Here is a 57,671-nt window from a genome sequence, read left to right on the forward strand (position 1 = left end):
AAAAATGAACATATAATTATTAATCAACTTGTAACAATTTTTACCTAAGCTCCACTGGAGCTTCTCCTTTTAATTTCAAATTCTTAATCTCAAATGTTTTTTCATCAAGGTTCCCCGTAGGGCATATAAATTCATTTGAAATAATAATAACTCATGAATAAAAAATGAACAAATAATCATTTTCTTATTATCGTAATTATGTTCAGAACCTCATTTCGTTGTCATTCTGAACTTATCTCAAAACCTCATCCTTAATCTGAATACATAATACTTTTTACATTTTACTTAATACTTAAAAACATCTTACAATTCTAAAATCTCAATACTAATATCTAACACCTACTATATACATCTTACAATTCTAATAGAATCTAATAACCGTCTGTGTATTTCTATTATAAGAAACACATATTTTTAGAGAGAGTATTTTACTTGATTTGTAGAGGAATTAAACCAAGTGTAACGTATGAAGTCCAATGCTATTGTTATGGAAGAAACGACCAAAACAAAAAAGGCATGAACTCATCTTAAAGCTTTTGAGGTACTGGTATACCTTGCAACAATAAGAGAGCCCACGCCTAGGTCGTGAGCAAATTTACTTATTTTCTCGTTGCTACAAAAATTACCAGTTTTCAAAAGCGAGATTAAAGTACAATTACTTTATTTTTTAACTATCTGATAACAAATATAATAATATATTTTTAATTGCGCACTATCGACCGCAATATTTTTACATACTACTCTTATTATTGTTACAATGGATAACGTAAACAGACGTATATGTAAATACATATATTATAATTGGATAATAAATTCTGATTCACAAAGAAAGTTTGCTGATGAGCATAATATAGAAGAAAGTATTGTTAGAAAGATTAAAAAAGCATCTCAAGATAAAGATTATATTGAGTATAATATTCCTATCACTACACTTGAAAAAATATGTACATCTAGGGAAATCAAGTTATACGAGTTTTTCAAAATGGTTAATATATAATAAAGGCTCCAACTTGGAGCCTTTATTTATTTAACTTCTGCCAATTGTCTTGCAGTTTTTAATTTTATTTTAGTAGATAAAACTCTTTTTACATTCCATTATTAACGTATGAGAAATAATAATGCTATAAAGTAGGAGTAAATCTTACTATCTATTGAACAATAATTCAAATTATTTCACATTCCAAAAACACTTTACACAACAAGGTATACCTCTTATTTTGTCGTCTATATTTTATAATAACAAAATAGCCTATTTCTTCGGGGTTTGTTCGAGTGTCCTTCGACAATGGTTCGAGAAAAAGGTTGTTTTGTCGAACAACAGTCGAACAACGGTCGAAGGATTATCGAAGAAGATAGGTTAAAACACGGCTTTATTTAGATGTAATATTTTTACGTTAAATGATATAATTTGAGAGAATTTTGTAAAATAATAAAAGGCAAACAAACGTTTGACAATAAAATCGAAAGGAAAAGGTAAAAGCGGTGGAGCAAGAGTAATAACGCATCTTTTTATTGAAAACGAAACAGTTTATCTACTTTCTCTTTACGATAAAAGCGAGCAAAATTCTATCTCCGATAAAGAAATAAAAGATTTACTAAAACTGATAAAATAACAAAAGGCAAACAAACGTTTGCCTTTTTCTTTATTGTGTATTATTTTATTTAAAATAATACGATTGGAAGAGTATCTTATTCAAGTACTACAGCATTGACACCAATTTTATTAATTTCTTTAATAAAAAGATTACCTAATTCAATGTCATTAATTCTTATAATAACTTTTTTCCCATCTAATAGATTATCAACATTATTTTTTGATTCTTTTAAAGATAATTTTAATAAATCCATTTGCAATTTTGTTAAACATACTTTTTGGAATCCCTCATTCCAACTTTCTAATAATATTTCCATTAATTAACTGGTATTTTAATAGGTGAAGGTATTTGACCTTTATATTTACCTGTAGTTCTTTTACCTCCTTGTATAATAACTTCTTCTACTTTAAATTGTTTTCCTAAATCTTTTGCCATTTTCCATAAATTTTGACGACCAATTTGCCCTCCAGAAGAACCTTGAAGATGTAACTGATTTAAATGTAATTGATTTTCTTTTACAATGAAATTAGTAACTCCTTCTACTGTCTCATTTCCTATTTTAGCAGTAAAAATCATTACATCATCCTCTATTTGAGCAATTTTAACTAAATTTTTCGCAAAGACAGCTGATTTTAATAATGACCAACCTCCATTTAAAAGTTTAAAACTTCCAATCGCTAAACCTCTTAAAGCTATCGCAGGACCAATTACATCAGTTTCTATTAAATTTAAGGAAGAAGGCCCTTTAATTCCATATGTTCTTAAAGTTCTTTCATGAGCACTTTCGGTAACATCTTTAGAATCTACTAATTTTCCATTTTCAAAAAGATAATCTTTATCATCGCCACCTAAATTATTAACTTTTTTATAGCCTCCATTTCCATCTCTTTCATAACCATTATCATTCCCATCTTTTGAACCCCTTTCATGAGGAGGAATATACATTCCCATTTCATTATAACGGTTTCTACCCCATATATCTTGAGCCTCCATTCCGTCAGGATCAATCATATTGACAGGATTATTTAGAACATAATTGTAAGGAGTTGTATTAATGAATTTCTCCGCGAGCGGGTCAATGTTAAACCATCTACCAATTGCAGGGTCATAGTTTCGCGCTCCGTAATCGTATAAATTTAAGCTTAATTCCTCTTGCAGTTCAGCACTTCGTGCGCTATGTTCGTCAAAAGTTTACTCAAAACTTTTTTCTCCATAATCATTGTATTTGTACTTATAGTTAGCATTTGCAAGATTGGTATTGTTGTATCCACTATGTTTTAACCCAAATGGATAATAATTGTTTTCTTCTAAAACAAACTCAAAGAACTTATGTCGATAAATTTAAAAAATTATACGTTAAAAATCTAGCTACTTTATAAAATAACAAAAGGCAAACAAACGTTTGCCTTTTGCTTTATTGAGAATGTTGGGTTGTTTTCCGGCAACACATCTGATACACTACCATTATTTTGATTTTAGTAATTCAACACTATATACAAACGATACAAAGCTAATTGTTATATAAATTAACAAATATAGGTAACCTATAAAAGAGGATTGAAAATTATAAACTTCATACTGCTTTTTTCTTATATAGTTATTTATAATTAAGAATAATCCTAAACAAAATAAAATAACTGGAATAATATAATTTTTATTAGGATAATGATTCTTCATTAGAATATAATTTATTAATGTTAAAATATTCATCCAAAGCATTATTGTGAAAAATACTGATGTTGTAAATGTTGAAACATCTTGATTACCTACTTTTTTTTGGAATTCAATAAAGTGGAATATGATGTAGTTTAAAATTTTTTTCATTATTGAGTGGGTTTTTCAAATAGATCCTTACCTGATGAATATTCATATATTGCCTTACCTCCAAAATAAATCAAGGAGGCTCCTGCACCAAATGGTCCTAAAAAACCTACACCGCTCATTATCATATCTACAGTAAACTCCGTGCCAGAGATTTGACCTGAGCCATACTGATAAATTGATACAACAGCACCTACTCCAGCTAAAGCATTTCCTGATATTTTAAGAACTTTTGCAGCTGATGCAACTTTTGAAGTTTTGATTGCTGAATTTAAAAGTGATGTTCTATAACTAGGACGAGTATATTCATCTAAAATTGTAAAATTAACTGTAGATTTAGTTTTAAGAGCTTTATCTAAATAAGATGTAGTTTTGGCAATTCCTTGTTCTAAACCTAAAGAAGTCAAATCATAATATTTATTATTTAAAATACCATCAATAAACTCATATTGAGGTATATAACTATTCGTGTTAGATTCTTTTTTATTACTATTTGTCACAGTAGTTTCAGCTAGCTGTATTACTGCACTTACAGTATTTGTTTCAGTATCATAAACATATTCATTATTAGGATCATCAATAAAAGGTTTAAATTCTGGAGTTTTTGGACAAGTAGGGCAAGTTTCAATATTTTGTTCAAATAAGCCAGTTGGATCAGAAAAATAAATTGGATTGTTAAAAGAGAAACGATAAGGAGTCCAATCAGGCATTACTTCAGCAAGTCCATCCTGAGACATAAATCTACCTATTGAAGCATCATAATTTCTGAAGTCCATAGCAGTCCAATTAAGACCTAATTCTTCTTGTAACTCTTTGCCGTTGTATTTGTACTTATAGTTAGTATTTGCAAGATTAGTATTGTTGTATCCCTTATGCTTTAACCCAAACGGATAGTAATTGTTTTCTTCTAATACTTTTAGCGTACCATTTGCTTCTTTTTGGTAACTCAATCGTACATTTCCAAGATGATCAGTGTAATTGTAAACATAATTAAAAGTTGTACCTCCAGTTACATTCACATACCCCTCAGCTGTTGGAAAAAACTGTAAACTGTTATTTACGTACTGAAAACCTCCTAAATAATCGGTTGTGGTTACTGTAGCTCCATCTGTTACGACTTTTCTTAACTTAACTCCACTTGCATCGTACGTGTAATTAATCTTTTTAGATGCATTCCAAAGAACTTCTGTTGGTAAATTTAAGTAATTATAACTAATTTTTGTTATTCCTTTGTTTAAATCTTTGGTAAGATTACCATTAAGATCATATTTGTAATCATTTTTAGGATCTTCAATTGTTGTTCCGCTGTATTTATTCTTATCAGCGAAACCATCTTCTGTTCTGTTGTCAGAAACATTAAGAAGTTTATTCGAATTAGCTTGATAATCGTATGTTAAATCATCGATTGTAAATAGATTATTGTTCAATAAGTTTCCATTACGTGTAAAACCTTTTATATTCCCATTATAATCGTAGCCTTTTACATATTCATTATAAGCACCAACATTGGTAGAACCTCCTATAAAACCAGTTTGTATTACAGCAAAATCTGCCGTTAACAGTCGATTTAATCCATCATAATCAAATCTATAGGTTTTATATGAATCTTGTTCATTGGTTTTCCAAGAAACTCCAGATATATTTCCATTGAAATGAGAACCGTAGTTGATATTAAATGAAAATAATTTTGGTCTAATAGCTTGTTCTACATCGTTTATATCTGTTAACCAACCTCTAATATTATACTTATAATCTACCGTTTGTAATGGATTAGAAGCAACCGTGTTTCCAACTTTCTTACTCGTCAACTGATTGATTTCGTTGTACGAATTTTGAACAATGTATTCTATTGCACCATTATTAATTTGGTGTGTTTGATACTTTAATAATTCATTCTCATAATATTCAAAACCTTCATTGATTGTTATTTCTGCTCCTATATCCGTTGGTTTGTGCTTGGTAACTGTATGCTTAACCTTTCCTCTAAAATCTAAAATAGATGCGGTTGTTTGATATCCTTTCAAATAATTATCTAAGTGAGAAGCTACTGGACGAATATATTTCGAATCATAATATGTATACGCTTTGTTCCACGTTGCAGTACCTAATACATTGGTATAACTTGCAACAGCTAAACCTTTGGTTTTTGTATCATCAACCCCAACAACTTTTTGATTATCTATAGACGAAGGTGTAACACCTAAATTTTGATAATGATCGTAATAATTAACAGATTGAACGGTTAAGCTTCCGTTAGGAAATTGCGCATTGGTATAGAAAATATTTTGTCCATTATTAGCAAATACAGTTGGTACTCTTTCTTCATTATTAGCCGTTTTTTTATTGTTCAAAGCGGTTTGCATTGAACCTCGTGTCGCTGTATTTTTAAAGAAACCTGAATACACCATTCTTCCAAATTTATCGTATTTAAAGAAAGTCCATCCTTTTTCAACTGCCGTTCGTTGATTGATATCTTGTTGTAAGGTTAAACGATCTTGGTTATCATACACCATAAATTCACGTCCTTTTCCAGGAAGTTGTTTTTCAACTAACCTGTTCTTTTCATCATAAAAATATTGATAACCTAATTCGGCAAGATTATTTCTGTAAGAATTGATATTTCCATAATCGGTATTTATTAATTGTGGTGGAAGAACAAAGGTTAAATTACCATAAATATCGTACACGTAATACGTATCATGATTACCAGACGAATTTAAAGGAGCTACTGTTTTTGATTCGATGTGAATTCTTTTCAGAACAACTCTCCCTTCTTTGTCTTTAAATTCCTCAATAGGTTGACCATTCTCATCTGTTGTAATCGTTTTATATAAAGCTCCTCCTGAATATGTTATAGAATTACTTAACGTTAAAGTTGGATTGGTAGTAGGATCTGCTACGCCAAAATTAAAAACTTCTCCATCTGAATTTGTTGCATATTGAAATCCTATCTCATGACCTGCTCCTTTCATCCAGTCTCTTCCTGGAGCAGCCTGAAATAACACTCGGTTTAAAGGTGAATTCTCAAATGTTTTTTCTGAATAAGGAATATAGTCTCCTGTCGTTTCTAAGTAAAAAGTATCTCCTGTTGCTCCAGTATTTAGTTGATTACTTGCTCCAGAAATAGGAAAAGGCAAATATTCTTTGGCTTGACGCCCAAAACCATCATATTCAAATGGTGTTACAATCGTATTACCTGTAGGTGAAGCACCTACTTGCAAGGCTTGTTTTTCACGTCCTAGACCATCAAAATAAACAACAGTTTCTTTCTTTTCAGAACAATCGGCTTTTAAACATTCGACTGTTTTAATGTAATTCTCCGTAGAGGTTTGTGCATATACACTACCACTTCCTAAAGTCAGAAGCGTACCGTATATAAAATTTTTATAAAAGTGTTTCATCTCGCTATAGCTTAAGGTTGTTTGTAGTTGTACTCAAAGGTTTTTAATACTTCTTGTTTATCATTTACGATAGATTGCAAACGGTTAGCTGCATCATAGTTGTAATATTCTGTTTGTCCGTTTGGCCCTGTAATACTAGTGACACCAACAAGAGGTTGATAGATATAAGAAGTGATCATAGCTTGAGGTAATGCTGTTCGTAAACTAGCAAAAGAATCTTTCGTTAAAGTACCATTGTTGCTTGCTATTTCTAAATTTTGAATAAAACTACTAACCTCTGATAAAGAAGCTCCTTCTATTTTAGCGATAGGATATTGACCGCCATATCCCCAAATAATAGAAACAGGAATTCCATTTTCTAAAGTATATTGTGTAAGATTACCTTTAGCATCATAACTGGTGTAAGTTATTTTTCGGTCGGCTGTAGTTTTAATATTGACACCATTTCCTTTCTTTTGATGAACAGCAGCTTTCTGAACGATTCCATTGAATAAATTATATTGATTATGAACTTCAGAAATATATACGCCATCAACACTTTGTTTGACAACAACTGGCTCTGCAATGCGGTTAGCATCGGTTAGTTCTTTCATGTAATCTTCTTGTCCAACTAAATCAGGTGGATATTGGTATTCCGTAGTTAATGTTTCGTTTTTGCTGTTTTTGGTTGTTACACTTGCTGGATACAAATGTTTATAAGTAGGTGAATAGTGATTTTCTGTTGTTATCACTATACTATCATTTGGAAAAAAATCAGTTGTTGTTGTTCTAATATTTTGTATCCATGCATTATCTATTGAAAAAGGAGCATATTCAAATTTAGCAAAAACAAAACCATTCTCATCTTGTACTTTTGTAATATCTAAACCATATTCTATTCCAGAATGATTTGGAAGTGCACTTGATGAAAATCTATTTAAAAATCTATCTTCATTGTAATCAAATATAGTTTTTTTTACTATTGTATTCTCATTATCTTTTAAAACCTCCTCTTTAACTTTTCCTTGTAAAAAAGCTTCATTACATATAGGATATATAAAATTTGATGTTCCATAACCATCAAAACGCGTAGAACATCCGCTATTATTATACATTGTCAGTTTTGTGTAATTTTCACTTTCCTTTTTTAAATTTTTATACGTTTCAGTTACGTATTTATATAATACAGATTTTCCATTTATTGTATTAATTTGCCACCCAGGATTGTTTGTTATTATCCTTTGTTTTCCAGCTAATTTAGTATCTCCTTTAGTAAAATTTGAGGTATAAAAAGTTCTGAATTGATTTTCACCATATAAGGTTCCACTTTCTTTTGTTGTTTCTGGAATCGCATAAGTATAATCTCTAGTAATCGTATTATTATTGTTATCATCAAGAGTAATGTTTTTAACTCTTATAGTTCCTATAGATTCATTATGTTCAGGTACAATAAAAGTTTCTCTTTCAATCCATGATAATGTTGCGTAACAATCAATAGATTTTTCAGTTAAATGATCATAACCTTTTTCAATAGACATTTTAAAACTTTTACCTTCAATATCTGATGCTTTGTAAGGCGTTCCATTTCCCAATGTATATTGATAAGGATTTTTTATTATGTTTTGATTAGTAGATTTATTTAGAACGGATAAATAACAATTTCCAACTGTTTCTACTCCTGAACCATTATCATTATCTCCTGTGAAATTTAGTTTAACATCATATATTCGTATATTATTTCCTTTTCTCGCCTCAAAATCTAAATAATCATATGTAGACCTAGTATTATAAGTTTTTTCTACATGATAAATAATAGAATCAACACTTTCTTTCTTAAAATATTGATCAGCTTCATATTTAATAGTTAAACTTCCTTTTGTTGGGTATATAATCTTTTTTAGATTTCCTATGATTCCATATTCAAGATTAGGTTTTTTATCAGCTCCTCCATAAAAAGATGTATTCCCTTTAAAGTTAGTTATGGTAGCTGCTGGGATAGAAGACATCTGTCCGCTTTTACCATTATAAACCCCCCAATAATCTTGCGCAAAAGAGAAACGATTAATTAATGGTTTTTCTTCATAATATTCTAATCTATATTTTTGATTAGAAAATATCTCTTCAATCTCTTCTAATTTTAATCGTTTATCAATACCTTTAATTAATCTACTATCAATTAAGTTCATTTGCCTTGTTAAATCTTGATGAATATCAAGCGAAGGAGAAACAAAATAATTTGCGGTTTGGTTTAACTTAAATTTTTTAATAGGTTTACCATTATAGTCTATTACAATAATTTCTTCTAAAAAAACTTCTCCTGGTAAATCTTGTCGTTCTTTTTTACTATTATTTACATTATAATTAAATTCAATTGCATTATTCTCATACTTTATCCTTTTTAATACAGGTTCATTTGAAGATGAATAATACAAGCAAAAAGGCGATATATTAGGACCTGAACCTTGCGAATCATCATTAAAATAATTAACTGCTTTTATTTCATCAACTTTTTTTTGTTCTGAAAAACCAGTAGCAAACATGGTATGCGCAGGATGTTCATATTCATATTTAATTATTTTTTTATTTTTGGTTAAAATTTTTTCTAATATATATGTAGAATTTGAAGCTTCGGCCAAAACTGAGGCACAAGTGTTATAGTTATAACTTGACATTGGACTTGAAAAGAAAAATTCATTTCCTTGATCATCTATAATTATTATTGTACCATCTTGCTTTTTAATTTCAATAGGATAATATGGGATAGTAATTCCTTTTGAATTTTTAGAATCAATAATAAATTTCCCTGAATAGTTTCCAATACTATAAGAATAAATATCTGGTTTATATTCTTCTATTGGTTCCATCCCATTTCCTACTGCGGCCATTGCAATCTGATAAGAAGGATTGTCTGCACTTGTAACATCATTAGGATAAAATGTTCCTGGATCAAATATTTCTCTTGTATTATAGTAATCTTTGGCTCCTACAACTTGCATTGTCAATGATGGACCTGCATTAAGATTCCAACCTAAACCTACTCTTGAAGCTATTTCATCTACTTTAACACCTGCTGTTGAGTAATCTAACTGTATAGGTATAGTTAATCCATCAACCTGAATTGTGTAAATAGGGATATTAAAGTTTGCTACACCTGTATAACTACCTGCAGGAATATCAACGAATTTTGCAAATGCATATGCTTCAGGTGTTTTAGGATATAAATCTATATTATAATTATTACTATTTTCTCCTATACTCACCTGTCCAAAAACATTTCCTACAGCTAATAAAATAAATAGCACTATTTTTTTCTTCATAATTACTTTTTAATAATTTTAATAGATTCGGTTTGGTTGTCGGTTTTGATTTTTAGGATGTAAACACCAGCTGGATAATTCCCTAACGAAATTGGTGTTGAACGATACTTCACCTCTTTAGTTTGCAAATGTTGACCGGTTAAATTATAAACTTCAATTATTGCTTTTTCAAACTCTTTGTTGATTAAAACATTTACAAAATCACGTGTAGGATTTGGGTAAGTTTCAACGTATACTCGTTTGATATCATCTTCTTCTTTTCCGAGTTTCACTAAATAAAAATCCGATTGACCTTTGTTTCCTTTAGCTTGTTGAGTAGAATTTCCAAATAGAATGATTGAGCCATCACGAGTGGTGATTGCTTTTTCGAGATAATTGAATCCCTCTTCTCCAAACTGTTTGTTCCAAACCTTTGAACCATTTTCATCAAAAGATTGAGTGATGTAATAACTCTCGATAGAATGATTGTTACTTTTTAATTGCCCTAACGTAGAGATTTTATTCGCTGTTAGAAGAAATTTATTATCAATTAATTTGATTTCTGTAATAGTCAAATCATTATCTATTTCTAATTCGGTTGTTTTTTGAGTTTGAAAAGTAAAATCGGTTTGAATAACCTTTGGGTTTAACTTATTTTCAGCCTTTTCTAGAATAGAAAACAAATAACCATTTTCATGTTCTTGAAATGAAATCAACTGATTTTCTGAATTTAAATTTAAATTCTGTTCAGAGATTATTTCTCCTTTTTGAGTAATCTGAACTATCCAAGCTCCATTAGAAGTTTGATCTATCGTTTTATTTCCACTTATAGGAGAGTTCGAATTGCCAACTAAAACAAAACCGTCTTTCGTTTCTATAACCGATTTGATTTTATCATCAAATGATCCACCATACGTTTTTTCCCAAAGGATTTCTCCTTTTTCATTTAGTTTGATGATGTAATAATCGTTTCCTCCAAAATTCTCGCTCTTTTTGTACTGAGAAGGTGTTGAGTTAGAATTAGCAGCTATTAAATATCCTTTATCTTTTGTTCGAATAATTTCTACAGGAATGTCATTCCCATTTCCGCCAAAAGAATTTTGCCATTGTGTTTTTCCTTGTGCATCAATTTTTATAACCCAAATATCTTCGTTCCCTTGGTTTTCACTTATTTTATCGCCAGATTTTGAAGATGTAGAAGCCCCTACTAAAACATAACCACCGTCAGAAGTAGATTGAGCTGCATATAAAAAATCTGAACCATTTCCTCCAAAAGAATTTTGCCATTCTTGTTGACCGTTCTCATCCATTTTCCAAATGAAATAGTCTAAACTTCCTTGATTTTTCTTTTGAATATCTCCTATTGTATTAGAAGCAGAACTCCCTAAAATCAAGAAACCATAATCGGGTGTAGAAATCGCATTGTATAAATATTCTGCTTGTTCTCCTCCTATAGACTTTTCCCACATTATATCTTGTTGTGCTGAAATAGTATACATAGAAAATAAACAGAATACCGACAGTAGAGTTTTTCTCATATATCAATATTTACTTTTTTGCAAAAATAGTCTTTTTTACTATATTGACATTATAACGAAATCTATTCTATATCAATAATGTAATTTATATTTTCAATTTTACAAATCTCAAACAATTATCTAAAAATAAATTACGGTTTTACGTAAAATAAAATCCAAAAAAATAATTTCCCTACTATAGTAATTACATTTAAAAGAATTGCACGCCAAAAAACATCAAAATAGAAAAGGAGCTAATTAATAGCTCCTTTTTTATTTTGGAAAGTTTTTTTGCTAATTATTGTTTAGTAAATTAATATGCTTTCGCATATAAAACTCTGTATTTTGCAGGTTTTCCAGAGAAAACATCAACTCCTTCTGTAGGCGTTTCAAAAGCTTGAGGAATACAACGAATTGTTGCTTTCGTCGCATTTTTTACCGCTTCTTCTGTTTCTTCTGTTCCGTCCCATAAAGCTGAAACAAAACCACCTTTATTTTCGATAATATCTTTGAACTCTTCAAAAGTTGTTGCTTCTGTTGTATGAGTATCTCTAAAATCTGACGCTTTTTGGAATAAATTAGTTTGAATATCTTCTAATAATTTCTCTACTTCAGTTGACACATTATCCAACGCAATAAATTGTTTTTCTAATGTATCACGACGAGCAACCTCAACATGACCTTTTTCTAAATCTTTTGGTCCAATTGCAATTCGTACAGGAACACCTTTCAATTCGTATTCAGCAAATTTCCAACCTGGTTTCGTTTTATCATCATCATCAAATTTGATCGAAATTCCTTTCGCTTTCAATTCTGATGAAAATTTATCCACTACTTGACGAATTTCTTCTAATTGTTCTTCTGTTTTATAAATTGGAACAACAACAATCTGAATTGGTGCCAATTTTGGAGGTAAAACTAATCCTAAATCATCAGAATGCGTCATAATTAATGCCCCCATCAAACGAGTAGAAACTCCCCAAGAAGTTGCCCAAACATATTCTTGTTTTCCTTCTTTACTAGCAAATTTTACATCAAAAGCTTTCGCAAAGTTTTGCCCTAAAAAGTGAGAAGTTCCCGCTTGTAAAGCTTTTCCATCTTGCATCAACGCTTCAATTGTGTACGTGTCATCTGCACCCGCAAAACGCTCAGAATCTGACTTTCTTCCTTTTACAACTGGAATTGCCATAAAATTCTCTACAACATCCGCATACACTTCTTGCATTTGTTGCGCTTCTGCAATTGCTTCATCTTTTGTTTCGTGTGCTGTGTGTCCTTCTTGCCATAAAAATTCGGCAGTTCTCAAAAACAAACGCGTACGCATTTCCCAACGCACAACATTTGCCCATTGATTAATCAAAATTGGTAAATCGCGGTACGACTGAATCCAACCTTTGTATGTACTCCAAATAATTGCTTCTGAAGTTGGACGAACTATTAATTCTTCTTCTAATTTTGCTTCTGGATCTACAATTAATTTTCCTTTATTATCAGGATCATTTTTCAATCGATAATGTGTTACAACTGCACATTCTTTTGCAAAACCTTCTGCGTTTTTTTCTTCAGCTTCGAATAAACTTTTAGGAACAAATAAGGGGAAATAAGCATTTTGATGACCTGTTTCTTTAAATCTTTTGTCTAATTCTGCTTGTAGTTTTTCCCAAATAGCATAGCCATATGGTTTGATCACCATACACCCTCTAACCTTGGAATTTTCAGCTAAATTTGCTTTTACAACAAGCTCATTGTACCACTTAGAATAATCCTCAGCACGAGTTGTTAATTTTGCCATAATCTTTTATATTTGTTGATAAGTTTCGTATCTTTACTTGGCATAAAAATTGCCTTTAAATTTATGCAAATTTAATTATTACAAACGATGTAAATTTATAATTATGAACAAAGTTTATAAAATTTCTAATAAAATTTCTGCAACTACATTAATTCTTGTGGCTGCATTAGGAATTTCATCTTGTTCGACTTATCAACCAAGTGGTTACGAAAGCGACGGAGTTTACTATAATCCGAAAACAGATAAAACCTATCAACAAGCTCAACCACAATATGGAAACGAGCAAGGAGAACAAGAAAATCAAGGGGAAATAAAAATTGGTAGTCCATACTTTGATGCAGAAGGAAATGGTGCTGAACAATTTTATTACCAAGATGATGTTGATAGTACAAATGATAATACTCAATCTAAATCAGCAACCAAAGTTAAAATTAACGGATATGGTTTAGGTGGTTACAATTATTTTGGAAACAACTATTACACACTTACTTATAACGGATCAAGTAATTATGACTGGGGACGTAATGATGGTGTAGAAATTAATATCTGGAACAACTATCCTTGGTACAATTACGGATGGGGAGGTTTCTACAATCCATATCGTTGGGGATATTACAATCCTTGGTATGGTGGATGGTACGGAAACGGATTTGGTATTTCATTCGGATGGGGATGGAACGATCCATGGTATAATGGATATTATGGTTGGGGTTGGAATAGACCTTACTATGGTGGATATTATGGAGGTTACTACGGTTGGAATAACGGTTGGGGTTACGGTTACGGATATCCAGGTTATTACGGATATGGATACAATCGTCCAAGAGGAATTTATTCTCAACCAGGTTACAGAAACGGTGGTCGTTTAAATAACACGATTAATTCTACTCGTCCTGTTGGAAGCTTAAATGGTAGAAACAACCAAATCTCTACAGGTTTAAGACCTACTCGTGATAATACAATTAATACTACAACACGTCCAACTCGCGAAGTTAGACCAGGTACAGACCAAAGTCAAATTAACGGAACTCGTCCTACAAGAGAGGTTAGACCTACTATTGATCAAGGACAAATGAATAATACACGTCCAACTCGTGAAGTAAGACCAAGTGTAGACCAAAGTCAAATTAACGGAACTCGTCCTACAAGAGAAGTAAGACCTACTGTTGATCAAGGGCAAATGAATAACACACGTCCAACTCGTGAAGTAAGACCAGCGCAAACACAACAGCCTACTTACAACACAAGACCGACTCGCGAAGCGCAACAATATCAACAACCAACAAGAAGCTATGACAGAACAAATAGCATGAACAATTCTCGTTCATCATATTCAACACCTTCTCCAAGTAGAGGTAGCAGTATGAGTAGCGGAAGCATGGGAGGTGGTTCTCGCGGAAGTAGCACAGGAGGCGGAGGTTCTCGTGGTGGAGGAAGAAGATAACTAGATTTAGATCATATATAAATGAAAAAAATATTATTAAGCCTTTGTACCTTAGCTGGTACATTGGCTTTTGCACAACAAAACAAAGGGTACGAAACTCAGTATTCTACAAATGCTATAAATTTATATTCGCAAGATATTAACAGCGGAAATGCTAAATATATTGGTGTTGGTGGGGCTGTTGGTGCATTAGGAAGTGACATTACTTCTGTCGAGCAAAATCCTGCTGGATTAGGAGTAGCAATTAACTCTGACGTACAAGTAACAGCTGGTGTTTCTACTTTTAGTAACAAAACTAATTTCGGAACAAATATCAAAGAATCTGAAAGTAATTTTGATTTCCAACAATTTGGAGGAACATTTGTTTTTGCAAATGAAGCTTCAAAATGGAATCGTTTCACAGTTGGTGTCGCTTATCTTAATCAGCGTTTAGACAATTATTCATCAATTGGAACAAATGAAGGAATTAAATTTGATAATCCAAATGGAACTTTCAATGGTTACATTAAAGATATAGATGGATACAAATCTAAATTCTCTGTTAATTTAGGAACTAGCTATGACGACAAAGTCTACTTAGGATTTGGATTAAACTTCCACGAAACTAACTATTCGGGATACGAACAATATGCAGAGCGTGATGACGACAATGGAAAAACTTATGTATACAATGCAGATGGAGCTCCATATAGTGAAATTGGGCAAGGATTTTCTTTCTCTTTAGGTGCTATTTACAAAGTGAATCACAATGTACGTTTAGGAGCGGCTTATCATTCTCCTGTTTGGTACAATGTTTCGGAAGATTATTATGCAGCAAACTTCATCAATAACGGAACTGCTGTAGATTCTTATTATATGTATTCTTCTGATTACGATATGACACGTGGTGGTCGCCTTGTAGGAAGTTTAGGTTTTGTTGTTGGTAAAAATTTATCACTTGGTGCTGATTATACGTACCACATGAACAATGATACAAAATTAAAACCATCACAATATTTTAATTCTTCTAATAATTTCATCAATGATTTTGTAAAAAATTCAAGTGAAGTTAGAGTTGGTGCAGAATACCGTGTAGATCGTTTCAAAGTAAGAGCGGGTTATAATTATGTAACTTCTCCTTACAAAGATTTTACAATGGATATTGCAAACGAAAACAATGTTGTAACAAATGCAGCTGTTTTATCGAAAGCATTTCAAGGAGATATTAATCGTGCAAGTTTTGGTTTAGGATATGATTTTGGTGGATTCTATATCGATGCGGCTTATCAATATCAAACTCAAAAATATCAACAGTTGATTGGTGGAACAGATTATATTAATACTAATAATGAATTTGTTTCTTTACCTAACACTTACGCTCCAAAAGTTAAATTAAACAACAATTTATTCTTATTGACATTAGGTTGGCAATTCTAATAAAGAAAATAGATATAAAAAATCGGATGAAATTCATCCGATTTTTTTGTAGTACTAAATATTAACTTATCATAGTTTTAAACAAAAACTATTAGTTTATTCTTTTGATAGAAGACATTCCAGAAGTGCTCACTTTCGTTTTCAAACTATTTTCGTCTACATAACGAACAGAACTCGCTCCAGAACTATCAGCAGTCAAATTATTCACAGCCCAAACTGTTGTAGAACTTGCTCCTGAACAATCAACAACTACATTCGCAGCTTTCAATTCTTTTCCAACAAATGAAGAAGCTCCCGAAACTGAAATGTTTAAATCCTGTACATTTCCAGAAATTTTCATACTTGATGCACCAGAATTATCAACCGAAATAGAATTAGAAACTACATCTAATTTCAAATTACTTGCTCCTGATAAATCAACCGCCATTTTTTCTACTTTTTGCGTTGGTAAAACCGTTACATTCGTTGCTCCAGAAAGATTAAATGAACGTAATTTTTGATGTGAGAATTTAATTTTAATAGAAGAATTTTTCAAATTTACTGTTCCATTAATTTTCATCACCAAAACACCATTCTTCACTTCAGTCGTGATTCTATTCATAATATTATCTGGTGCTTCAACAGAAATTTGACCATTATAATTACCATCCTCAACTGTAACACTTATTGCACTACTTACGTCAATCCCTTCAAAAGAAGCAACTTTACGCGTTTCCGTAACTGTATTACTACTCGCTTCTACTCGATCTAAATAATTAGAAGCTGGTGATTTAGAATTTAAATCGACCGAACAACTCGCAAATCCTAACGAACTGAATATTAAAATTGGAAGAAAAATGTATTTCATATAGATGTCTTTTATTATATAGACGCATTAACTTCTAAAAAGTTACAAAAAATATTCACTTTATTTATCATTCTAAATCAATCCGTCATAAATATTTAGTAATTTCGCTAACTATGAAAATCATCAGTTACAATGTAAATGGAATTCGCGCTGCGATGACGAAAGGTTTGGTTGAATGGTTAGAGGCTGCACAACCAGATGTTTTATGTATTCAAGAAACAAAAGCAATGCAAGAACAAGTGGACACAAAACCTTTTGAGGAATTGGGTTATCACATTTATTGGCATGCAGCAGAGAAAAAAGGATACAGCGGAGTGGCTATTTTCTCGAAAATAAAACCAAATCATGTACAAATAGGAACTGGAATAGATTATATTGACAGAGAAGGTCGCGTTTTGAGACTTGATTTTGACAATGTTTCGGTAATTAGTTTGTATTTGCCAAGTGGAACAAATATTGATCGATTAGACTTTAAATTACAATTTTGCGAAGATTTTAAAGATTATATCAAAGAACTTAAAATCTCTCATCCAAACATTGTAATTTGTGGCGATTATAACATTTGTCACGAAGCAATTGATATTCACGATCCTGTTCGTAATGCAAAAGTTTCTGGTTTTTTACCTGTCGAAAGAGAATGGATGACTGCTTTTCTTGATGAATGTAATATGATTGATTCTTTTCGTTATTTTGTAAAAGAACCTCATCATTATTCGTGGTGGTCTTACCGTGCAAATGCGCGCAATAATAACAAAGGTTGGAGAATCGATTACAATATGGTGAGTAATACATTAGAAAAAAATATGACACGTGCGACAATTTTACCAGATGCGAAGCACTCAGATCATTGTCCTGTTTTATTAGAATTAGACGTTTAAGATTATATAAATGAAAAAAATTGTACTTTGTTGTTTCGCTCTTTTTGCTATTGCAAGTTGCGTTCCTCAGAAACAACACCAAGAATTGGAAGCTAATTATTACAAAGCTTTAGACGATCAATCGAATACATCTAAAGAATTGACATTAGCGAATTTGAAAATCGAGAATCTTGAAAAAGATTTAGCAAAAACAAAAAGCGAATTATACATCAAAGATACAGCTTTATCAAATGCACAATCTATGATTAGAATGGCTCAAAAAGAGCACGATACTAATTTGCAAGAATTATATTCTGCTTTGAATAGTTCTGGAGAAAAATCGAAACTTTTCTATACTCAATTGAATGAAAAAGAAAAACAAGTTGCTGATTTGACTCAAAAAGTAAAAGATTTGGACGCTAAGATTGATCAAAAAGATACAGAAATCTTTAATCTAAAAAGACAAATCTTAACACAAGAGATTAATCAAAAGGTTTCGGAAGCAACAGCTACGCCTCCTAAAACAACAACTCCAGCAAAAACTGGAACAAAAAAATAAGCAATAAAAAGTCTTACACCAAAATGTAAGACTTTTTTTATTCTCCAAATCGAAGTAACTTTGCAACAACTAAAAAGTTTTAATGAAAGTTATTTGCGAAACAAAAAGTTTGATCTTACGAGAGTTTTTTGAGATTGATGCATTCGAATTATTTCAATTAAATTCTGACAAAGAATTGATGAAAATCGTCAACGAAAAACCGTATAAATCTGAAGACGAAGCGAAGTTTTTTATCGAAAATATGGAGAAACATTACCAAGAACATGGTTTTGGTCTATGGGGTGTTCACGAGAAAAAAAGCGGACGATTTGTTGGTTGGGGAGGTTTGCGTCAAACAAAATACGGCGCAGTTATCAACATTCGTTTGAAACGTAAATTTCAGAACAAAGGTTACGGAACAGAAGTTTTGAATGAAATTGTAGATTATGCAAAAAATGAATTGAAGTTAGATAAAATAGCTGCTAAAGCAAATGCAAATCAACCAGAAACATTGAAACTTTTACAAAAATCTAAACTTCAACAATCAGAAGAGAACGAATTAATTTTTAAATTATAAAAAATAAAAAAAGCCTTGATAATAATTTACCAAGGCTTTTTATTGAAAAAAATCTCTTTCTGCAATCAATGTCTTTTTTCCATCAACTACTCTATACTTTTTTATCCATAGTTGTTTCTGATTATAAACATACTCAAACTCTTCAGTTCGATGTTTATTATAACCTCCAATCATAATTATTGGATATTCTTTTTCTGGAATACTTTTCCTTTCAAGTTTGATTACATTTTGAAATTTATCATACTGATATTGTTCAATATCAACTTGTAATTGATTTTGGGTATAATAATAATTTTTAACTGATTTTACATTTCCCAAATCATCATATAAAAATTCTTTTTTTAAACTAAAAGCAGAATCTTCAACTTCAGGATAAAGAGTTGTTATTTTTTCTGGTAATTTAGAAGCTCCTTTATAAATATAACTTTTTTTATCTTTCTCTAAAATTCTACCTAAATCATCATATCTCAAGATATAATTTGTTTGAAATAAAAGTTCATTATTAGTTGTATTATAACTATTTACGCTTATTAAATTACCTATCGCATCATAAATAAAAGATTCTTTTCTAACTATATTATCTTTAGAAAAATAAAAGATTAAATCTGTCACTCTACTTTCTTTTAAATTATATTCAGTAGTTGACCCCATAAAACTTTTGAATACAACTTGACGATATGATGAGTAATCTTCATGATTCGAAAGACCTTCAAAATCATTAATTTGACCAAAACAAAACTGAAATATTAAACAAAGAAATACCGTATAACAAATTTTCATCAAACTATTGTTTTATTTCTTTTTAGGTGGGAATTTTTGCAACAATTTCGTTACACCTTTCTGAATATTCGCTGCACGAACTTCTGGCGAAGCTTTCAAGGGCATTTGAATTTTCAAGGTTCCTTCCCAAACTAATCTTCCTTCATCCTTCATCGAAATCGTATAATTTTGATTTAATTTTTGAGACATAATCGGAATTCCAACCGAAACTCCACCTCCAAAACCATAACTACCCGTTCCCATTCCAATTCCTACATTTGAATTTTGTTGTTTAGAAACAAACTCTTCTGGCTTCACGTCTAACGTTAAAACTCCATCATTCGATTTCTGAAAACCTCTGTACAACATTCCTTTTTCAATAGACGAATATAATCTGGCAGAATCTAAACCATTCAAACCTAAATTTCCCGTTTGTGTAAAAGAATATGTTCTATTTGTTTCAAAATCAAAATCTCGGTCATAATCTACCGCTATATTTTGCGTACTACATGAAACAATTGTTAAAAATAACGCACTTAGTAAAAGTATTTTTTTCATAATAAATTTTATTAATCAGTTTTCAATTTCGAATAGATATCTACACTAAGAAATTGATTATCTTTTATTTCACAATCCCTCATAGAACCTTCAAAAATGAAGCCCATTTTTTCGATTGCTTTTTTACAAGTTATATTTCTCGAATCAACATAACCTTCTATTCTATGCAAATTCAACGAATTATACGCAAAATCACAAATAAGAGGAAATGCTTCTTTCATAAATCCTTTGTTCCAAAAATCAGGCAATAACCAGAATCCAATTTCAGCTTTTTTGTTCTTTTTATCTAAATTATTCAACCCTCCAACTCCGTAAAAAGTAGAGTTATCAACAGAACAGATCGCCCAATAAATTCCTGTTTCGTTTTCTTCTAATCCTTTGTACCAATCAATTTGTTCCTGAGTTTCTTCTAAAGTTTTATAACTTACTCCATAATATTTTATCACTTCTGGATGCGATAAGCCTTTAAAAATATCATGAATATCTTCTTGAACAATTTGTCGAAAAAGCAATCGTTCAGAATTCAATATTGGAAAAGAATCAGAATTCATTTTTATTGATTTTTAATATAAGTTTCCACCACTTTTCTCAACGAATCAAAACCTATTTCATCTAAATTAATTTCGTTGATAGGAACCCACTTTACTTCTGCAATTTCATCTTTTTCAAGCGTAATTTCTTCATCTGGAAAATCAGCAATAAATGCTAAATCACACGTTTTATATGGAACTTCTTTGTACTCATATGTATTGGGTTGAGATAAAAAATACTTGAAATTCTCTAATGGAATTTTAATTCCTAATTCTTCCTCAATCTCTCGTTGACACGTTCTTTCTGCCGATTCATTTGGGTCTGTAAAACCTCCAGCCAAATCCAACATTCCTTTCTTTGGTTCTCTATTTCGAACTGTAAAAAGAATTTTATCTTCTTTTTTTAGAATAACCGCAACAGCAGCTGCCACATTTTGATAATAAACCAAATCACAATTTTTACACGACATTTTTCTAAAATCAAAATGATCGATAGAATGTCCACAATTTGGACAAAATTTAAACGATTTTATCATCTTTTTAGGTTAATGATTATTATTTATTTTGAGTATCCGTCATGTCATGCTGAATTTATTTCAGCATCTCATAAACAAGTGTGATTCTGAAACGAGTTCAGAATGACTATTTTCATCGAGAAATCTATAACTAAAAAAGATTCTTCAATTTCACAATCGCTTCATTCGGAATGACAATTTTCTATTTATTTCTTGGATGAAATTTGATAATCGCATCTCGAATAAATTCTTGATCAACATGCGTATAAATTTCAGTCGTCGTAATACTTTCGTGTCCCAACATCAACTGAATAGCACGAAGATCTGCTCCATTTTTCAATAAATGAGTCGCAAAAGAATGGCGAAACGTATGTGGACTAATTGTTTTTTTAACTCCAGCAATTATCGATAATTCTTTTACGATTGTAAAAATCATCACACGTGTAAGATTTTTACCTCGTCTATTTAAGAACAAAAAATCTTCGAAACCAGCTTGTATAGGAAGATGAATACGAATACTTTCTTTGTACAAGTTAATATATTTTATCGTATAATCGCTAATCGGAACCAGTCTTTGTTTGTTTCCTTTCCCAATGACACGAATAAAACCATCATCAAAAAAAAGATCAGAAATTTTGAGATTTATCAATTCCGAAACACGCAAACCACAGCCATAAAGCACTTCTATAATCGCACGATTGCGCTGTCCTTCTGGTTTTGATAAATCAATTACTTCAATCATTTTATCAATTTCTTTTTCAGAAAGCACATCAGGAAGTTTCATCCCAATTTTTGGAGTTTCAAGTAAAGAAGTCGGATTATCTTCTCTAAAATCTTCGAGTTGTAAGTATCCAAAAAAGCTTTTCAAGCCAGAAATAACACGCGCTTGCGAACGAACGCTATATTCGCTCGATGCAAAATCGTGTACAAAATCCCTCAAATCATCTTGCGAATAATCTAAAGGTTGTTTATCAGAATAATTAATTAATTTTTGAATATCGCGTAGATAACCTTCAATTGTATTAGCAGAAACTCTTTTTTCTAATTTCAGATACATTTGATAGTCATACAAAGCATCTTTCCACAGCATTTACTTCGTTATTTTTTCAAGTTCAAAAATACGCTTTATCATTTCATCTTCGGGCATCCAAACTTGATAAAATGCACGAGAACCATATAAAGTTCCAGCAATTGTGGCTTTCATGTAGTTATCAACAGTTGTTGAAAAAACAGGGTTAAACTCATTTGAAGGAATTCCTAAAACACCTAAAAACTCATTTCTATACATTCCTGCACTAAAATATTTCAAATAAATTGCTTCGTTATGAAACATGAAAAAATCGTGAATTGAATAAATTTTCTTGAATAAAAAATCATTAAAATAATTTGCATCTTGATTATAATACAACCAGTTCGAAACCGAATTTGTATCTAATGCAACAAACTCATCAGGAATAATTCCACCACCACCGTAGACTTTTTTACCTGAAGGCGCTGTAAACTCTAAGTCTTTATTAATTTTAATTGAATCTTTACTATATAATTCACCCGATTTTAATCGTTTATATAAATCGTCACTGTATTTTGCCGTTTTTTTATCGAAAGGTTTTTGAATAGATCGACCAGAAGGCGTGTAATAATTTGCAACAGTCAAACGTACCTTAGTACCATCTCCTAAACTAATTTCGCGTTGCACCAAACCTTTACCAAACGAACGACGACCAACGATAATTCCGCGTCCATAATCTTGTAAAGCACCCGCAACAATCTCACTCGAGGAAGCAGAATTTTCATCCATTAAGACGTAAATTTTTCCTTGCTCGAAAAGACCTCTATTTGTAGCGTAAATATATTTTTTACGTTTTTGTTTGTCTTGTGTGTAAACAATCAATTCGTTTTTCGTTAAAAATTCATCGGCAATTTCTTCTGCAATATGCATGATTCCTCCTGGATTTCCACGTAAATCAAAAACCAAAGTTTTCATTCCTTGATCCAATAAATTTTGTAAACCTTCATGAACTTCATTTGCAGAATTTTCAGAAAAACGAGTCAATTTAAGATAACCAATATCTTTCGTTAACATATGTTTTCCAGTAACCGTAGGAATTGGTACAATAGTACGATTTAGCGTAACAGAAATTGGTTTTTGATCGCGAATAACAGATAGTTTAACTTCCGATCCTTTCTTCCCCTTCAATAAACCTTCTATTGTTTTATTATCTTTTGCAACTAAAGATTGATTGTCTGCAGCAACTAATTGATCTCCAAATTCTAGTTTACCATAATTTTTCGTTCCAGGTAAAGTACGTTCAACAACAATGGTGTCATTCATTGTGCGAAATTGAATTCCAATTCCAACAAATTCACCTTTCAATTGCTCTTCTGCCTTTTGTACAGAAGCTTTGTCGATATATGTACTATGTGGATCTAGCTTGGCAACCATATAATGAATCGCATCATCAACCAAACTATCCGAATTAACATCGTTCACATATTCATTGTCAATCAAAGAAACTAATCGACGAATTTTTTGTTCGTTATCCGAATATTGCAAACCTACAATATCCTTGTTTTCATCGAACGCAAAGTCGTATTTTTTCCCAACCATAAAACCGATTAAGAAAATAATCATCACAACTAATACGATATTAATAACCTTGAAAAAACTTCTCATTAAAATGCTAACTGTATAATTCTTCTTCTGTAATTTGTCGAATTGTAATTCCTGATTTTTCTAAAAACTCTAACCCAGAAAGGTCTTTGTATTGTTGAATGTAAACGATGCGCTTTATACCTGCTTGCAGAATAAGTTTGCTACAATCTGTACAAGGCGAAAGTGTAATATACAACGTCGCTCCTTCTGCAGATTGAGTGGAAGTTGCACATTTTAGAATTGCATTTGCTTCAGCATGCAAAACATGCCATTTTGTATTCCCCTCTTCATCTTCGCATTTGTTCTCAAAACCACTTGGCGTACCATTGTAACCATCAGAAATAATCATTCGATTTTTAACAATAATTGCACCAACTTTTTTGCGTTCACAATAGGATAGATTCGCCCATTCAAAAGCCATTTTAAGATAAGCTTTATCGTAACGTAATTGTTTTTCAAAGTTTGTTTCCATTTCTAACTAAGCTTCTTCTTTGTTTTTTGTCCATAAAGGCGGAATAAAAAATGGTAATGGATTTCGGAAAAATGCTTTTAATGTATGCGAAATCATCGTAAAAATCTTATAAAAAGGAATATTATTAGATCGCATTGCCATTAATAATGATAAGATAAAACTAACTAAGAAGTTGCTCCAACCTACCATAAAAATTGCAATAAAACCAATAATCATTGGTCCAATATCAAAATGATAACCCATTCCTCCAATACCAATCGCGAAGTTTCCTGAAACGAAAGTAATGTGTCGAATATCGAAAGGTTGACCAGTAAAATCACCAATCAAAAAAGCACATCCCATCATAAAACCGAATGCAACATTACCTACAACTCCACCCATATTTTTCTCAAACCAATTCGAAATTCTTCTTCTTCTACGTTCTGAAAATGATTTTTTCAAAATTGGATGATTATAAATACGTTCTGGAATATTATGAAAACGTTGATTATTAATTGTTATTCCCGAAATTAATCCTGAAAGGAATAAGAAGACTCCAGCAATTGCTCCAAAGTAAAAAATATGCCAATCCATTGTTACCACTTCTTCCCAATAATGATAAGCTTTAGAATATTTTAAAACTTCTAATCCTAAGATTTCGTTCAATAAATAAAATATTCCTAATGAAACAACAAAACCAGCAACAACATTTCCTAAAAAAGCAATCATTTGGCTTCTTACTAATTGCGCAAATAAAGTTGTAAAATCTTTCACATTCAGTTCAGAACCAGAAGTCGGCACAAGCGAACGAGCTAAACGAGCTGCTGTCATAGAAGGCTGTTTTGTAGCAAGCGTCATATGTGTCAAATAAATCGTACAGAAACCAACAGCGTAATTAATACTAAAGAAAAATGCTTTAAACAATGGCGATGTATCATGTATATTTCCAATTCCGGTTTTGATAAAACACAAAAAAGAAACAATAAAACCACCTCCACAAGCTGTCCAAAACATCTTGTTATACTCTTTGGCTGTCTGCGTAATATATTTTTCTCCTGTCTTACCATTATGATAAGTAACTAAGAAAGTGATTAAATAAACCGTAGAACCTAACTGATTACTCATAAAATTCTTTGGTGCATAAAATTCAACCCATTTCTTTGTTGCAAGACTATAGAAAGAAATTATTCCGTGTAATCTTAGTTCATTATAACTATTTAAAATTGTTTGCAAACGAACTAATTGTTGTTGCAAACGATTGATTTTTGATGCAACTTTCAATGAAATTCCTTTGTAATCTTTTTGTGTTAAAATATCATTTAACAAATGTTTACATTTCGAAATACTTTCTTTGATTTCTAACATATCAAAGCCAGCTTGTGGATTTTCGATAATGTTACTAATCTGCATCGAAAGTTTAGAGAATGGATTATCAAGATAATTAACCTCGTTACTGTAACGCATCATTTCTTTATCCGAAAATCCTCCAGTAATACGAACCGTCAAAATAGAAATTGCTTGTAAAAGCTGATTCTGAATATTGTTAACGTTTCCTTTAAAATTATCTGGTTCGATATCTTGATACAATACTTCGAAAAATTTTCGCCAACGATCTCTTGGAATAATTCGGATTGCTGATAAGTTTTTCGAATTATAAAAAATCTCATTTACCACAGAAGTTAATTCATTATTATCTTCGATATCTGGTAAAAGAGAATCCATTATTTTCTTTCGAAAAATGGATAATAAATTATCTTCCAGATGAATTCCACTATCTACTAAATAGCTAACGAAATTGATTTTCCCGAATGTATTTTGAAGTTCTTCGCGAAAAATTAATCGATATGTAGAGTTATTTTGAAGTTTAGAAATTAGATCATCTATAAAAGAAATTGAATCTGGATAATCTTTTCTTGCTTTCTCTAATAATCTTAGAAAAAAGCTCTTCTCGTATTTTTTATTTTGATCAAATATAGAGTCTAAAGCCATATTTTAATTTCTTCATTCAGAGTACAAAAGTAAAAAACTTATATTACCTAAGCAGTATAAATCAACAGAAATAAAAAAGTGATTCTTGATGAACCACTTTTTATATATTTAGAATTTAAAATTTTTCTTATCTATTGCTGGGTTGATTTTTATGTCATTAAATTTAATCACATATTCTCCTCCATCAACTGGTTTTCCTACCACTTTTGTGGCAAAAGATAATCCGTTATACGTCTTGAAATTAGAGTAATAAAGTGTTTCGTCTTTATTTTTTTCCATTACAATTTCGTACGAATTTTTATCAAAACAATATATTGTAGAATTTGTATTTTTTGTTAATTCTATTTTGTAACAGCTATTATTTTGATCGTATTTATCTACACCTAAGTATTTTACTTTAAATCCTTTTTGTTTATATTTCAAAATATCCGAATCAAAAGAGTCTGGTTTATAATCTTTTACAGCTACATTTTTCTTAGCAACTTCACTGTATGTCCATCCCATTCTACCATCATATCCTTCGTTCAAGATTTCTTTTCCATTCATCACAAACACTACTTTTTTGTTGTAAGGGCGTTGATGATAAACAATCATTGGATAAGAATCTCCAACATTTATAATGGCTTCTCCTTTTAGGATAATACTGTTCAAATTATTCCAAGCTGCTTCTCCTCCTGTTTTTTGAATATGAGTTTCGATTATTTTCTCTGCATTTTGTGCAAATGTAGTCACAGAAAATAATGAAATCATAAGCGCGCTAAACGTCAATTTCGACATAAGAACTTTTTTAATTTTTAACAATCTGTCGAACAAGATATAAAAACTAATTTAAAGTTCTGTAAAGAAATATTGTCTTTTAGTCTTTTTTAACTTCTATATGAGCCCAATTTTCACCTCTTAAAATACGGTAAACCTGACCTTGAGAAATATTAAATTGTTTTGCTAGTGTAGAAATTTTTGTTTTTCTATTTGGATCAATTAATTTCTTTTTCAGACGAATAACTTGTGCTTCTGTCAACTTACTATTTGGAATACTGTCTAAACGAGAACGTCCTTTCATCATTCTAAATAAATCCTTGTTGTGCTCTTTCCATTCGTCCAATGTTGCCCATTTCAAATTATCCATTGCGTTGTTTAATTTGTTATGATCCAAATGCACTACATATTCTTTATTGTCTTTATTTGGTAAAAAAGTTTCGGCAACCATTTTATGTACATATTTAGCTGTACGTTTTCCGTCTGCTTTTGTTACCCAAATCGCACGATAACCATTGTTAATCGCTCCTTCTAAGATTTTGTATTTATCTTGTCCTGTGTATAATTTTTTCACAAGACCATCTTTTGAAACTAAAAAGGATCTTTTTTCAATTAATCCTTCTGCTTCGTATTCTTTCCATGAATCACTCATAATCACTATTTTACTTATTTACTCCATTTTACAACAACATTCATACCGAAATAATTTTTTAAGTATTAATTAACTTAATTATTTCATTTCCACGTCAAGTATAGCTGATTTTAGGGCAAATATAAATCATAAAAAGTTTAAAGATTATTTTTTAACAATAGTGGATAAGTACTTTTTTGCACGCTCTAAATCTTCTGGTGTATCAATTCCTACTCCTATCGATTCGGTTTCAATCACTTTAATCTTCATTCCGTATTCCAAATAACGCAATTGTTCTAATTTTTCTGCACGCTCATTTTGACGCATTTCAAGTGTTGAAAACTTCAACAAAGCTTCTTTTCTAAACGCATAAATCCCTAAATGACGAAAATAATTTGGTGTAAAATTAGTTTCACGTGCAAATGGAATTGCTGAACGCGAAAAATAAAGTGCAAAATCGTTAATATCAGTGACCACTTTTACAAAATTAGGATTGTTAATATCTTCTTCCTTTGTAATGGATTCTTTTAAAGTCACCACATCTACAGTTTTTCCCAATTCTCCATCAAAAGAGGATAAAATATCTGCCAAAGCTTTTTCGTTCACAAATGGTTCATCGCCTTGCACATTCAAGATAATATCACATTCTATATCTTGTATAGCTTCAGCAATTCTATCACTTCCTGTTTCGTGATCTTTGATACTCATGATTGCTTTTCCGTTGTGCGAAACAATTTCATCAAAAATTAAATCAGAATCTGTCACCACAAAAACATCGTCAAACAAATTAGTAGCGACAACATTTTCGTACGTCATTCTTATCACAGTTTTATCGCCCAATTGTTGCATCAATTTACCTGGAAAACGTGTTGCTGCATAACGAGCTGGAATTACGGCTATTTTTTTCACAATTTTTAATTTCAAATTTCTGTAAATTTAAAATAGATTCGGCTGAAATGCTTCTTTAATCAACAAAATAATTATAGTATCTTTGCTAAAATAAATTTTCTGTATGAAGATTGCTTTCAAAATTTTGTTATTTTTGATTTCATTAGGATTAATATATATCTTAATCAACGAGTTAAAAATTCAAGGATAAAGAAAAATTTATGTCAAAAACAACTCAACATTCGTTAGCGATTTTACTATCTCACGATATGCTTAGTTATATTACCAAAACAACCGACGGAGAAACGACTTCGTACTCGGATGTGTATGACTATTCGGTAGATTTTACAAATCTTAACAAAACGGAAATTGAGATTGAACATGAATTGCGTTCTAATTTGACTTTGCTACAAGAATATGATTATGTGCATATTTGTTTTTTGTCGACAACTGTAAATGTTGTTCCAAATCACTTTGCGCACAAACCTTTTGAGGAATTGTTATCACTTTCTAACTATAGTCCTGTAAAATTAGCGATCGATTGTCCTTTGGAAAATGTAGATGCATCAATTATCTACAATATTCATTATCCACTAAAAGATATTTTGCTTTCATTACCGAATTTGCAAAATGCGCGTTTGTATCATTCGGGCAAATTCTTGGTAGATTATGGAATGATTAATTCTAAAAACGATGAAATTTATATCAATTTAATGCATCAAAAATTAGAAGTTTGCGTGTTGAGCAATGGAGAATTTATTTTTTATAATCTATTTGAAACAAAAACGAAAGAAGACTTTTTGTTTTACATTTTGTATACATTAAATCAATTAAATATTAGTCCAAATACCGTTTCATTGTATGCTTTTGGTGATATCTTAAATTCGCCAGATTTTTACGAAACTTTACAAAAATATGTGCGTCATATTTCGTTTAACGAAGCAGACAAACAACTTGGGCAATATTTTACATTATATAAATTATTCGAATGCGAATCATTTCAGGAACATTAAAAGGAAAAAGAATCACAGCACCAACCAACTTGCCGGTGCGCCCAACAACAGACTTCGCGAAAGAAGCTTTATTTAATATCTTAAACAACGAATGGTATTTCGACGAAATTACCGTTTTAGATTTATTCTCTGGAATTGGAAGTATTTCATTAGAATTTGCTTCACGTGGAGCAAAAAAAGTAACTTCGGTTGATAATTTCTACGGTTGTGTAAAATTTTTGGACGAAACAGCGAAACAATTAAAATTAGATGATATTATTTCTACTGTAAAAAGTGATGTCATGAAATATTTGGACAAGCAATCAATCAAAAAGTTTGATATTATTTTTGCTGATCCTCCTTACGATTTGGATGTAGAAACTTACAAAAAAATCCCAAATTTGGTTATCGATAATCAATGGTTAGAAGAAGGTGGAAATTTTGTTTTAGAACATCCTTCAAGCATTTCTTTTGAAGAGCATCCAAACTTTGTACAGCACAAAAAATACGGAAACGTACACTTCTCTTTTTTCGAGTAAACATCCATTTTCTTAAAATATTTAACAAAATCGACTGATAGATGATATCTATCAGTCGATTTCTTTTTTTTATTTATACTAAGTCTAATTAAATTTGCAGCATTAATTTTATTTAGAATAAATATACATAACATATGAAAAGGAATAAACTTTTACTAGCTACACTTACTATACTAAGTTTTTCTACTGCGTTCGCACAAGAAACAACGAAAGAAAAAAAAGATTCAATTAGCAATCTACAAGAAGTTGAAATTTTTGGAGATCGTAACAAGAATCAAAGAGGTTTAGAAACAATTACACGTTTTCCTGCAAATCCTCAAGATCAAGTTCAATCTATTTCAATTATTTCTGAAAAGTTAATTGAAGAACAAGGTGCACAAACAATCACGGATGCAACTCGTAATGTACCAGGTGTTACGTTATTTGGAAATTATGGGGGTATTCGCGAATCGATGTCTATTCGTGGATATAGAGGAGTTCCTGTCTTAAAAAATGGTGTTCGTATGGACTCTGATTTCCGTACAGGATCTGCTGTTATTGATATGGCTGGTGTAGAATCTATTCAAGTTATTCGTGGTTCTGCTGCGGTTACACAAGGAATTGGAAATGGATTAGGTTCTGCTGGTGGTGTAATTAACGTTACAACAAAAACGCCACGTTATATTAACCAAGGACATATTTCTGCACAATATGGAAGCTGGAATACTTTCCGTTCTACATATGATATTCAACGAACAGTTACAGAAGATAAAAATTTAGCTTTCCGTTTAACAGGTTCATATAACAATGGAGATAGTTATAGAGATGTTATTAACAGTAATTCTTTCTATGTAAATCCATCTATGGCTTGGAAAATTGATGATAAAACTGAATTTGTTGCTGAGTTTGATTATTACAAAGGAGATAAAACGCCAGATCGTGGAACTATCAATTTAGGAGATAATTTTACTGAAGCTTTATACGATATCGGTGATAAATTTATGGGATATGATATCGATAATACCGAAATCAAAAACTATTCTTACGCTGCTCGTATTACAAGACAGTTAACAAATAATATTAGTGCTAGAGTTGCTTACTTTAGTAACTTCTACAACAGTGACCAATTAGGAGCAACGTTAGCTTTACCAAAAGGAAGTACAGAATATAACATTCGTAATCGTGGATTAGGTCGTTCTTTTAGAGATGATAGAAACTCGACTTTACAAATTGACTTGATTGGTAAAGATATGAGATTTGGTGATTTCAAATGGAATTGGCAAGCTGGATATGATTATACAATCAACCGTTTAGAAACAAGAACTGCAGATGGTATCGGAACTATTGATCAAATTGATGTTTTCAAAGATATTAACCATTCGATCAACTTAACTCCTGAGCAAGAAGCTAAATTAGCTTGGAACAAAGACAAAACAAATCTATCAAGAGGTTATTCTTACGGATTTATGACACAACATCATTTCTCTTATAAAGATTTAATCACATTTGTTGGAGGTTTACGTTATAGCTATTTAATCGATAACCACGATGGTGTTGTAGATCCTGTTGTTGGTTTAGTTGTTTCTCCTTGGAGAAATGTAAATGCTTACATTACTTATGCAACAAACACAAGTTTACGCTCTGCTTTAAACATTATGACTGATGGAAGCAAAGCTGGACCTTCTGTTACAGATCAAGTAGAAGTTGGTGTTAAAACACAATGGTTCAACGACCGTTTACGTGCAAACGTAGTTTACTTCAACATGAACAACGATAACTTAACATTCGAAACATACGAAAATCAAACAGCAACTGGTTTATACGAAAAAGCTGGTAATTTGAGACGTAAAGGTATCGAGTTTGAAGTTGCTGGTCGTCCATTACCAAACTTACAAGTTATGTTAGGATATGCATACTTAGATGCTGGTTACCACGATTCTCCTCAATATGTAGAAGATTCAAGACCATCTAATGCGCCTTACAATACAGCAAATGCTTGGGTTCAATATAAATTTATTGAAAATAATTTCTTGAATGGTTTCACTGTTTCTGCTGGTGTTTACTACGTAGGTTCAAGACCATCTAACGAACAAAGTTTAGATCGTGATGCTCATGGTAATTTCTACGGAGGAAGCAAACCTTTCTTATTGCCAGATTATTATACATTAAATGCGCAAGTTGGATATTCTATGAAAAGATTTGACTTCCGTTTATTCTTTAATAACATTACAGATCAGTTAGGATACAATTCTTACTTCCGTGGAGGTTACATCAACCAAATCGATCCATTTAATATGGCTGCACAAGTAAATTTCAAATTCTAATTTTCTCAGAGTTAAACATATTTTTAGCATTTATTTAATAGGAAAACGACAGTTTTATAAACTGTCGTTTTTATTTTGGATAGAATTGACTAACTTTCGTCAAAATTTTTCTTAAAACATGAAAACAAAAATTACTGCTTTATTGATATTCTTTTGTTCGATTTTTACATTTGCACAAACAGAAAATACGCTAAAATCTATTCCAGAATTTTCTTTTGTAAAAATGCAATCCGAAGGAATTTTCAGTTCAAAAGATATCAAAAAAGGAAAACAAACGTTAATCGTTTTATATTCGCCAACATGTATTCACTGCCAATTAGCCTTGAATCATTTTAGCAATAATTACGAAGAACATTTAAAAAATACTCAGATTATTTTGGTTTCTGAATACGAAGCAAAAGACGCTATCCCTTTCCTAAAAGAGCACGCACCTAATTTTGTAAATAATAAAAATGTAGAATTATTATATGATTCTAATTACGAATTTGGTCCAATTTTTCAACCAACTTCTATTCCTACATTTTATTTATTCGACAAGGATCAAAATCTTGTTACCATCAAAAAAGGTTCTGTAGAAGCAAATCAAATTTTTAAATATTTGAAATAATTTAAAAATTAATCCATAAAAAAATTCCACTCAATTGAGTGGAATTTTTTGTTATATCTAATCGATGATTATTTACCTTGTTGTGCTTGAGCTTCAAATTGTTTTTGTAATTCTTTGATTTGCTCTTCAGATAAACCTTGTCCCCCTTGCGCACCTGGTTGTCCTTGTGGAGCTGGTTGACCTTCTTTAAAGTCTACTAATTCTACTTCGAACTCTAATGCTTGGTTTGGTCCAATTTGTCCTCCAGGAGCTCCCATTTCACCGTAACCTAAGTTAGCAGGAATATAGAATTTGTATTTTGATCCTTTAGACATTAATTGTAAACCTTCTGACCATCCTGGAATAACTTGATTCAAAGGAAATTCTACACCTCCTTTAGCTTCAGGGTTTTTATCCGTACTATCAAAAGTTTTACCAGTAGCTAAAATTTTACCAGTATATTTTACTTTAACAATACTATTAATGTTTGGTTTAGCACCTGTTCCTTCTTTTTCTACAACATAAACTAATCCAGAAGCAGTTGTTTTAGCACCAGAAGCTTTTTTCTTCTCGTCTACTAATTTTTTAGACTCGTCTGCATTTTTCTTAACCAAGTTTTGTTGGTGATTTTTTGCATACGTATCTAAAATTCCCATTCCCGCTTCTTGTGTAATCAACAATTTTTTGTGACGTACAACATCCATAATCCCTTGAACAATGATATCCTTGTCCATTTGATCTAATTGTTGTTGATTAATAACCGTCTCAATTTGCTGACCAACTTGTTGACCAATAGCGTAAGACTCTCTACCTTCTTTACCTGCTTTTAAGTAATCACGGATCCCTTTTTCTAATTGATCGTAGTTGATACTATCAGTTTCAACTAAACGTCCTCCAAGACCTTTGATTTGCTCACCAAGACCAGTTCCGAAAGCATAAGAAGCTTTTTGATCTTCGCTTTCTAATTTGTCTACAGATTTTCCTTTGTTACAAGACACTAACGACGCAACAACAAAAATCCCTAAAAGAACTTTTTTCATTATTTATAAAAATTTATTGCAAGTTTAATAAGAAACTTTCATTAATCATACAAATCTAACCCAAATTCTTCTTTTAATTTTAACAAAATCGGGTTTTTATCTGATAATTTCTCAAATTTCTCTTTGTTTGATAAGATATGATTCGTTGCTTCCTTCTCCGAAAACTTAATCTGAATACTAAAATAGTGATTCTTAAGGAATGCTCTCAAACTATTTCTGATTCGATCGCGGTATTCCTCAAACTCTTGTTCCGATGAATGTGAAGTAAATTCGAAAATAATTTCATCACCTTCCAAACCAAGTTCAGTTGTCATCAAAGCATTATAAGACGGAATATTATGTTCGATTTTTAATCGATCCAAAAATCTTTTCCAGCCTTCTTTTACTTGATCCAATGTAAACTTTTCTCGAGGCAAATCATTTCGTAAAATCTCTTCCTGATGTTCTTCAACTTTTGCTCCAGGCAAAGCCATCTTAAGACTAAACGACGAATTACCATTTGTTCTAATTGGTTTTGAGGCACGCGTATATTCTTTGACTTCTTCCGAAATCGAAGTTTTAACGTGTTGCGTATTTACCTGCTGTAGAGTTTGTCCATTTTGTGGAATAGAATTATTTTGCTGAACTTGAGGAACTTCAATTTTAGAAGTTTGTTGTTCAGAAAAATAAAACGTTGGCGGAACTATCCTATACTTTTTTTTTTAAGCCCGTTTTCTTCTGCCGTTAACGAAGCCAATTGCATCAATGCAATTTCAACTGTTAAACGTGGATTTTTACTCGATTTGTAGTTTAAATCTGCTTCATTACAAATTTCGATTGCGCCAAATAAAAACGTTGCTGAACATTTTTGCGCGTGCTCCAAATATTTTGCTTTTATACGCTCACCAACTTCCAACAAACTTACTGTATTAGCTGTTTTCGCCATCAATAAATCTCGGAAATGAGCGCCCAAACCACAAATAAATAAATGAGCATCAAAACCTTTGTTCAAAATATCATTAAATTGCAACATCGCTTGCGGAATATCATTTTCCAAACACGCATCTGTCATCTTGAAATAGTAATCGTAATCTAATACATTCAAGTTTTCTGCAACAGCAGAGTACGTCAAATTTTTATTCGTAAAAGTTGCCATTCTATCAAAGATTGACAAAGAATCGCGTAACGCACCATCAGCTTTTTGAGCAATCAAATGCAATGCATCATCTTCAAAAGTTACTTGTTCTTTTTCAGCAACATTTTTCAAATGTCCTTTGATATCTTCAACTCCAATTCGTTTGAAATCATAAATCTGACAACGAGAAAGAATCGTAGGAATAATTTTATGTTTTTCTGTAGTTGCCAAAATAAAAATAGCATGCGCTGGTGGCTCTTCTAACGTTTTCAAAAACGCATTGAAAGCCGCTGTTGACAACATATGAACCTCATCAATAATGTAGACACGATATTTCCCAATTTGAGGAACAATACGCACTTGATCGATTAAATTTCTGATATCATCAACCGAATTATTAGATGCTGCATCCAACTCAAAAATATTGAAAGCAAAATCTTGATCGCCTTCTACTCCATTTTCTTCGTTGATTTTACGCGCTAAAATTCGAGCACATGTTGTTTTCCCAACACCTCTTGGTCCACAAAATAAAAGAGCTTGTGGCAATTGATTTGACTTTATCGCTTGCTCCAAAGTATTTGTAATAGACGCTTGTCCAACTACATCTTCAAAATTTAGCGGGCGATATTTTCTGGCTGAAACAACAAAATTTTCCATACAAATGCAAATATAATAGTTTTAAGTTTCTAATAAAAATTCTTTCAAACCTCATCAATTAATTCTATTTTTATTTATAAATTACACAAGTCAAAAAAAGTAATATCTCTAACAATTCATTTGATTGTTGAACACATTTTTATTTTATGCAAAATTCAGAAAACCAAGATTCAGTACCTATTATCAGTATACAAAGTTTTCGAAAAGGACAATTAGCTGGTCGCGACGAATTGTTGTTTAATGAATTGCATGGCGAACGACATATAGATAAACCTCACAAGCACGATTTTTTTGTAATTATTCTTTTCGATAAAGCTTCTGGAACGCATAATATTGATTCGAAAGATTATCCAATCGATGACAAAGAAATTCATATTTTGTTTCCTGGACAGATGCATAAATGGCAAATAAATGATGGAACAATTGGTTATCAATTGATGACAGAACGTTCATTTTTCGAACAATTCGCGCCTTATTTTCGCTTTTCATTTACCAATTATCAAAATCATCCTGTTATAAAATTATCGGACGAAGCTTTCTCGAAATTGATGTATGAATTCAATGCAATAAAAGAAGAATTAAAATCTGAAAATTCATTGGTTCATTTGATTAATGCTCGTGCAGCGGTTATTGCGGCAATTGTGAGTAAAGAAGCGGAACAAATTTTTACAGAATTTAAAGTTTATCAATCCAATCCGAGATTAGCGAAATTTAATATGTTGATTGATGAATTTTACAAAGGAGAAAAATCGGTTGTTTTTTATGCAGAAAAATTACATATTTCGGCTAATTATCTGAATATTTTATGCAAAAAACATCTGAAAGTTTCAGCTACACAACTTATTCAACAACGAATTATTATCGAAGCAAAGCGACTTTTAAAATCGGGAGATTTATCCATCAAAGAAATCGCTTTTGACTTAGGTTTTACAGATCATGCCTATTTTTCGAACTTTTTCAAAGCTCAAACCAATATTACTCCATCAGAATTTCGAAATCAAAAATAGTATTTTCAAACATTATACTCTCTTATATAAATTGCTCAATTTTTTGCTTAAGTAAATGTTCATCTTGACTATCTATTTCTTCAATTTGATTTTTTAATTTGATAAGTTCATTCAAATATTCTTCTTCAAACTCCGGTTCACAATGAAAACATTCATGAAATATTCGATCTAAAACATTCCAAGTAAAATCAAGAATTTCATCACTATAATACTTATTTGATATAGCAATATTCAGACTCTTGATATATTGTAAAAAATAATTTGAAAAAAAAGTAGATTGTGATTCATCAAATCCATCTTCAAGCAAAAACAATGCATAATAATCCTCTATTTTTATAGTATTATTTAATAGATCTTTTTGTAAATTCTCGAAATAAGATTCAACTATTTCTTTTCTATTTTCTATATATTCTTCGTGCAATTTTTTATTAAAGTTACTGAATACTAAAATGTTATTTTTTAGTTGAAACTCTTCTTTGATTTCCTTAAAATTATTGATAATTAAAAAGTCTTTGTATGTATTCATACTTTTAAAGGATTACATAATAATCAAATATACAATCAAAACTCTCATAATATTTAAGAAAAAGATAAATTCTACAAGCATAAGCAGTTTTTATGATAGTTTAGTGGACATAATTTCAAGTACTTTGTTTAATACAAATAAAGGCAATAATGAATAACAATATATCTCGCAAAGATTTTCTTAAAAATTCAGCTTTAGGATTAGCAGGATTTTCACTTTTACCAGGATTTTCACAAGCTGCACCAGATTTTCAATTAGATAAGACGAATGTAACAAAGCCAGGAAATTTCATCCTAAAAAATGTTCGTTTAGAAACAGGTTTCGAATATGAAAACGACGAAATCATTGGTACAAAAACAGATCTTTTTACAATTGAAATTTCTAACGGAAAAATCAAAAAAATCAGCCCAAATCAACCGAATGCAAAAGCTATCGATGCAAAAGGTTTGTTGATGTTACCATCTTTCAAAGATATGCACATTCATTTAGATAAAACCTTATATGCAGATAGATGGCGCTCAGTTCGTCGTTCTGGAGGAATCAAAGGAATGATTGAATTAGAACAAAAAGTTTTGCCTGAAATGTTGAAAAAATCTACCTACAAAGCAGAAAAACTGATTGAATTATTACAATCGTACGGAACAGGTTTTGCGCGTAGCCATGTGAACATTGAACCAACTTCTAAATTAGATTCATTGAAAAATTTAGAAATTGCTTTGGCGAATAAAAAAGATTCATTTGGAGCTGAATTGGTTGCTTTTCCTCAACATGGTTTATTCTACACCGATTCGATGCCGTATATGAAAGAAGCTGCTAAAATGAACATCGATTTTATTGGAGGTTTAGATCCTACAAATGTTGATGGCGCAATCGAGAAAACAATGGATGCAACAATTCAATTAGCGTTAGATCATAACAAAGGAATTGATATTCATTTGCACGAATCAGGAAAATCTGGTCATGATACCATTGACTATTTAATCAAAAAAGTAAACGAAAATCCACAATTAAAAGGAAAAACATTCGTCAGTCATTCTTTTGCATTAGCAACTTTAGATAAATCAAAACAAGAAGCCATTGCCGAACAATTGGGTGCAGCGCAAATCGGAATTGTTTCTACGATTCCTTTCGGAAGCTTAGTTATGCCAATTCCAACTTTATTAAAACATGGTGTAACCGTAATGACAGGAAACGACAGCATTGTGGATTATTGGAATACGTTTGGAACAGGAAGTGTTTTACAGAAAGCAAATCTTGCAGCACAGTTATACGGACAAAGTTCTGAATTTGGTTTATCAAGAATGTTGAAATTAGCAACCGCAGGACCAATTCCATTGAATGATAAAGGTGTACAACAATGGCCAAAAGAAGGCGATGATGCAAATATTATCTTGATTGATGCAAGTTGTTCTGCAGAAGCGGTTTCGAGAATATCACCTGTTCGTTCCTTAATTGTAAAAGGAAATATTGTCTATTAATTCAAAACTTCGTCATTCAAAATCATTCAAACTATAAATCATTATGAAATCAGTTTTAATTTTAATGTTTATGATGACAACGGTTACAGCATGTCATTCAACTCCAACAGAAGATTCAAATACAGAAATTATGAATGAAAAAGATATTGTAAAAGCAGTTAAAAATAACAATTTACAATCTGTTAAAAACTTATTAGAAAGTGGTGAAGATGTCAATAGCATTGATAGTAGCAAGCGTTCGTTATTGTTAATTGCAACTAATAATTCAAATATAGAAATCGCAAAATTATTGGTAAAACATGGCGCAGATGTTAATCAGCAAGCCGATAATCAAGATAGTGCATTTTTATATGCAGGCGCAAGTGGACAAACAGAATTAGTGAAATTATTTTTAGATCATGGCGCTCGTTTTGATGTATTTAATCGTTACAATGGTTCTGCTTTAATTCCTGCTTGTGAGCGCGGACATGTAGAAACGGTACGATTATTAGCCAATACCAAAAATTATCCTGTAGATCATGTGAATCGTTTGGGTTGGACTGGATTAATGGAAGCCATTGTTTTGGGTGACGGAAGCAAAAAATATCAACAAATTGTTCAGATATTAAAAGATGCAGGTGCAAAAATGGATATTCCAGATTCTGATGGAGTAACGCCTTTGCAACATGCACAACAAAGAGGTTATAAAGAAATTGTAGCCATTATTAAATCATAAATCATCATGCAAACAAATTATAAAACAATCGCAAAAGGAAATTATACCTTAAAAAATGTACGATTAGAAACAGGTTTTATTGAGGATGAATCTGGAATTATCGGAACAAAAACCGATTTATTTTCGATTGAAATAAAAGATGGTAAAATAGCAAAAATAAGTGCTAAAAATCCTCAATTAACAGATGCAATTGATGCAAAAAGATTGTTAATGTTGCCTTCTTTCAAAGATATGCACGTTCATTTGGATAAAACATTGTATGGCTTACCTTGGCAAGCGCTTTCGCCAAAACGAAGAACAGTTGCGGATATGATTGCGTATGAGCAAGAAATTATTCCAGAATTGTTAAAAACTTCAGTTGAGCGTGGCGAGCAATTAATCAATTTATTACAACATTACGGAACTACTTATGCGCGTACACATTTCAATGTTGACACAACTTCTGGGTTGAAGTCTTTAGAAAATTTAGAAAAAGCCTTAGAAAATAAAAAGGAAACATTCAGTGCCGAATTGGTTGCTTTTCCTCAACACGGTTTATACTATACCGATTCTGCTTCGTTGATGAAAGAAGCTGCGCAATTAAAAAGCGTTGCTTTTGTTGGTGGATTAGATCCTTTCAGTATTGATAAAAACATCGAAAAAGCAATTGATTTTACGGTTCAATTGGCTTTGGATCATAATAAAGGAATCGATATTCATTTGCATGACACAGGAAAAGAAGGAATGCGTACAATTGAATATTTAGCTGAATTAACGATAAAAAATCCTCAATTAAAAGGAAAATCATATGTAAGTCACGCCTTTGCTTTAGCACATTTATCAAAAAATGAGGAACAAGAAATTGCAGAAAAATTAGCCGAAGCAAAAGTTGGAATTGTTTCTTCTGTTCCTTTCCGCAATAAAGTCGCCATGCCAATTCCTACTTTGGTAAAAAATGGTGTTGAAGTTTTAATAGGAAATGATAATGTACAAGATTACTGGAGCACGTTTGGAACGGGAAATATGTTGCAAAAAGCAAATTTGATTTCAGAATTATATGGTTTAGAAACTGAATATGATTTATCGAGAAATTTAGGTTTTGCAACAAAAAACATTACGCCATTAGACAACAAAGGAAGTCAACAATGGCCAAAAACTGGTGATAATGCTGATATCGTTTTGATTGATGCAAGTTGCTCTGCTGAAGCGGTTGCAAGAATGTCGCCTGTTTTAGCTTTAGCGCACAAAGGAAATTTAGTTTGGAAGAATTAATCAGAAAGAAACAATCGTTATATTTTACTATATTAGTACATTGTTTAAAATTAATGCGATTAAGATGAAGTTTACTTTTATAATTTTTATTTTACTACTATCAATAAATAATTACGGACAACAAACTATTTCGAAAAGTGAGGTTATAGATGCTAAGATAGAATTGTATGAAAATAAAATTGATTCTAAGCTAAGAGAACTTGATTTGAAAGAAGATAATTTAGAATTAAGCAAACAAAATGTCGCTGATATTATCAATTTTCATAAAGAAGGAATGGAGGAATTTCATCGAACTTTGAATTATTTATTGGTTGTGATGGGAATTATTGTTTCGGTTGTCATCGCTGCTGCAGGTTATTATCTAGAACGTTTTAACAAGAGAAAATCATTAGAACTCAAAAAAGATATTGATGCCTTGAAACAATCGATGGAAGAAAGTCTTGAAAAAATTAAGAAAGAATCTGAAATAGAATTAAATCTAATTCGTGCAGAAGCCAAACGTCAAATGAATCATTTCAAAAATGATTAAGCAAAAAAAACAGACTAAATAATCAAATATTCAAAACTGAGTTAGATACAATATCTAACTCAGTTTTTTATTTTTTATAAATCATTTCTAATAATAATCAATAATAGATAGAAAATTGAGTTAAAATTGATTGCGATTTTAGTAAATTTAAATACTTTTCGTTAGATTCGTCTGTCAAAGATTTATTATTTTTGCCTCAATTATACTCAACCTTAAAATGGCTATAAAAAACACGCAGGAAGCACCAAAAACTCCTAAAAAACAAATCGTCAAAACAATTATAGGTATACTGTTTTTAGTAATCGGTTTATTACTATTGGCTTCGTTTATCTCTTATTTTTTTAATGGTTTTATGGATCAGAGCCAAATCTCTGATTTATTAGACAAAAGTCAAACCGCAGAAAATATTTTCGGGAAGTTTGGCGCATTATTAGGCGAAACATTCATTTTGCAAGGAATCGGAATCGTTTCATTTTTTGTCCCAGTTTTCTTTATTCTTTTGGGAGTTAAAGTGGCTACAAATTGGAAAAAAATTAAACCTTTCACAACGCTTTATCAAAGCATTTTCTTCATGATTTGGTTGCCAATATTTTTTGGTTGCATTTTACCAACTCAACACATGCTTTCTGGCGTAATGGGATTTGAAATTAATGATTTCCTAAATAGCTTTATTGGTAAATGGGGTGTAATTTTATTGCTTTTCGTTAGTTTGTTGATTTATTGTGTGATTCATTTCCGAATGACGTATCAATCTATCCAAGAAAAAATGGAAGAACGTGCGAAACAAAAAGAAATTGAGCGTATAGAAAAAGAGCAAGAAAAAATCAAGAAAGAACAGCTTGAATTAAGAAAACGTAAGGAAAAAGAAGAACAAGAAAAGATAAATAAATTCAATCAAGATGCCGAAAAGCAACAAGAAGATAGTTTATCGCAAGAATTAGAATTAATAGAACAACAAGAAAAAGAAGCAATTCAATCTCATAAAGTAAATCCAAACGAAGCATTTCATCAAGAATTTAAAATTAATCAACCAAAAGAGGAAGAAACAATCGAAGAAACACCTCTTAATATTACAGAATTAGTGGTTGAAGATTTGGCTGATGATGAGGAAGAATATGATCAAGTAGATTTTTTATCAATTAATGATGAACAAAATTTCGAAACAGAAATTCAACCAACTCAAAATTCTTCTGAAAATGGATTAGAATTAAAAGTTCAGCATGTTGATGAAGAAGAAGAATTTGAAGCGACTTCTGCTCGATTAGTACAAGAACAAGGTGAGTACAATCAACGTTTAGATTTGCCAAATTATCAATTTCCTCCTATTTCATTGTTAAAAAAATATGACAACGGAAATACGTTAATTGATCAAAAAGAATTAGAAACGAACAAAAATAGAATTGTCGAAACCTTAGGAAACTATGGAATCGGAATCGATGAAATTTCAGCAACAATCGGTCCTACAGTTACATTGTACGAAATTGTACCAAAAGCTGGTGTTCGTATTTCTAAAATCAAAAATCTTGAGGACGATATTGCCTTAAGTTTGGCTGCGCTTGGTATTCGTATTATTGCGCCGATTCCTGGAAAAGGAACAATTGGTATTGAGGTTCCAAATTCTAATCCTTCGATGGTTTCCATGCATTCGGTAATTGCTTCGCAAAAGTTCCAAAATGCTGATATGGAATTACCAATTGCTTTCGGGAAAACAATTACGAACGAAACCTTTGTTGCCGATTTAGCAAAAATGCCTCACTTGTTGATGGCTGGTGCAACGGGACAAGGTAAATCGGTTGGTTTGAATGCAATTATTGCTTCGTTAATCTATAAAAAACATCCATCTGAATTAAAGTTTGTGATGGTCGATCCTAAGAAAGTTGAGCTTACTTTATATTCTAAAATAGAGCGTCACTATTTAGCAAAATTACCAGATTCGGAAGAAGCAATTATCACAGATAATACAAAAGTAATTAACACATTAAATTCACTTTGTATTGAAATGGATGATCGTTACGAATTATTGAAAAATGCTTTCGTTCGAAATATCAAAGAATATAACGCGAAGTTCAAACAACGTAAATTAAATCCAGAAGCAGGTCACAGATTCTTACCATATATTGTATTAATCGTGGATGAATTTGCAGATTTGATTATGACAGCTGGTAAAGAAGTAGAATTACCGATTGCTCGTTTGGCTCAATTAGCTCGTGCCGTTGGTATTCACTTGATTGTTGCAACTCAACGTCCGTCTGTAAATGTGATTACAGGAACAATCAAAGCCAATTTCCCAGGTCGTGTCGCTTTCCGTGTAACGTCTAAAATCGATTCGAGAACAATTTTAGATTCGCAAGGAGCTGATCAATTAATTGGTAAAGGTGATATGTTGTACACAACTGGAAACGAATTAATACGTTTACAATGTGCGTTTGTGGATACACCAGAAGTAGATAAAATAACCGAATTTATTGGTGAACAACGTGGTTATCCAGATGCGATGCATTTGCCAGAATATGTTGGCGAAGAAGGTGGTTCTAATTTAGATATTGATTTATCTGATCGTGATGTACTTTTTGAAGATGCTGCAAGATTAATTGTAATGAATCAACAAGGTTCCGCGTCTTTATTACAACGAAAATTAAAATTAGGATATAACCGTGCCGGACGATTGATTGATCAATTGGAAGCTGCCGGAATTGTTGGTCCTTTCGAAGGAAGTAAAGCAAGACAAGTGTTGATACAAGATGACATGAGTTTGGAACAGTTGTTGAATAATTTGAACTAAAATTTATTAAAAACAGATAGAAATTAAATTGTATGAAAAAGATAATCTATTCTTTCATACTCTTATTAGTAGGGGTTGGAACATTAAACGCTCAATCAGCAAAACAAATCTTAGACAAAGTTTACGCTAAATATACCAACGCAAACTCGTATTACATCAAATTTGATTTTAGCCATAATGCAAATGGAAAATCAACAAGTCGTTCGGGAGAAGTTTTTGCAATGAAACAAAAATTTAACTTGAATGTAGGCGACATCAACCAAATTTTTACAGGAACTAAATTATATACAATTGCAAAAGATGACAAAGAAGTCACTATTTCTGATGCATCTAACACAGATGATTTCTTAACACCAACTAAAGTTTTGAACACATATCGTACTGATTTCAGCTACGCTTTAACAGATAAAAAAACCGTTGGAGGAAAAACAATTCAGTATATAAAATTAACGCCAACTAAAACTTCTACAATCAAATATTCGGTTTTGGGAGTGAATACAGCGAATAATGAAATCTACGATTACAAGGAATATGGTAAAAATGGCGACACAACATCAATCATTGTAAAAGATTACGTTCAAAATTTACTTATTCACAAAAGTTACTTTAACTTTGACCAAAAGAAATATAAGTCGCAAGGCTATATGATTACTCAATTATAATCAATGTTAAAAAAACTTGACTGGTATATAATCAAGACCTTTTTAGGTCCATTTTTTTTCATATTTAGTGTTCTATTTTTCATCTTTATCGTGCAATTTGCATGGCAACAAATGGAAAAATTTGTTGGAAAAGGTTTAGAATGGTACACTATTACCGAATTACTTTTTTGGTTAGGAATTAACGTTATTCAGCTTGTATTACCGCTTACAATCCTTTTGGGGTCTATTATGACCATGGGAGGTTTTGGAGAACGATACGAATTAGCTGCAATGAAAGCATCTGGAATTTCACTTACCAGAATCCTTGCTCCATTATTTACGTTAGTCGCTTTAATGTCTGTCGGATTGTATTTTTTCGGAGACAAAGTGATGCCTTATTCCCAACAAAAAGCGCGAACAATGTACTTCAATATCTTACAAACCAAACCAACGGTAAGTATGAAAGAAGGTGTTTTTATCGAAACCGTTCCCGGATTTCAGATGAAAATTAATAAAGTTTCGGGCGAAAATTCAGAAAAATTAGAAGACGTTTTTGTCCATCAAAATGCACCTTTTGGTGAAAATACGATGACAATTATTGCGAAAAAAGGAAATCTTGCTCCAGACAAAAATGACAACCATTATCTAAAAATGGAACTTTTTGATGGAATTGCTTATACCGATAATATCAAAAATAAAAACTTTGATCAACGTAAACGTCAAGAAAATCAATATACTAAATTTGATACATTAAACTATTATATTGACATTTCAGATATTCTAAATTCTGGTAAAGACGAAGATCCAGGAAACTCTTACAAATACTTGGACGGAAAAGGTTTAAGACATCTTATCGATTCATTAAACACAGATTATAAGAAGTATTACAAAGATTTGAAAACGAATATGTTTAATCAAAACTATTTCTATTCAATCAAAGTAAAAGATATTGATACGGTAAAAACAAATATGATTTTTGACTTGAAAGAGCGAAATCGTCAAGAACAAGATCAAGTTCTTAATCAAGCCGTACAAATGGTAAATCGTGATCAAGAAAATATGACGTTTTCTGAACAAGAAATTGTAAACAGAGAAAAGTTATATTCAAAAGTAAATATTCATTACCAACGAAATTTCTCGTATGCAGTAACATGTATTATTTTCTTTTTGATTGGATCATCATTAGGTGCAATCGTAAAAAAAGGAGGAATCGGAATGCCAGTTGTCATTTCAATTATCATTTTCGTTATTTATTTTATCCTTAATTTCTCGGCAGAAAATATGGCGAAAAACGGAAAATTAGATCCAACTTTTGCCGCTTGGGCAGCGAATATTATCGCGCTTCCTTTCTCTATTTTGTTTAGTTACAAAGCCAATCAAGATTCTGGATTATTTGACATCAGTATTTACGTTGATCCAATTGTAAAATACTTTAATAAGTTTAAGAAAACAAACAAAAACGAGGAGCATTCTCGTTATCAATAACATAAAACAATGGAAAATAGATCATCTCAATTAAACACAATTGAAGAAGCTTTAGAAGATTTAAAACAAGGAAAAGTTATCATTGTAGTTGACGATGAAGATCGTGAAAATGAAGGAGATTTCCTATGTATCGCCGAATTTGCAACACCAGAAGTCATCAACTTTATGGTTACGCACGGACGCGGATTGGTTTGTACGCCACTTACACAACAAAGATGTAAAGCATTAGGTTTGGACCTTATGGTTGGACACAATACGGCTATTTACGAAACTAATTTTACTGTTTCTGTGGATTTACAAGGTCACGGATGTACGACAGGAATTTCGGCTTCGGATCGTTCTAAAACTATTCAAGCTTTAATTGACGAAAATACAAATCCAGATGATTTAGGAAAACCAGGACATATTTTCCCATTAATTGCAAAAGATGGTGGAGTTTTAGTTCGCATGGGACATACAGAAGCTGCTGTTGATTTGGCACGCATGGCGGGACATTATCCTGCTGGATGTATTGTCGAAATTTTAAAAGAAGATGGAGAAATGGCTCGTTTGCCAGAATTGTTAGAGATTGCGAAGAAATTTGATCTTAAAATTGTTTCGATTGAGGATTTGATTGCTTACCGATTAGAAAACGAATCATTAGTAAAACGTATCGAGCAATTTCCAGCAAAAACAAGATTCGGAGAATACGAATTAATCGCTTATCAACAAACAACAAATAATCAAGTTCACTTCGCTTTAAAAAAAGGAAAATGGACAAAAGATGATGTAGTTCCAGTTCGTGTAAAATCAACAAATAGCTATTATGATTTGTTTAGCGCTTTACAAAACGGCGAAACACCATTGTTAGAAAAAACAATGAACATCATTAATGAAGAAGAAAGAGGTGTTGTAATTTTTATTAATAACATTCAAAGTTCTGAGTTGATTGAACAAAAATTAGAGATTTTCAAAAGTTTTTCTGAAGGAAAATCAAAATCTGGTGTTTTACCAGCCGATGAAAAAGATCACGGAATTGGTTCTCAAATCATCAAAGATTTAGGCATCCAAAAAATGAATTTGATTACACGTACTTTAGAAGAACCGCATACTACACAATATGGTTTGGAAATTGTAAAATGCACTCAGTTATAAAATAAATTAAACTTTATACTAACGAAAGCAGTTCTGAAAAGAGCTGCTTTTTTTTTGTATCGTTCTGTAACCTTTTCGTTATATTGTAGTCTTATAATAAACACTATATGCGAAATAAAACGTTAGTTCTTGTACTCTTTATCATTTCAAGTATTGGATTTGGGCAAAAAACGAATTCAAAAAATATCTACATATCAGATATTGATAATTTTTGGGTCGCTTATGATAGTATTCAATCAACAAATGATTATTCTCAAAAAATAAAGTTTATCAACACTTTATACATCGACAAAGGAACAAAAGGTTTAAAAACTTTTATGAAAGTAAGAGATTATAGTGACACTATTTACGTTAAACTTATTGATAGTTATCCTAAATTTTGGAATTCAGTAAGACCAAATACACTTACCATAAAGAATAAAACAAAAGAGTTAACTAAAACTGTAAAAAAACTCAAAAAACTATATCCAGAACTAAAAGAAGGTGAAATGTATTTTACAATTGGAGGTTTACGCTCGGGTGGAACTTTATATGAAAATATGGTTTTAGTTGGTGCTGAAATTGCAACAGGAACTCCAAAAACAGATGTTTCAGAATTTGAAAATAATTGGCTAAAAAATGTTTTTGCGAAGCAATCACTTGATAATATTATTTCACTAAATATTCATGAATATGTACACACGCAACAAAAACCAAATGAAAACAACTCATTATTACATCATACATTAAAAGAAGGTTCGTGCGATTTTATTACAGAACTTGTATTAGGAGAACCAATCGAAAAACAATATATTTTTTATGGAAAACAACATTTCGATGAATTGAAAAAACAATTTAAAGAAGAGATGTTTGTAGATGATTTTTCAAATTGGTTATACAATGGAGGACAAAAGGGTAAAGCTGCTGATTTGGGATATTTTATTGGATATGAAATATGTAAATCATATTATAATCAAGCTAAAAATAAAAAACAAGCGATAAAAGATATTATAGAACTGAATTATCAAGATGAAAAAGCAGTTGAAAATTTTCTTCGAAAATCTGGTTTTTATGAAGAAGGTTTTGATAAAAATCGATTATTAAAAGAATACGAAAAAAAACAACCTTATATCGTAAAAATTGAACCTTTCGGAAATGGTTCAACAAATGTAGATTCATCTATCAAAGAATTTAGAATTACATTTTCTAAACCAATGAATCCAAAAGAATATTCAATACAATTCTCAAAAAAAGGAAAAGAGTATAGTCCTAAGATTACAAAAGCTAATTTCTATAACAATAATACTACATTCGTTTTAAGTTTGGAATTAATTCCAACTAAAGAATATGAATTTGTAATTTCAAATCGTTTCAAATCAGAAGACGGATATGCTTTAAAATTAGATAATAATGAACTAATCGTAAATTTTAAAACTAAATAAAACAAAAAAAAGCTTCTCGGGATCGAGAAGCTTTCTTATTAATAATCATCATAATATTTAATGCGCATAATGTTTACGAGAAACAAAATGCAGAATTTTCTGAACTAATTTTGTGTTTTTATAAAGATTCCAGTTCATTAATAAAACACTGAACAAAATTACTGCCAAACCGTAAATTTGCAAATGAGTTACGACATCATCTGTAAAAAAATAACTCAATGCAACGGCTACAATAGGGTTTACATACGCATATGTAGAAACTTCCACAGCTGGACGATATTGCAACAACCAAACATATGATCCGAAAGCAAGAATAGAGCCAAAAGTTGTTAAATAAGCCATTGCCAACCAATCTTCTGTCGCTACATTCGCAAAATTGAAATTAGCATATTCTCCATTGAAAATTGCAACTGTATTAAACAAAACTCCAGCAGTAATCATTTGCCAAGCCGTTTTGACCATAATGTTCAAATCTTCTTTTGGTTTCGTAACTTCTTTTTTCTGCTTTTCTGTTACATATTTTGAATACAAAGAACCTAACGTCCAAGCAATCGAACAAAAGATAAGAACAATCAACCCAATCATATTTAAGAATTGTTGATCTGCATCTGCATGCACAGTGGTTGTTTGTTCATAGAATAACATCAAAACACCAACAAAGCCTAACAGAACGCCTAAAATCGTAGGAATACTTGAAAAATTTTGTTTCCATTTCGGTTTATCTAACACAATAAACCAAATCGCTGCCGATGCTGCCATAATTGCAACAATTCCACTTGGTAAAAATTGTTCGGACCAAATAATCCCAGCCATATCAATAAACAACAACATAAACCCTGTAAACATACATTGTTTCACAATTTGTTTATCCCACAGCTTGTAACCTTTCAGCTTACAATATCCCATCAACATTGTGCTCGCCGCAATAAAGCGAAACGAACCCAAAATAAACGGACTAAAACCATGCAAAGCCTTATCTATAAAAAAATAAGTTGATCCCCAAACTACATAAACCACGAAATACGCTGCAATAATCAGCCACTTACTTGGTTGATTCCCTTTCATTCAATCTCTATTTTTTAAATCGTTGGTATAACGATATTTTGTTCTTCTTTTATTGTTTGTAAAACTATAGTTGTACGCGTAGAAGTGATTCCGCCAATTTTACTCAAATGTTTGCGCATCAATTCTACCAAACCTTCGTTATCAGAAGTTCTCACTTTGATTAGATAACCATCTTCTCCAGCAATATCATGAACCTCTAAAACTTCTGGAATTTCGGCAAGTTGTCTTCCTACTGTTTCATCACCGATAATATCTACGGTTTTGATAAACATATACGAAAGTAATTTTTGTCCAACTGCCACTGGATTTATTTTTGCGTGATAAGCCAAAATAACTTGTTTATTTTCAAGCTTTTTCACACGTTCTAATATTCCAGAAGGTGCCATTCCCAATTCTCTTGCGATATCTGCATTGTTAATGCGCGCATTATCTTGCATTAATCGCATGATTTTCAAATCGGTAGCATCTAAATTAAATTCTATTTTTTCCATTTCGACTGCAAAATTAAGACTATTTTGAATAATATTCAAAAAATATATCCAAAATCGTACGTTATTCTTGATATAATTTTAAACTATAAATTAAATTCATTTTATACTAATTAAATTTAATCATTATTCACAAAAAAAAGCTGCCCATTACTGGACAGCTTATGTTATTTAAAAATTTCGGTTAGAGAATTAGTTTCCTCCTTCTTCCATTTTCTTTTTCAATTCTGCTAATGAATCGATATCTCCTAAAGTAGAAGTTTCGATAGTGTTAGATGAATTGTTGTTGTTATTGTTAGATGATCTCTCAGCTTTAACTTCTTCCTCACGGAAAGTTGCTGTGTGAGAAACTACAACGCGACGGAATTCTTTGTTGAACTCGATAACTTTGAAAGATGTTTCTTCACCTTTTTTGATACGAGATCCGTCTTCTTTCTCTAATGTACGAGCTGGAGCGAAAGCTTCAACGTCAGCATCTTCGAATTGTACTGTAGCACCTTTGTCAAATACGTCAACTGCTTTACCTGTGTGAACTGTACCTACTGCATATTTAGCTTCGTACTGATCCCATGGGTTTTCAGTTAATTGTTTGTGACCTAAAGATAAACGACGAGCTTCTACGTCTAATTCTAACACTACTACGTCTAAAATATCATCAACTGCACAGAATTCTGATGGGTGTTTGATTTTCTTAGTCCAAGATAAGTCAGAGATGTAGATTAATCCGTCAACACCTTCTTCTAATTCTACGAATACACCGAAGTTAGTGAAGTTACGAACTTTACCTTTGTGAGTAGAACCTACTGGGTATTTAGTTGTAATATCTGTCCAAGGATCTGGAGTTAATTGTTTGATACCTAAAGACATTTTTCTTTCTTCTCTATCTAAAGTTAAAACTACTGCTTCAACCTCATCACCTACTTTTACGAAATCTTGAGCAGAACGTAAGTGAGTAGACCATGACATTTCAGAAACGTGGATTAAACCTTCTACACCTGGAGCAACCTCAACGAATGCACCGTAGTCAGCTAAAACAACTACTTTTCCTTTAACTTTATCACCAACTTTGATATCAGCATCTAAAGCATCCCATGGGTGAGCCTCTAATTGTTTAATACCTAATTGGATACGAGATTTATCTTCGTCGAAATCTAAGATTACAACGTTGATTTTTTGTCCATCTTCTAAGATTTCAGATGGGTGGTTGATACGAGACCAAGATAAGTCAGTGATATGGATTAAACCGTCAACACCTCCTAAGTCTACGAATACACCGTAAGATGTGATGTTTTTAACTTCACCTTCTAATACTTGTCCTTTCTCTAATTGAGCAACGATTTCTTTTTTCTGAACTTCGATATCAGCCTCGATTAACGCTTTGTGAGAAACTACTACGTTTTTGAATTCTGGGTTGATTTTAACAACTTTGAACTCCATAGTTTTTCCTACGAATTGTTCGTAATCACGGATTGGTTTAACATCGATTTGAGAACCTGGTAAGAAAGCTTCAATTCCGAATACGTCAACGATCATACCACCTTTAGTACGAGCTTTGATGTAACCGTTAACGATTTCTTGAGAATCGTGTGCTTTGTTAACAGCATCCCATGCATTTAATGTACGAGCTTTTTTGTGAGATAAAATTAATTGTCCATTTTTATCTTCACGTTGATCAACCATTACTTCAACGATATCCCCAACTTTCAAATCTGAGTTGTAACGGAATTCGTTTAATGAAATAACACCTTCTGATTTGAAGTTGATGTCAACGATAGCTTCTTTATCTGTAATACGTACAACTTGTCCTTTAAATACTTCATTCTCATGTAAGTCTTCTAAAGTTGTATCGTACATTTGCTCTAATTCAGCTTTTTCTTTACGATCTTCTTCGTTTAATCCTGATTCGAAAGATTCCCAATCAAATGATTCTGGAGCTACGTTTGCATTAGCAGACGCATCTAATACTGGAGTGTTTAATACAACTTCTTGTACCTCCTCTTGTTTTGTTTCTTTAGACATAATTCTAAAAATTTGTATCTCAATCTATTTTATTTCGGAATCTTCAAATGCAAATAAATGACCGAGAGATGTTTAACTTAATAATTAATCGCTTGATTCCTAAACCATTTTAGCGAGTGCAAAGATAAACAATAATATTTTAATATTTGGAATAATTTTAGATTCAACTCAAAGAAATTTAAGATTTTATAAACGAATTACACTCTTGTTTATTCGTAACTTGTAATCGAATCTCAACTTTATGGATAGTCTAAAGAAAATAAAACGATTTTCTAAAATCGTAAAAGTCGTTTCGAAATATGGTTTTGAAGAAATACTTTCTCGCGGAAATGATTTGTTCCATTCTGACCAAAACAACGAATTTTTCAACCAATCATTCAATCAACGTTTCCGAATGGCTTTGGAAGAACTTGGTCCTACTTATATCAAATTTGGACAATTATTGAGTAATCGAAAAGATTTGGTTCCTGAATCTTTGGTAGAAGAATTAAAAAAATTACAAGATAATGTTCCTCCAGAAGAAATTGACATCAAACAAAAAATTAGAGACGAATTTGGAATTGAGCCTGACGAGCATTTTCTTTTTATAGAAGAACAACCTTTTGCGGCAGCAAGTATTTCGCAAGTTTATCGCGCAACTTTATTGAATGGAGAAAAAGTTGTGTTCAAAGTAAAACGATCTAATATTCAGAAAATAATTGAGTCTGATTTAGCCCTGATTCGAGATATTGTTCATTTTTTAGAAAAAAAATATGAGAAACTTCAAAAATTATTCATTTCTGAAATCGAAAAATCATTTGAAAATTCAATTCTGAAAGAACTTTCATTAACCAATGAATTTCAGAACATCGAACGTTTCAGAAAAAATTTCGAGAATAGTAAAGATGTTTATGTTCCGAAAACATATGAAGATTATTCCAACAATAATTTTCTTTGTATGGAATTTATCGAAGGTTTTAAAGTAAACGATGTTGAGCAATTAGAAGCTTTGGGACTTGATCCGAAAAAAATCGTACAGAAAGGTTTTGATATTTATTTGAAACAATTACTTGATGATGGATTTTTCCATGCTGATCCACATCCCGGAAATATTTTTATTTTAAAAGATGGACGTTTAGCTTTTATTGATTTTGGTTCGATGGGAATTCTAGCCATCAACGAAAAAGAAGCTTTAGAAAATGTTGTAATTGATTTTGGATTAAAAAATCCGAAACGCATTGTTCGTTCACTCAAAAAAATGGCGATTAAACATTATATCGAAAACGAAAAACAATTAGAACGTGATATTGCAGATATTTTTGATTATTTAGAATACAATACAGTTGATACGATAGAAGTTCAAATTATCATCAAGAAATTCAACAATATTCTACAGCGAAATCATGTTTTATTACCCGAATATGTTTATATTTTACTACGCGGAATTGCGCTTATAGAAGGAATTGGACAACAATTACACGCTGATCTTAATGTACAACGTTCGATGCGCCCTTATGCAGTAAAATTGGCTCGACAAAAATTTCATCCTAAATATTTGAGTAAAAAAGCAATTGATAATTTTAAAGATATTCAGGATTTAATCAACGATTTACCAGAAGATACCTTGAAATTAATCGAAAAAGTAAACAATGATAAATTGGCTTTAAACTTTAAGATTGATCAAATAGGTAATATTCAGAAATTAATAAAAGACAGCATTAATAAACTGGTTTTAGCGATACTTACTTTAGCTTTTGGAATTGGAGCAAGTATGTTAGCTAATACAACTGTTCGTCCTGTGATTCTAGACATGCCACTACTTTCTTGGATTGGTTATTTATTATCTATCTTTACAGCTGGATGTATTATTATATTAGTTTTTAGAAAGAAATAATAAAATTAAAATTAATAAAAATAAAATAGCCACCTCAATGAGGTGGCTATTTCTATTGTAAGCTATTCAAAGAATTATTATTTCTTTTTTGTAGCTGTTTTTTTGATAACTTTTGTTTCAGTTACTACAGCTGTTCTAGGTAATACCTCAACACGTCTGTTTCTTTGGTAACACTCTTCAGTGTTTTCAGTACATAACAATTGAGATTTTCCTAAACCACGAGCAGTTAAACGAGCTTTATCCACTCCACCTCTTTCAACTAAAATATTAACTAACGCTTGAGCACGTTTTAAAGATAATGTTTTGTTATAAGCGTCTTTACCTCTTTGGTCAGCATGTCCGTCAATGTAGAAGCTTTTTTCTTTTAAATCATCAGAATTTAAAATTTGAGCAGCTACACGTACATCTTCGTAAGAAGAAGGAACAATTTTATCAGAGTTGTATTCGAATAAAATATTAGATAAACGTTTTGCTACGTGAACTTCTGTCCATGGACATCCATTATTTTCTTTTGGTCCTTTTACTGTTGGACAAGCATCATCTTTATCTGGAATACCATCTCCATCTGTATCTGGACAACCTTGGAATTCAGCTAAACCATATTCGTTTGGACAAGCATCATCTTTATCAAAGATTCCATCACCATCTGTATCTGGCCAAGGACATCCATTATTTTCTACTGGACCTGCAACTGTAGGACAAGCATCATCTTTATCTGGAACACCATCACCATCTGTATCTGGACAACCTTGGAATTCAGCTAAACCAAATTCTGTTGGACAAGCATCATCTTTATCAAAGATTCCATCACCATCTGTATCTGGACATCCGTTTGTAGATGGATCATTTGTAGCGATACCTGGAGTATCTGGACATGCATCTTCGTCATCAGGAATACCATCACCATCTCTATCTTGTTTTCCGAAACGGAAAGTAACACCTACTGTGTGTTGGAAGAAATCGAAATAATTGTTTCCTCCGTAAGCTGGTAACCAGTTGTAATCAGAAGCAACGTTTAAACCAAAGTTTTTAGTAAACCATAAGTTAAATCCAGCACCTAAAGAAGCTACAAAGTGATTTTTCTCTAAATCTTCAACTTCTGTTAATTGGTAAGTTTCATTTCCATCACCATTACCATAGTAAGCTGTTAATGGAAATTGTAATCCTGTGTAGTCGTATCTGTGGTAACCAGCACCTACACGGATATATGGATCAAACCAAGAATCTTCTTTTAAGATATAACCATTAGCTAACTTATAACGTAAACCTAAACCAGCATTGATGAATAATTCATCTTTGATACGTAATCTGTTGTTATCAACTTCACCTACTGAAGCAGTTAAATCAACATCAAAAGATCTGTTTAAGTTACGGATGATAGATAATTTAGATAAAGGAGGAACGATATCCCAATTATCTGTTTTGAAATACTGGTTGAATGGTCCAGTCACTGAGTTGTGATCAACTGCGTGAGCACCAACTGTAATTGCCCAAGGATTCTTAGAATTCTGAGCATCTACAAAAGAATTACCCGCTAGGAATAATACTACTGCAGATAATAATAGATTAAACTTTTTCATTATCAAATATTTAGCGTTTTAAATATATTAAATTTTACTTAATTTTATACAATTATAAGACAAATTTAAGAATTCTTTATCATTCTATCCAAATCTCTTTTCAAATCTTTTCCTTTTATTGTGTTTCTTTTGTCAAAAAGTTTCTTCCCTTTTGCCAAATATATCTTCAATTTTGCCAACCCTTTATTGTTTATAAATAGCGTGGTTGCTACAATCGTTAATCCAGTCTCTTTCGTTTTGCGTTCTAATTTTCTCAACTCAGATTTTTGTAATAAAAGTTTTCTGTCTCGTCTAGTTTTATGATTAAAGTATGTTCCCCAATCATATTCGTCAATAAACATATTAACAATATAGAGTTCTCCATCCTTCATTTGACAAAAACTTTCAGTAATCGAAGCTTTTCCCATTCGGATAGATTTTATTTCAGTCCCAAATAATTGGATGCCGGCTTCGTAAGAATCTAATAATTCATACTCAAACCTTGCACGTTTATTCTTAATCGTAACTTCTTTCTGCACTTTATTTTATTCCAATTAAAATTTGTAACTTTGCCGGAAGGTCAAACAAACATCATACCAAAAATTATGTTAAATGTTTCTAATTTATCGCTTCAATTCGGCAAGCGTGTACTTTTCGACGAAGTTAATATAAAATTTACAAATGGCAACTGTTACGGGATAATTGGTGCCAATGGAGCAGGAAAATCTACTTTCTTAAAAATATTATCAGGTGAAATCGATCCAACTTCAGGACAAGTTAGTCTTGAAAAAGGAAAACGTATGTCTGTCTTAGAACAGAATCACTTCAAATATGACGAATATACAGTATTGGATACTGTTTTACGTGGAAATAAAGTATTATACGATATTAAAGAACGTATGGATGCTTTATATGCTAAACCAGATTTTTCTGAAGAAGATGGTATCAAAGCAGGAGAATTAGGTGTCGTTTATGAAGAAATGAACGGATGGAATGCAGAATCTGATGCTGCTACATTATTATCTAATGTAGGAATCGATTCGGATATGCATTATACGTTAATGGGAGATTTAGATAATAAAGCAAAAGTTCGTATTTTGATTGCGCAAGCTTTATTTGGAAATCCTGACGTGTTAATCTTAGATGAGCCTACCAACGAATTGGACGTTAATACAATTCAATGGTTAGAGGATTTCTTAGGTAATTTCGAGAATACTGTAATCGTTGTATCGCACGACCGTCACTTCTTAGACGCGGTTTGTACGCATATTTGTGATTTAGATTTCTCTAAATTAAACCTATATTCTGGTAACTACACATTCTGGTACGAATCTTCTCAGTTAGCTGCAAAACAACGTGCTCAACAGAATAAAAAAGCAGAGGAAAAGAAAAAGGAATTACAAGATTTCATTGCTCGTTTCTCTTCTAACGTTGCCAAAGCAAAACAAACGACTTCTCGTAAGAAAATGATCGAGAAATTAAATATCGAAGATATCAAACCTTCTTCTCGTCGATATCCCGCACTTATCTGGGAACAATCGCGTGAGGCTGGTGATCAAATCTTAGAAGTAAACAATTTATCTGCTTCTGTAGATGGAGAAGTTTTATTTAAAGATGCGAACATCAACTTGAAAAAAGGTGATAAAATTGGTATTTT

49 protein-coding genes (1 of these 49 running past the window's edge) are annotated in these 57,671 nt (G+C 31.5%); 22 read left to right on the plus strand and 27 right to left on the minus strand.

Annotated elements, in window-relative coordinates; all coding sequences use genetic code 11:
* Nucleotides 1-1,448 precede the first annotated feature (1,448 nt).
* Nucleotides 1,449-1,613 carry a type II toxin-antitoxin system RelE/ParE family toxin gene (locus B4H69_RS02445; protein WP_180905166.1) on the plus strand — a complete coding sequence of 55 codons (165 nt, stop codon included), beginning with the start codon at nt 1,449-1,451 and terminating at the stop codon, nt 1,611-1,613.
* A gap of 76 nt (nt 1,614-1,689) precedes the next feature.
* On the opposite strand, the gene B4H69_RS02450 is transcribed toward B4H69_RS02445, so the two are convergent.
* The 6 genes from B4H69_RS02450 to proS all read right to left on the minus strand — a co-directional run bounded on the left by B4H69_RS02450 (nt 1,690) and on the right by proS (nt 13,401).
* Nucleotides 1,690-1,911: a hypothetical protein gene (locus B4H69_RS02450; protein ID WP_180905167.1), complete on the minus strand. Its 222-nt coding sequence runs from the start codon at nt 1,909-1,911 to the stop codon at nt 1,690-1,692.
* A complete protein-coding gene (locus B4H69_RS02455) occupies nt 1,911-2,753 on the minus strand; it encodes an RHS repeat domain-containing protein (RefSeq protein ID WP_407932832.1) in 843 nt (280 codons plus the stop codon). The genes B4H69_RS02450 and B4H69_RS02455 overlap by 1 nt, the downstream gene beginning before the upstream one ends.
* A 665-nt stretch (nt 2,754-3,418) precedes the next feature.
* Nucleotides 3,419-6,817: a DUF6443 domain-containing protein gene (locus tag B4H69_RS02465; protein ID WP_280045226.1), complete on the minus strand. Its 3,399-nt coding sequence runs from the start codon at nt 6,815-6,817 to the stop codon at nt 3,419-3,421.
* Between the two features lie 11 nt (nt 6,818-6,828).
* Entirely contained in the window at nt 6,829-10,113 is a 3,285-nt protein-coding gene (locus tag B4H69_RS02470) for a hypothetical protein (RefSeq protein ID WP_180905175.1), read from the minus strand.
* Between the two features lie 2 nt (nt 10,114-10,115).
* On the minus strand, nt 10,116-11,630 hold the full coding sequence (locus B4H69_RS02475; protein WP_244957971.1) for a T9SS type A sorting domain-containing protein: 1,515 nt from the start codon (nt 11,628-11,630) through the stop codon (nt 10,116-10,118).
* A 292-nt stretch (nt 11,631-11,922) separates the two neighbouring features.
* Nucleotides 11,923-13,401, minus strand: a complete 1,479-nt coding sequence (gene proS, locus B4H69_RS02480) for a proline--tRNA ligase (protein WP_180905176.1) — start codon at nt 13,399-13,401, stop codon at nt 11,923-11,925.
* Nucleotides 13,402-13,504: 103 nt separating this feature from the next.
* Here proS and B4H69_RS02485 point away from each other — a divergent pair, with 103 nt between their 5' ends.
* A complete protein-coding gene (locus B4H69_RS02485; RefSeq protein WP_180905177.1) occupies nt 13,505-14,845 on the plus strand; it encodes a hypothetical protein in 1,341 nt (446 codons plus the stop codon).
* A 21-nt stretch (nt 14,846-14,866) separates the two neighbouring features.
* Entirely contained in the window at nt 14,867-16,261 is a 1,395-nt protein-coding gene (locus B4H69_RS02490) for an OmpP1/FadL family transporter (RefSeq protein WP_180905178.1), read from the plus strand.
* Nucleotides 16,262-16,352: 91 nt separating this feature from the next.
* Here the strand turns inward: B4H69_RS02490 and B4H69_RS02495 are convergent, their stop codons facing one another.
* Nucleotides 16,353-17,108, minus strand: a complete 756-nt coding sequence (locus tag B4H69_RS02495) for a head GIN domain-containing protein (protein WP_180905179.1) — start codon at nt 17,106-17,108, stop codon at nt 16,353-16,355.
* A gap of 113 nt (nt 17,109-17,221) precedes the next feature.
* Between B4H69_RS02495 and B4H69_RS02500 the strand changes: the two genes are divergently transcribed.
* The 3 genes from B4H69_RS02500 (at nt 17,222) to B4H69_RS02510 (ending at nt 19,080) form a co-directional block, all read left to right on the plus strand.
* On the plus strand, nt 17,222-17,986 hold the full coding sequence (locus tag B4H69_RS02500) for an exodeoxyribonuclease III (protein WP_115001807.1): 765 nt from the start codon (nt 17,222-17,224) through the stop codon (nt 17,984-17,986).
* A gap of 10 nt (nt 17,987-17,996) precedes the next feature.
* Entirely contained in the window at nt 17,997-18,524 is a 528-nt protein-coding gene (locus tag B4H69_RS02505) for a hypothetical protein (protein WP_180905180.1), read from the plus strand.
* 82 nt (nt 18,525-18,606) lie between these two features.
* On the plus strand, nt 18,607-19,080 hold the full coding sequence (locus B4H69_RS02510) for a GNAT family N-acetyltransferase (protein ID WP_180905181.1): 474 nt from the start codon (nt 18,607-18,609) through the stop codon (nt 19,078-19,080).
* A gap of 39 nt (nt 19,081-19,119) precedes the next feature.
* On the opposite strand, the gene B4H69_RS02515 is transcribed toward B4H69_RS02510, so the two are convergent.
* The 11 genes from B4H69_RS02515 to kdsB all read right to left on the minus strand — a co-directional run bounded on the left by B4H69_RS02515 (nt 19,120) and on the right by kdsB (nt 28,831).
* Entirely contained in the window at nt 19,120-19,860 is a 741-nt protein-coding gene (locus B4H69_RS02515; protein ID WP_180905182.1) for a hypothetical protein, read from the minus strand.
* A gap of 12 nt (nt 19,861-19,872) precedes the next feature.
* Nucleotides 19,873-20,397 carry a DUF4136 domain-containing protein gene (locus B4H69_RS02520; protein WP_180905183.1) on the minus strand — a complete coding sequence of 175 codons (525 nt, stop codon included), beginning with the start codon at nt 20,395-20,397 and terminating at the stop codon, nt 19,873-19,875.
* A gap of 11 nt (nt 20,398-20,408) precedes the next feature.
* The gene (locus B4H69_RS02525) at nt 20,409-20,948 is read right to left on the minus strand and encodes a GNAT family N-acetyltransferase (protein ID WP_180905184.1); all 540 of its coding nucleotides are present in this window, start codon (nt 20,946-20,948) and stop codon (nt 20,409-20,411) included.
* A 2-nt stretch (nt 20,949-20,950) separates the two neighbouring features.
* A complete protein-coding gene (locus B4H69_RS02530; protein WP_180905185.1) occupies nt 20,951-21,463 on the minus strand; it encodes an NUDIX hydrolase in 513 nt (170 codons plus the stop codon).
* A gap of 181 nt (nt 21,464-21,644) precedes the next feature.
* Nucleotides 21,645-22,532: a site-specific tyrosine recombinase XerD gene (gene xerD / locus B4H69_RS02535; protein WP_180905186.1), complete on the minus strand. Its 888-nt coding sequence runs from the start codon at nt 22,530-22,532 to the stop codon at nt 21,645-21,647.
* Nucleotides 22,533-24,116 (minus strand): S41 family peptidase, encoded by a 1,584-nt coding sequence (locus B4H69_RS02540; RefSeq protein ID WP_180905187.1) that lies wholly within the window; start codon nt 24,114-24,116, stop codon nt 22,533-22,535.
* Nucleotides 24,117-24,123: 7 nt separating this feature from the next.
* Entirely contained in the window at nt 24,124-24,567 is a 444-nt protein-coding gene (locus B4H69_RS02545; RefSeq protein ID WP_180905188.1) for a deoxycytidylate deaminase, read from the minus strand.
* Nucleotides 24,568-24,573: 6 nt separating this feature from the next.
* A complete protein-coding gene (locus B4H69_RS02550; RefSeq protein ID WP_180905189.1) occupies nt 24,574-26,535 on the minus strand; it encodes a site-specific recombinase Gcr in 1,962 nt (653 codons plus the stop codon).
* A gap of 108 nt (nt 26,536-26,643) precedes the next feature.
* Nucleotides 26,644-27,312 carry a LolA family protein gene (locus B4H69_RS02555; RefSeq protein WP_221627915.1) on the minus strand — a complete coding sequence of 223 codons (669 nt, stop codon included), beginning with the start codon at nt 27,310-27,312 and terminating at the stop codon, nt 26,644-26,646.
* 79 nt (nt 27,313-27,391) lie between these two features.
* Nucleotides 27,392-27,943, minus strand: coding sequence for an HNH endonuclease (locus B4H69_RS02560; protein WP_038332702.1), 552 nt, complete (start codon nt 27,941-27,943; stop codon nt 27,392-27,394).
* A gap of 144 nt (nt 27,944-28,087) precedes the next feature.
* Nucleotides 28,088-28,831, minus strand: a complete 744-nt coding sequence (gene kdsB / locus B4H69_RS02565; RefSeq protein ID WP_180905190.1) for a 3-deoxy-manno-octulosonate cytidylyltransferase — start codon at nt 28,829-28,831, stop codon at nt 28,088-28,090.
* Nucleotides 28,832-29,031: 200 nt separating this feature from the next.
* On the opposite strand from kdsB, the gene B4H69_RS02570 reads away from it, so the two are divergent.
* From B4H69_RS02570 to B4H69_RS02585, 4 genes are all read left to right on the plus strand, one after another.
* Nucleotides 29,032-29,823: a DUF3822 family protein gene (locus B4H69_RS02570; RefSeq protein WP_180905191.1), complete on the plus strand. Its 792-nt coding sequence runs from the start codon at nt 29,032-29,034 to the stop codon at nt 29,821-29,823.
* The gene (gene rsmD / locus B4H69_RS02575) at nt 29,799-30,341 is read left to right on the plus strand and encodes a 16S rRNA (guanine(966)-N(2))-methyltransferase RsmD (protein WP_180905192.1); all 543 of its coding nucleotides are present in this window, start codon (nt 29,799-29,801) and stop codon (nt 30,339-30,341) included. The genes B4H69_RS02570 and rsmD overlap by 25 nt, the downstream gene beginning before the upstream one ends.
* Nucleotides 30,342-30,475: 134 nt before the next feature.
* Nucleotides 30,476-32,644: a TonB-dependent siderophore receptor gene (locus tag B4H69_RS02580; protein WP_125349772.1), complete on the plus strand. Its 2,169-nt coding sequence runs from the start codon at nt 30,476-30,478 to the stop codon at nt 32,642-32,644.
* Between the two features lie 118 nt (nt 32,645-32,762).
* Nucleotides 32,763-33,251 (plus strand): TlpA family protein disulfide reductase, encoded by a 489-nt coding sequence (locus tag B4H69_RS02585; protein WP_180905193.1) that lies wholly within the window; start codon nt 32,763-32,765, stop codon nt 33,249-33,251.
* A 68-nt stretch (nt 33,252-33,319) separates the two neighbouring features.
* Here the strand turns inward: B4H69_RS02585 and B4H69_RS02590 are convergent, their stop codons facing one another.
* From B4H69_RS02590 to dnaX, 3 genes are all read right to left on the minus strand, one after another.
* Entirely contained in the window at nt 33,320-34,270 is a 951-nt protein-coding gene (locus tag B4H69_RS02590; protein WP_038332691.1) for an FKBP-type peptidyl-prolyl cis-trans isomerase, read from the minus strand.
* A gap of 41 nt (nt 34,271-34,311) precedes the next feature.
* Nucleotides 34,312-34,743, minus strand: a complete 432-nt coding sequence (locus B4H69_RS02595) for a hypothetical protein (RefSeq protein WP_115001825.1) — start codon at nt 34,741-34,743, stop codon at nt 34,312-34,314.
* Nucleotides 34,744-34,952: 209 nt separating this feature from the next.
* On the minus strand, nt 34,953-36,041 hold the full coding sequence (gene dnaX, locus B4H69_RS02600; protein ID WP_180905194.1) for a DNA polymerase III subunit gamma/tau: 1,089 nt from the start codon (nt 36,039-36,041) through the stop codon (nt 34,953-34,955).
* Nucleotides 36,042-36,187: 146 nt separating this feature from the next.
* Here dnaX and B4H69_RS02605 point away from each other — a divergent pair, with 146 nt between their 5' ends.
* Nucleotides 36,188-37,048 (plus strand): helix-turn-helix domain-containing protein, encoded by an 861-nt coding sequence (locus B4H69_RS02605; RefSeq protein WP_180905195.1) that lies wholly within the window; start codon nt 36,188-36,190, stop codon nt 37,046-37,048.
* Nucleotides 37,049-37,070: 22 nt separating this feature from the next.
* Here the strand turns inward: B4H69_RS02605 and B4H69_RS02610 are convergent, their stop codons facing one another.
* Nucleotides 37,071-37,574 carry a hypothetical protein gene (locus B4H69_RS02610; protein WP_180905196.1) on the minus strand — a complete coding sequence of 168 codons (504 nt, stop codon included), beginning with the start codon at nt 37,572-37,574 and terminating at the stop codon, nt 37,071-37,073.
* A gap of 149 nt (nt 37,575-37,723) precedes the next feature.
* Here B4H69_RS02610 and B4H69_RS02615 point away from each other — a divergent pair, with 149 nt between their 5' ends.
* The 9 genes from B4H69_RS02615 to B4H69_RS02655 all read left to right on the plus strand — a co-directional run bounded on the left by B4H69_RS02615 (nt 37,724) and on the right by B4H69_RS02655 (nt 49,010).
* On the plus strand, nt 37,724-39,052 hold the full coding sequence (locus B4H69_RS02615) for an amidohydrolase (RefSeq protein WP_038332683.1): 1,329 nt from the start codon (nt 37,724-37,726) through the stop codon (nt 39,050-39,052).
* Between the two features lie 43 nt (nt 39,053-39,095).
* A complete protein-coding gene (locus tag B4H69_RS02620) occupies nt 39,096-39,767 on the plus strand; it encodes an ankyrin repeat domain-containing protein (RefSeq protein WP_038332680.1) in 672 nt (223 codons plus the stop codon).
* A 6-nt stretch (nt 39,768-39,773) separates the two neighbouring features.
* Nucleotides 39,774-41,018 carry an amidohydrolase gene (locus B4H69_RS02625; protein WP_115001831.1) on the plus strand — a complete coding sequence of 415 codons (1,245 nt, stop codon included), beginning with the start codon at nt 39,774-39,776 and terminating at the stop codon, nt 41,016-41,018.
* A 64-nt stretch (nt 41,019-41,082) separates the two neighbouring features.
* Entirely contained in the window at nt 41,083-41,547 is a 465-nt protein-coding gene (locus tag B4H69_RS02630) for a hypothetical protein (protein WP_115001833.1), read from the plus strand.
* A gap of 217 nt (nt 41,548-41,764) precedes the next feature.
* Entirely contained in the window at nt 41,765-44,329 is a 2,565-nt protein-coding gene (locus tag B4H69_RS02635) for an FtsK/SpoIIIE family DNA translocase (RefSeq protein ID WP_291092627.1), read from the plus strand.
* A gap of 32 nt (nt 44,330-44,361) precedes the next feature.
* On the plus strand, nt 44,362-44,991 hold the full coding sequence (locus B4H69_RS02640) for a LolA family protein (protein ID WP_115001837.1): 630 nt from the start codon (nt 44,362-44,364) through the stop codon (nt 44,989-44,991).
* A 3-nt stretch (nt 44,992-44,994) separates the two neighbouring features.
* Nucleotides 44,995-46,455, plus strand: coding sequence for an LptF/LptG family permease (locus B4H69_RS02645; RefSeq protein WP_038332671.1), 1,461 nt, complete (start codon nt 44,995-44,997; stop codon nt 46,453-46,455).
* A 9-nt stretch (nt 46,456-46,464) separates the two neighbouring features.
* Nucleotides 46,465-47,589: a 3,4-dihydroxy-2-butanone-4-phosphate synthase gene (gene ribB, locus B4H69_RS02650; protein ID WP_180905198.1), complete on the plus strand. Its 1,125-nt coding sequence runs from the start codon at nt 46,465-46,467 to the stop codon at nt 47,587-47,589.
* Nucleotides 47,590-47,696: 107 nt separating this feature from the next.
* Nucleotides 47,697-49,010 (plus strand): Ig-like domain-containing protein, encoded by a 1,314-nt coding sequence (locus B4H69_RS02655; RefSeq protein ID WP_180905199.1) that lies wholly within the window; start codon nt 47,697-47,699, stop codon nt 49,008-49,010.
* A 57-nt stretch (nt 49,011-49,067) separates the two neighbouring features.
* Here the strand turns inward: B4H69_RS02655 and B4H69_RS02660 are convergent, their stop codons facing one another.
* The 3 genes from B4H69_RS02660 to rpsA all read right to left on the minus strand — a co-directional run bounded on the left by B4H69_RS02660 (nt 49,068) and on the right by rpsA (nt 52,582).
* Nucleotides 49,068-50,075, minus strand: a complete 1,008-nt coding sequence (locus B4H69_RS02660; RefSeq protein WP_280062089.1) for an EamA family transporter — start codon at nt 50,073-50,075, stop codon at nt 49,068-49,070.
* 14 nt (nt 50,076-50,089) lie between these two features.
* Nucleotides 50,090-50,566 (minus strand): Lrp/AsnC family transcriptional regulator, encoded by a 477-nt coding sequence (locus B4H69_RS02665; RefSeq protein WP_038332665.1) that lies wholly within the window; start codon nt 50,564-50,566, stop codon nt 50,090-50,092.
* A 189-nt stretch (nt 50,567-50,755) separates the two neighbouring features.
* Nucleotides 50,756-52,582: a 30S ribosomal protein S1 gene (gene rpsA, locus B4H69_RS02670; RefSeq protein ID WP_115001847.1), complete on the minus strand. Its 1,827-nt coding sequence runs from the start codon at nt 52,580-52,582 to the stop codon at nt 50,756-50,758.
* Between the two features lie 241 nt (nt 52,583-52,823).
* Here rpsA and B4H69_RS02675 point away from each other — a divergent pair, with 241 nt between their 5' ends.
* A complete protein-coding gene (locus B4H69_RS02675; protein ID WP_180905202.1) occupies nt 52,824-54,455 on the plus strand; it encodes an ABC1 kinase family protein in 1,632 nt (543 codons plus the stop codon).
* Between the two features lie 77 nt (nt 54,456-54,532).
* On the opposite strand, the gene B4H69_RS02680 is transcribed toward B4H69_RS02675, so the two are convergent.
* Together B4H69_RS02680 and smpB are read right to left on the minus strand one after the other, a co-directional pair.
* Nucleotides 54,533-56,035 carry an OmpA family protein gene (locus B4H69_RS02680; protein ID WP_180905203.1) on the minus strand — a complete coding sequence of 501 codons (1,503 nt, stop codon included), beginning with the start codon at nt 56,033-56,035 and terminating at the stop codon, nt 54,533-54,535.
* A 65-nt stretch (nt 56,036-56,100) separates the two neighbouring features.
* Entirely contained in the window at nt 56,101-56,553 is a 453-nt protein-coding gene (gene smpB / locus B4H69_RS02685) for an SsrA-binding protein SmpB (protein WP_038332657.1), read from the minus strand.
* A gap of 66 nt (nt 56,554-56,619) precedes the next feature.
* On the opposite strand from smpB, the gene B4H69_RS02690 reads away from it, so the two are divergent.
* Nucleotides 56,620-57,671: the 5' portion of an ABC-F family ATP-binding cassette domain-containing protein gene (locus tag B4H69_RS02690; RefSeq protein WP_038332655.1), read on the plus strand. The gene runs 571 nt beyond the window's last position; only the first 1,052 of its 1,623 coding nucleotides appear in the window; its start codon is at nt 56,620-56,622; its stop codon lies off the right edge, out of view.

Origin of the sequence: Empedobacter sp. UBA6745, from assembly GCF_002453775.1 — a bacterium.
In the GTDB taxonomy this organism is placed as follows: domain Bacteria; phylum Bacteroidota; class Bacteroidia; order Flavobacteriales; family Weeksellaceae; genus Empedobacter; species Empedobacter falsenii_C.

Bases quoted from the DNA above. Each gene is read 5' to 3' on its own strand.
- ribB (WP_180905198.1), top strand. From the start codon at position 46,465: ATGGAAAATAGATCATCTCAATTAAACACAATTGAAGAAGCTTTAGAA.
- B4H69_RS02660 (WP_280062089.1), bottom strand. From the start codon at position 50,075: ATGAAAGGGAATCAACCAAGTAAGTGGCTGATTATTGCAGCGTATTTC.
- B4H69_RS02500 (WP_115001807.1), top strand. From the start codon at position 17,222: ATGAAAATCATCAGTTACAATGTAAATGGAATTCGCGCTGCGATGACG.
- B4H69_RS02520 (WP_180905183.1), bottom strand. From the start codon at position 20,397: ATGAAAAAAATACTTTTACTAAGTGCGTTATTTTTAACAATTGTTTCA.
- B4H69_RS02595 (WP_115001825.1), bottom strand. From the start codon at position 34,743: ATGGCTTTGCCTGGAGCAAAAGTTGAAGAACATCAGGAAGAGATTTTA.
- B4H69_RS02605 (WP_180905195.1), top strand. From the start codon at position 36,188: ATGCAAAATTCAGAAAACCAAGATTCAGTACCTATTATCAGTATACAA.
- B4H69_RS02620 (WP_038332680.1), top strand. From the start codon at position 39,096: ATGAAATCAGTTTTAATTTTAATGTTTATGATGACAACGGTTACAGCA.
- B4H69_RS02475 (WP_244957971.1), bottom strand. From the start codon at position 11,630: ATGAGAAAAACTCTACTGTCGGTATTCTGTTTATTTTCTATGTATACT.
- xerD (WP_180905186.1), bottom strand. From the start codon at position 22,532: ATGCTGTGGAAAGATGCTTTGTATGACTATCAAATGTATCTGAAATTA.
- B4H69_RS02450 (WP_180905167.1), bottom strand. From the start codon at position 1,911: ATGGAAATATTATTAGAAAGTTGGAATGAGGGATTCCAAAAAGTATGT.
- B4H69_RS02625 (WP_115001831.1), top strand. From the start codon at position 39,774: ATGCAAACAAATTATAAAACAATCGCAAAAGGAAATTATACCTTAAAA.
- B4H69_RS02615 (WP_038332683.1), top strand. From the start codon at position 37,724: ATGAATAACAATATATCTCGCAAAGATTTTCTTAAAAATTCAGCTTTA.
- B4H69_RS02580 (WP_125349772.1), top strand. From the start codon at position 30,476: ATGAAAAGGAATAAACTTTTACTAGCTACACTTACTATACTAAGTTTT.
- B4H69_RS02610 (WP_180905196.1), bottom strand. From the start codon at position 37,574: ATGAATACATACAAAGACTTTTTAATTATCAATAATTTTAAGGAAATC.
- B4H69_RS02630 (WP_115001833.1), top strand. From the start codon at position 41,083: ATGAAGTTTACTTTTATAATTTTTATTTTACTACTATCAATAAATAAT.
- B4H69_RS02560 (WP_038332702.1), bottom strand. From the start codon at position 27,943: ATGAGTGATTCATGGAAAGAATACGAAGCAGAAGGATTAATTGAAAAA.
- B4H69_RS02510 (WP_180905181.1), top strand. From the start codon at position 18,607: ATGAAAGTTATTTGCGAAACAAAAAGTTTGATCTTACGAGAGTTTTTT.
- B4H69_RS02470 (WP_180905175.1), bottom strand. From the start codon at position 10,113: ATGAAGAAAAAAATAGTGCTATTTATTTTATTAGCTGTAGGAAATGTT.
- B4H69_RS02505 (WP_180905180.1), top strand. From the start codon at position 17,997: ATGAAAAAAATTGTACTTTGTTGTTTCGCTCTTTTTGCTATTGCAAGT.
- B4H69_RS02665 (WP_038332665.1), bottom strand. From the start codon at position 50,566: ATGGAAAAAATAGAATTTAATTTAGATGCTACCGATTTGAAAATCATG.
- rpsA (WP_115001847.1), bottom strand. From the start codon at position 52,582: ATGTCTAAAGAAACAAAACAAGAGGAGGTACAAGAAGTTGTATTAAAC.
- B4H69_RS02515 (WP_180905182.1), bottom strand. From the start codon at position 19,860: ATGAAAATTTGTTATACGGTATTTCTTTGTTTAATATTTCAGTTTTGT.
- B4H69_RS02585 (WP_180905193.1), top strand. From the start codon at position 32,763: ATGAAAACAAAAATTACTGCTTTATTGATATTCTTTTGTTCGATTTTT.
- rsmD (WP_180905192.1), top strand. From the start codon at position 29,799: ATGCGAATCATTTCAGGAACATTAAAAGGAAAAAGAATCACAGCACCA.
- B4H69_RS02590 (WP_038332691.1), bottom strand. From the start codon at position 34,270: ATGAAAAAAGTTCTTTTAGGGATTTTTGTTGTTGCGTCGTTAGTGTCT.
- B4H69_RS02525 (WP_180905184.1), bottom strand. From the start codon at position 20,948: ATGAATTCTGATTCTTTTCCAATATTGAATTCTGAACGATTGCTTTTT.
- B4H69_RS02490 (WP_180905178.1), top strand. From the start codon at position 14,867: ATGAAAAAAATATTATTAAGCCTTTGTACCTTAGCTGGTACATTGGCT.
- dnaX (WP_180905194.1), bottom strand. From the start codon at position 36,041: ATGGAAAATTTTGTTGTTTCAGCCAGAAAATATCGCCCGCTAAATTTT.
- B4H69_RS02555 (WP_221627915.1), bottom strand. From the start codon at position 27,312: ATGTCGAAATTGACGTTTAGCGCGCTTATGATTTCATTATTTTCTGTG.
- B4H69_RS02635 (WP_291092627.1), top strand. From the start codon at position 41,765: ATGGCTATAAAAAACACGCAGGAAGCACCAAAAACTCCTAAAAAACAA.
- B4H69_RS02675 (WP_180905202.1), top strand. From the start codon at position 52,824: ATGGATAGTCTAAAGAAAATAAAACGATTTTCTAAAATCGTAAAAGTC.
- B4H69_RS02550 (WP_180905189.1), bottom strand. From the start codon at position 26,535: ATGGCTTTAGACTCTATATTTGATCAAAATAAAAAATACGAGAAGAGC.
- B4H69_RS02655 (WP_180905199.1), top strand. From the start codon at position 47,697: ATGCGAAATAAAACGTTAGTTCTTGTACTCTTTATCATTTCAAGTATT.
- proS (WP_180905176.1), bottom strand. From the start codon at position 13,401: ATGGCAAAATTAACAACTCGTGCTGAGGATTATTCTAAGTGGTACAAT.
- B4H69_RS02465 (WP_280045226.1), bottom strand. From the start codon at position 6,817: ATGAAACACTTTTATAAAAATTTTATATACGGTACGCTTCTGACTTTA.
- B4H69_RS02645 (WP_038332671.1), top strand. From the start codon at position 44,995: ATGTTAAAAAAACTTGACTGGTATATAATCAAGACCTTTTTAGGTCCA.
- B4H69_RS02485 (WP_180905177.1), top strand. From the start codon at position 13,505: ATGAACAAAGTTTATAAAATTTCTAATAAAATTTCTGCAACTACATTA.
- B4H69_RS02530 (WP_180905185.1), bottom strand. From the start codon at position 21,463: ATGATAAAATCGTTTAAATTTTGTCCAAATTGTGGACATTCTATCGAT.
- B4H69_RS02495 (WP_180905179.1), bottom strand. From the start codon at position 17,108: ATGAAATACATTTTTCTTCCAATTTTAATATTCAGTTCGTTAGGATTT.
- B4H69_RS02540 (WP_180905187.1), bottom strand. From the start codon at position 24,116: ATGAGAAGTTTTTTCAAGGTTATTAATATCGTATTAGTTGTGATGATT.
- B4H69_RS02545 (WP_180905188.1), bottom strand. From the start codon at position 24,567: ATGGAAACAAACTTTGAAAAACAATTACGTTACGATAAAGCTTATCTT.
- B4H69_RS02640 (WP_115001837.1), top strand. From the start codon at position 44,362: ATGAAAAAGATAATCTATTCTTTCATACTCTTATTAGTAGGGGTTGGA.
- B4H69_RS02570 (WP_180905191.1), top strand. From the start codon at position 29,032: ATGTCAAAAACAACTCAACATTCGTTAGCGATTTTACTATCTCACGAT.
- B4H69_RS02680 (WP_180905203.1), bottom strand. From the start codon at position 56,035: ATGAAAAAGTTTAATCTATTATTATCTGCAGTAGTATTATTCCTAGCG.